The sequence below is a fragment of the Microbacterium testaceum genome (genome assembly GCF_006539145.1).
GTDB lineage: Bacteria > Actinomycetota > Actinomycetes > Actinomycetales > Microbacteriaceae > Microbacterium > Microbacterium testaceum.
In genome coordinates, this window is record NZ_BJML01000015.1 from 1 (window position 1) to 46,885 (window position 46,885).

Consider the following 46,885-nt stretch of genomic DNA (forward strand, 5'->3'; position numbering starts at 1 on the left):
GGGGCGGGCGAACCCGCCCCGCCGCCGGGTGGATCAGAGTCCGACGTCGGACGCCTTCAGGAAGCCCGAGTCGATGAGCTTCGACTGCACGTCGTCCTTGGTGACCACCTCGGGGGTCAGCAGGTACGAGGGGACGACCTTCTTGCCGTTGTCGTAGGTCTTGGTGTCGTTGACCTCGACCTCCTTGCCGTCCTTCAGCTCCTGGATCATCGTGAAGACCCGGTCACCGAGGGCACGGGTGTCCTTCCAGACCGTCATCGCCTGCGCACCGTCGAGGATCGCCTTGACGTTGGCCTTGTCGGCATCCTGACCCGTGATGATCGGGTAGTCGGCGCCGGGGGTGTATCCGGCCGACTTCAGCGACGCCTCGATACCGATGGCGAGGCTGTCGTTGGGCGAGAGCACCACGTTGACCTTCTTGCCGTTGCCGTAGAACGACGAGAGACGGTTGTCCATCTCGGACTGCGCCTTGTCGGACGCCCAGCCCTGGATGCCGATCGACGCCCAGGCGTCGTCGTTGGCGGGCGACTTGCCGCTGGGGACGACCAGCTGACCCTTGTCGATGTAGGGCTTGAGCACGTCCCACGCGCCGGCGAAGAAGAACTTCGCGTTGTTGTCGTCGGGGCTTCCGGCGAAGGGCTCCAGGTTGAACGGGCCCTTGCCGTCCTTCAGGCCCAGCTTCGACTCGATGTACTGGCCCTGAAGCGTTCCGACTTTGTAGTTGTCGAACGTGGCGTAGTAGTCGACGTTCTCGCTGCCGTTGATGAGACGGTCGTACGCGATGACCTTGGCGTTCTGCGACTTGGCCTCCTGCAGCACCGGGCCCAGGGTCGAACCGTCGATCGCGGCGATGACGAGGATCTTCGCGCCACCCGACAGCTGGTTCTGGATCTGGCTGATCTGCTGGTCGGTCTTGTTGTCGGCGTACTGCAGGTCGACGGTGCACCCGGCATCCTGGAGCTTCTTCTGCAGCTGCTCGCCGTCGTTGATCCAACGCTCGAGGCTGCGGGTGGGCATGGCGATGCCGACGTTGCATTCGGTCGATCCGCCACCTGCGGCGTCTCCACCGCCGTCCGCCGGGCGCGTGGAGCTGCACGCTCCGAGGCCCACGGCGAGTGCGGCGATGGCCGCACCGGTCAGGATTTTCTTCAGCATGTGATCTGCGTTCCTCTCTGAACAGCAGGGACCCTTCGATCCGTACCCGCGCCCTCCCCGGCGTCGGATCGGGTACGTCTTCGTTCCCGGCACTCTGGTCCGTCGAATTATGACGGCTCCGAAAAAATATCCACCGGAGGGGGTTTTGTCTATAGCCGCGTCAAAATTCATCCGCGCCCGTGACCGGACCGTGACACGTCGCGCGCGAGCGCCCCTCAGCGCTCGTCGTGGTCGACGCCAGACCACAGGTCACCGCACTCGACGAGCTGCGCGTCCTGCGCGATGAGGTACGGGCGCGCGCCGATGTCGCCCCGGATCGAGGCCGCCACCGGCCCCCAGTGATCGCGGCCGAGAAGCACCGGGTGACCGGGCGCCCCGCCGTAGGTCGCCTGCACGAGAGCGTCCGCGCTCGCTCGACGCGCAACCCTCGCGACGGCAGCGCGAGGAACGTCGGGAGTGTCGACGGGCAGCACCACGACCGAGATCGACGGACCGGATGCCATCGCCCCCAGTCCCGCGCGCAGCGAGGCGGCGACCCCCGTCGCCCAATCCTCGGCTCGCACGATCGAGACGCCGGTGGGGACGAGGGCGCTCGCCGCGTCCGCCTCGGCGCCGAGGACGACCGTGACGTCGTGGCATCCGCCCTCGCTCAGTGCTCGGGCGGCGAGCGCGATCCACGACGTGCCGGCGGGAGTGCGGGCGAGGGCCTTGGGCCCACCGAACCGCCGCCCCGCCCCGGCGGCCAGGACGAGGCCCGACACGGTTCCGAGCGGGACTGCGGGCATGGTCACGACAGCGTAGCGTGCGCGAAACACGCCCCGATTACGGTCGCATCCATGCTCGAACTGGCCCCCGACCTGGTGCCGCTGCTCGACGCGGGCGTGCCCGTGGCGGCCGTCACGGTCACCGCGGTCGTGCGCAGTGCACCCCGCGGCGTGGGCGCGACCCTCGCCGTCACGAGAGATGCGCGGGTGATCGGATCGATCTCGGGCGGCTGCGTCGAGAACGACGCGGTCATGCTCGGTCTCGATGTCCTGCGCAGCGGCACCATCCGTCGCGCGCGCTTCGGTTTCGGCGACGACGACGCGATCACGCCGATCGCCGCCGGTCTGGCGTGCGGCGGCGCGGTCGACGTCGTCGCGTACCGCGTCGAAGACGCGCACCGCCCCGCCCTGGAGGCGGCCCGAGACCGTCGCGATGCGACGCTGCGCCTCGACGTCGGCGGGGACGAGCCTCTCGTGCTGCATCGACCGGCTCCCCCGCGGCTGATCATCCTCGGCGCGGGGGAGCACGCGGCCGCCCTCTGCCGACTGGGAGCCGCCGCCGGTTTCGCGGTGACCGTCTGCGACGACTGGGCCCTCCTCGTGACCCACGACCGCTTCCCCGACGCGGCCGAGCTGGTCGTCGGAGCACCCCACGAGGTGCTCGATACCCTCCCCTCCCCCGACGCACGCACGGCCGTGTGCGTGCTCACCCACGACGAGCGTCTCGACGTTCCCGCGATCCGCTCGGCGCTGCGCCTGCCGGTCGGTTTCGTCGGGGCGATGGGCGCTCGCGCCACCGTCTCGCGTCGAGCCGCGCTCCTGCGCGCCGCCGGAGTGACGGATGCCGAGCTCTCGCGCCTGCACTCCCCTCTGGGTCTCGACCTCGGGGGCCGCTCCCCCGAGGAGACGGCCCTGTCGGTGATCGCCGAGATCGTGGCATCCCGGAACGCCGCCGACGCTCGACCGCTGCGCGAGGCCGCCGGACCCCGCCTGCACGCGATCGCGAGTGGCGGGGACTCGTGCGCTGTGAGGAGCGCATGAGCGTCACCATCGTCCGCGGCGCGATCGCGGTGATCGACGGCTCCGGGCGCGTGCGCGAGGGAGACGTCACGATCGCCGACGGGGTCGTCGTCGAGAGCGCCGACACGACGGACGCCGAGATCATCGACGCCACCGGCTGCGTCGTCACGCCCGGATTGGTCAACGCCCACCACCACCTGCTGCAGACCGCCTTCCGCACGCTGCCGGGCACGCGCGGCATCCCGATGCGCGAATGGCTCCCCGCCATGGCGGCGGCCTACACCGCGGCGGGGGTCGACCCGGAACTGACCGGTCTCGCCGCTCGAGCGGGTCTCGCCGAAGCGCTGCTGTGCGGGGTGACCACCGTCGCCGACCACCACCTGACCTGGCCCGCCGACGCCGACACCGTCGGGATGGCCCGCGCGGCGGCGACCGCCGCGGCCGATCTCGGCGCGCGACTCGTCTTCGTGCGCGGCGCGGCGCGCGACGACCCGCAGACCGCGGCGGCATCGGCGGAGGACATCGTCTCGGCCCTCGTCCCGAATCGCGCGGGCGGTGTCTCGGCCGACGGGATGCTGCAGGTCGCCGTGGGACCGGCCGGCGTGCACAGCGACCCGCGCGAGACGTTCGCGCTGCTCGGCGAGGTGGCCCAGCGCCACGGCCTGCGCCGACGCACGCAGGCCAACGAGGTGGTGGACGTCGAGATCGCCGTCTCGCGCTACGGGAAGCGCCCCCTCGATCTGCTCGAGGAGTGGGGGTGGCTCGCCCCCGACGTGACCCTCGCCCACCTGTGCGACGTGTCCGACGACGAGATCGCGCGAGTCGCGGCATCCGGGGTCTCGGCCACCCATGCTCCCGGGTGCGACGTGCCCATGGGCTGGGGTGTCGCGCCGGTGCGGCGCCTGCTCGACGCGGGTGTCGCCGTCGGCCTCGGTACGAGCGGCGGGGGCAGCAACGACGCGGGGCACCTGCTCGCCGACGCGCGCCTTGCCCTGCAGGTGTCGGCGCTGGTCGGGCCGCAGCTGCCGGCATCCGACGTCCTGACGATGGCGACCGCCGGATCGGCCGACGGGCTCGGGCGCCCCGAGCTCGGGCGTCTGACCCCCGGGTCGGCTGCGGACCTGTGCCTGTGGGACGTCTCCGGTGTCGCCGACGCCGGCGTGGCCGACCCCGTGGCGGGACTGCTGTGGGCCGCACCCGGCCGACGTCCGCGGACCGTCCTCGTGGCCGGACACGTCGTCGTCGATCAGGGCCGACTGATCCGCGCCGACGAACGCGAGGTCGTCGCCCGATTGTTCGAGAGGGTGAAACGATGACCACCATGGCCCCCGTGATGGATACCCCCAGCAGCGACGAACGCTTGGGCGCTCACTTGCGTGGGCTGCGCAAGGCGCGCGGGCTGACCCTCACCCAGCTCGCCGAGGCCGCGACCCTGTCGCACCCTTTCCTCAGCCAATTGGAGCGCGGTCTCGCGCGCCCGAGCATGGCGAGCCTCGAACGGCTCGCCCGGGCGCTGGGCACCAGCCGAGTCGAGCTGCTCGCGGGGTCGGAGCCGCCGCGCGCCGACCACGACGCCGAGCCCTCGTTCGTGGCCGCCGACGAGGGGGTCATCGGCCCCTATGCCGAGGGAACCGCCCGGCTGCTGGCCGAGGGCCCGCGGCGGTTCGAGCCCCTCGAGTTCACGGGGTCGAATCCGACTCCTGGCGATCACTACGTGCACGAAGAGGACGAGTTCCTCACGGTTCTCGAGGGCTCGATCGTCATCTCGTTCGGCGGCTTCGGCGAGCGCACCCTGCGGGTCGGCGACTCGGTGTACTGCCGGTCGGGCACACCGCACCGCTGGTACTCGCCCGACGGCTCCGTGTACCGGTTGCTCATCGTGAAAGAGCTCGTGCACGGCGGCGGCGCCGACGACGCGGTCGAACAGGAGGACACGTGAGTGCGGGAGTGACATTCGACGCGGTTGTCCGAGAGCGGCGGGATGCCGCGGACGGCGTCGTCGTGCTCGACCTCGAGCGCGCGACGGGGACGCTGCCGCACTGGTCGCCCGGAGCGCACATCGACGTGGTCCTGCCCGGCGGAATCGAACGGCAGTACTCGCTCTGCGGCTCGCCGACCGAACGCGGCACGTGGCGCATCGGGGTCCTCCGCGAGCGCGAAGGATCGGTGTGGCTGCACGAGAACGCCCGGGTCGGGTCGACTCTGCGCGTGCGCGGCCCCGCGAACCACTTCCTGTTCGCGCCCACCGCGGGACGGTCGTACGTGTTCGTCGCCGGCGGGATCGGCATCACGCCGATCGTGCCGATGATCGAGGCCGCCGCGGCGGCCGGGGCCGAGTGGACGCTGCTCTACGTCGGGCGATCGCGCACGACGATGGCCTTCGTCAGCGAGCTCGAGGCGCAGCACGGCTCGCGCGTCGAGGTGTTCGCGGCCGACGAGGGACGACGACTCGATCTGCCCGATCGGCTCGGCACACCGGTGGCTCGCACGGTCGTCTACGCGTGCGGACCCGCCCGTCTCCTCGAGGCTCTGGATGCCACGATGTCGGTGTGGCCGCGCGGAAGCCTGCACGTCGAGCGGTTCGAGGCGAAGGTGCTCGGCCCGCCCGTCTGGACCGAGCCGTTCGAGGTCGACCTGATGATGTCGGGGCTGACGGTGACGGTGCCTCCGGAGCGCTCGGTGCTCGACGTGATCGAGGAGCAGGGCATCGTCGTGCCCTCGAGCTGCCGCGTGGGCACCTGCGGAACGTGCGAAGTGGCCGTCGTCGGCGGCGACATCGAGCACCGCGACTCCGTGCTCTCTCCCGAGGAGCAGGATGCCAACCGCTCGATGATGCCGTGCGTCTCGCGCGCGGCCTGCCCGCGGATCACGCTCGAGCTGTGACGACTCTCGACGGCGCGTCGTCAGCGCGAGAGTGAGTCGGCCGAACCCGCGGAGGCCGTGACCCGAGGCGCCCACACGGCGGCGACTACGAGCGGAACGGCGAGCAGCACCCACGCCACGGGGACGGCGGTCCAGCCGAGCAGGGCGCCGACCGCGACGTTGCCGACGAGCACGGCGATACCCCCGCACGTCGACAGCAGACCGAAGAACGATCCCGTCGGCAGCGCCCCGGCGAAGCGGGGAACGAGGCCCTGCGCGGTGGGGTTCGTCGTGAGGTGCCCGACGATGACGAGCCCGGCGGCGGCGAACACCGCGGCGATGAGCACGGGGTCGTCGAGAGGCACAACGGCACTCGCGGCGACCACGACGAAGCCCGCGGCCGAGAGCCCGTAGCCGACCCGCAGGGCGCGGGCCGCGCCCACGCGATGACACCAGCGCGAGACCGGCAGCTGCAGCACGAGGGTCAGGGCCGAGACCCACGCGAACATCGCCGCGACCACCGCGGGGCCGGCCTCGGCGCGCGCGAGCTGGAGGGGGAGCGCGAGATAGAGCTGGTTGAAGGCGAGCAGGTCCGCCGCATGGAGGGCCGAGAACGCGACGAAGCGACGGTCGCGGAGGGACCACCAGCGTCCGTGGATCCCGCGCTCGGTCGACGCGGGCGTCCGGCGCGGTAGGGCGATCGCGAGGAACACCGCGATCAGCACGAAGAGGGCCGCCCCGGCGAGCGCGACGACGACGAAGCCCCACCCCAGCAGGGCGGCACCCACGAGGGGGCCGAGCACCGCCCCGAACTCCCCCGCGACACTCAGCCATGCGAACAGCGAGGCGCGGTGTCCCGCGCCGGCCGGGGCGCGGCGCTGCTCGGCATCCGCCACGAGGATGTTGACTCCCGGCGAGAAGAGCGCGCCGCCCAGGCCCGTCAGCACGGTCCCCGCGATGAAAAGGGCGAGCTGCGGAGCAGGCGTGAGCAGCGACAGGGCGAGGGTGGCGAAGCCGAGCACGCGCACCGCACATCCCGTGAGGATCGTGCGGCGCGCGCCGAAGCGGTCGGCGAGCACCCCTCCGACGAGGAACATGCCCTGCTGCGCGAAGGTCCGCACCCCCAGGATGAGGCCCACCGCGGCGGCGGTCAGCCCGAAGTCGGCGGTGAGCACGAGGGCGAGGAAGGGGACGACCGCGAAGAAGCCGACGTTGAACATCAGCTGCGTGCCCAGCAGCACCGGCGTGCGGGCGGCACGGGGCGGGGCGGGGGTGACGAGCACGGCGATCTCCGGGGGGTCGGGGCGTCCAGCGCCGGAACGATCCTGTCATCCGCGCCGGCGCGCTCGCGAACGCGCGGTGGCGACGACGGTGACGAGAACAGGAGAGGAGACGAGAGCAGGCCGATCGAGCCGAAATCGGCCTGTCCTCGCGACATCCCCTGTTCTCGTCGCACGCACGCGCGCGGATACCGCCGCCTGTCGGACAACTTTGTCGAGAGGGTCACGCGGGGGAAATACAGCGGAAACGCGTGGTTCCTAGCATCGGAACATCGCCGGATGTTGGTCACACCAACACTGACGCAGCCGCCTCGAGCGGCTCGCCCCGTTGCCGTGGCTCCCGTCCCGACGCTTGTCTTCTCGACTCCTCCGGAGGCCCTCGTGTCTGCCGCTCCACCCGTCTCCATCGCCGCTCTGCGCGGTGTGCGCCTCGCCTCGGGCGCGCTCGTCGACATCGCGATCGATGGCGACGAGGTGCTCGCGGTGGTGCCGGCCGGCAGTCCCCTCCCCGAGACCGACGGCGAGATCCTCGGCCTCGACGGTTACCTCGTCACGGCCGCGGGCGCGGAGCCGCACGCGCACCTCGACAAGTCCCAGTCCTGGGATGCCATCGACCCCCCGTTCGGCGACCTCGAGAGCGCGATCGAGAGCTGGCACGCGTTCGCCGCGACCCTCGACGAAGAAGACACGCTCGAGCGCGCCCGCGCCACGGCGCTGCGGATGCTGGCATCCGGGATCACCTCGATCCGCACCCACGTGGATCTGCTGCGCGGCGAGGACGCCCTGACCGGCGTGCGCGCTCTGGTCCGGCTGCGCGCAGAGCTCGAGGGGATCATGGACCTCGAGCTCGTCGCCCTCGGCGGGCCCACCGTGCCCAACGAGGTGTTCGAGGCCGCTCTCGACGCCGGGATCGATCTCGTGGGCGGGGCTCCGCACCTCGCCGACGACCCGATCGCCGACCTCGAGCGTCTGATCGCGCTCGCTCGGCGCCGCGATGTCGGACTCGACCTGCACACCGACGAGAGCCTCGCCGGGGCGGATACCCTCGCCGCGTACGCGCGGGCCGTCACCGGCTGGCACCGCCCCCGCACCGCGGGGCACTGCGTGCGCCTGAGCATGATGCCCGCGACCGCTCTCGAGAGCCTCGCGGCCCAGGTGCGCGCCGCCGACATCGGCATCATCGCCCTCCCCATCACCAACCTGTACCTGCAGGGATGGGGAACCGATCACGCCGTCCCGCGCGGGATCGCGCCGATCGGCCGGCTCAAAGACGCCGGCGTGCGCGTCGCGGCGGGTGCCGACAACGTGCGCGACCCCTTCAATCCGGTGGGTCGCTGCGACCACCTCGAGACCGCTTCGCTGCTCGTCAGCGCGGGCCACCTCGCCCCCGCGGATGCCGTGCACGCCGTCACCGTCGGCGCCCGCGACGTAATGGGACTGCCGGTCGCCGGGCCCGTCGCCGGAGCCCGCGCCGACCTCGTGGCGGTGAAAGCGGACTCGCTCGGCGACGCCGTGGCCTTCGCCAGCGCCGACCGCGTCGTGCTGCACCGCGGCCGGCTCGTCAGCCGCACCACCGTCTCGACCCAGACCGCTCTTCCCACCCTCCTCCCCGCCCCCGAACGGAAAGTGAGCGCCCCGTGACCCTGGCCTCTCCCGCCCCGGCATCCGTCGCGGACCCCACCGCGCCGCTGCTGGACTTCCGAAACGTCGCCATGACGTTCCCCAACGGCACCACCGCCCTCTCCGGCGTCGACCTCACCGTTCGGCGCGGCGAGTTCGTCAGCGTGGTCGGCCCTTCCGGCTGCGGAAAGTCGACCCTCCTGCGCATCGCCTCGGGTCTCGAGACCGCGAGCGAAGGCACCGCCACCGTGGCCACCGACCGCATCGGCTACGTCTTCCAAGACGCGACCCTGCTGCCCTGGCGCGACGTGCGCTCCAACGTCGAACTGCTCGCCGAGCTCAACTGGCAGCCCAAGCGCGTGCGCGCACCGAAGGCGCAGTGGGCCATCGACCTCGTCGGCCTCAACGGCTTCGAGAAGCACCTGCCCAAGCAGATGTCGGGCGGTATGAAGATGCGCACCTCGCTCGCGCGGTCGCTGACCCTCGACCCCGAGCTGTTCCTGTTCGACGAGCCGTTCGGCGCCCTCGACGAGATCACCCGCGAACGCCTGAACGACGAACTGCTGAAGATCTTCGTCGCGCAGAAGTTCGGCGGACTGTTCATCACCCACTCGGTCTCCGAGGCCGTCTACCTCTCCACCAAGGTCGTCGTGATGTCGGGTCGCCCCGGCCACCTCGTCGACACCTTCGAGGTCCCCTTCGACATGCCCCGCGATCCCGAGATCCGCTACACCGGCGAATTCGCGAAGCTCGTCGGCGAGGTCTCCCACGCCCTCCGGGAAGGACACTCATGAGCACCACCTCCGCAGAGCCCGTCGTCTCCGACACGGCCGAGTCCGCGGCATCCACTCCGCCCATCGAGCCGCCCCGCCCCCGCGCGGCGAAGGCCCGCCGCGGGTTCGGTGCGCGGGCCGCCCTGCTCGGCCCCCCGCTCGGCGTCCTCGTCGTGCTGCTGGGCATCTGGTACGCGATCTCGATCACGCTCAGCGCCTCGGGTAAGGGCTTCCTCATGCCCATGCCGCACGAGATGTTCACCTCGGGCTTCTTCGACCCGCAGGTGAGCAGCGACATCTGGGTCGCCCTGTTCCGCACCACCGGCGTCGCCCTCGCGGGCCTCGGGATCGCGATGATCATCGGCATCGGCTGGGCCATCGCGATGTCGCTCGCCCGCTGGGTCGAGCGCTCCACATACGCCTACGCGGTGGTGCTGCAGTGCATCCCGATCCTCGCGCTCGTGCCGCTGGTCGGCTTCTGGTTCGGCTACGAGTTCCTCGCCCGCGTCATCGTCTGCGTGCTGATCTCGCTGTTCCCGATGGTGTCGAACACGCTCTTCGGCCTGCAGTCGGTCGACAAGTCGCAGCGCGAGCTGTTCCGCCTGCAGAAGGCCGACAAGTGGACGGTTCTCACCAAGCTCACCCTGCCCGCCGCGCTGCCCTCGATCTTCGTGGGAATGCGCACCTCGGCCGGGCTCTCGGTCATCGGCGCGATCGTCGGTGACTACTTCTTCCGTCGAGGCGAGCCGGGCATCGGTTCGCTGATCGCCAACTACCAGTCGCGTCTGCAGAGCGCCGAGCTGTTCGCGGCGATCCTCGCGGCCTGCCTCCTGGGAGTTGCGATCTTCGCCTTCTTCGGCTGGCTGTCGAAGGTGGCCGTGGGGCGCTGGTACGACAGCACCCTCTGACCCGACTCTCCGACCTCCGGATGCCACGGCTCCTCCCGCGCGAACGCACGGGGGCGGCATCCGGCGTACCCGAAACACCCGCACCCGAGAGCTCCACCCGTCACAGAAAGCGAACCAGCATGCAGCGCTCCACCCTCCTCCGCGGCACCGCCGTCACCGGCGCCGTCGCGATCGCCCTCACTCTCAGCTCCTGCGCCGGCAGTGCCGCGGAGACCGCTCCTTCGTCTGCCGATATGCAGATCGGCTCGGTCGATCTCTCGGCCGACTGCCCCTCCACCGTCGTCATCCAGACGGACTGGAACCCCGAGGCCGAGCACGGTCACCTCTACGAGATGATCAAGGACAACTACACCGTCGACGCCAACACCAAGGCGGTCACCGGCCCGCTGATGTCCGACGGCGAGTACACCGGCGTCAACCTCGAGATCCGTGCCGGCGGCCCCGCGATCGGCTTCCAGACCGTGTCGGCCCAGATGTACCAGGACGACTCGATCACCCTCGGCTACGTCAGCACCGACGAGGCGATCCAGCTCTCGAGCACCACCCCGACCAAGGCCGTCTTCGCCCCGCTCGACATCAGCCCGACGATGGTCATGTGGGACCCGGCGACCTACCCCGACGTCCAGACCATCCAGGACATCAAGCCCGCGCTCGAGAAGAACAAGGGCGTATGGCGCTACTTCGACGGCTCGGCGTACATCGAATACCTCAAGAGCTCGGGACTCGCCTCACCCGACATCCTCGACGGCTCGTACGACGGCACGCCGTCGAACTTCGTCGCCGCGGGCGGTAAGGACATGCAGCAGGGCTTCGCGTCGGCCGAACCGTACGTGTACCAGAACGAGGTCTCGGCCTGGGGCAAGCCCGTCAAGTTCGCGCTCATCCACGACGCCGGATGGCAGACCTACCAGTCGTCGGTGTCGGTCAAGGCCGACAAGTTCGACGAACTGACCCCGTGCCTGTCGAAGCTTGTCCCCGTGCTGCAGAAGGCGGGCGTCGCGTACTACAAGGACCCGTCCGCGGCGAACGACCTCATCCTCAAGCTCGTCGACGAGTACGCCACCGGCTGGACCTACACGCAGGGCGTGGCCGACTACTCCGTGAAGACGCAGAAGGAGCTCGGCCTGGTCGGCAACGGCACCGACTCCACCTACGGCAACTTCGACGACGGCCGCTTCGAGGACTTCTTCACCAAGGCGAGCAAGGTCTACACCGACCTCGGCACCCCGCCAGCGTCCGGCTACACCGTCGGCGACCTCTACACGAACGAGTTCATCGACAAGAGCATCTCGTTCTGATCGCTCCGGCCCGGTCCGCCTCGCGCGGGCCGGGCCGTGGTCGGTCCGGACTCCCCCACACCCGCACCTCGTTCCACCCGGAGACACCCCATGAGCGACACCTCCACCCGCGTCCTCTCCCTCGAAGACGAACTCCTCGAGCTGCTCGGCCCCGCGTCCGTCAGCACCGAACCCCGCGTCCGCGAGCGCGCCAGCATCGACGGCTCCCCGATGTCGCCGATCATCGCCGCCAAGCTTCCCCTCGGTCTCGCCGACCTCGTCGTGTTCGCCGCCGACGCCGAGCAGATCGCCACGGCCGTCGCCGCGGCATCCCGTCACGGTGTTCCGATCACCGTCCGCGGCAAGGGCACCGGAAACTACGGTCAGGGCATCCCGATGCAGGGCGGCCTGGTCATCGACACCACGCGGGCGAAGGCGATCGTCGAGGTCGGCGACGGCTTCATCACCGCCGAGGCCGGCACCCCGATGGTCATGCTCGAGCAGGCCGCGTGGGCGAGCGGCCAGGCCCTGTGGATGTACCCCTCGACCGCGCAGTCGACCATCGGCGGATTCCTCTCGGGCGGCTCCGGCGGCACCGGGTCGATCGAGCACGGCTCCAACGACCGCGGGTTTGTCGCAGCTCTCGACGTCGTGCACGCCGACGGCAGCGCCGAGATCCACCACGTCGAGGGCGACGAGGCGCAGAAGTACGTGCACAACTACGGCACGGCCGGCGTCATCGTGCGCGCGACCGTCCGCCTCGAGCCGCTCCGTGAATGGCGCGGGCTGTGGGCGAGCTTCCCCGATTTCGGCGGGACGCTCTCGGTCGTGCAGACCATCGGCAATCTCGACCCCTCGCCGCGTTTGGTGTCGGGAGACGGGCCCGAGATCTCGGCATCCCTCCCCGCCGACGAGGCCATTCCCGAGGGGCGTTCCAGTCTTCGAGTGATCCTGGATGCCACCCAGGTCGACACCGTGACCGCGATCATCGAGGGCGCGGGCGGCCGCGTCGAGGCGGTCCGCGAGGGCCCGCAGGCCAGCATCCGCCTGTCGATGCTCAGCTACAACCACCCGATCGAGTGGTACCAGAAGAGCCAGGAGCACGAGGTGTTCCACCTCGAGGTCGCCGGCGCTCCCCTGGCCGACGACATCGAGGCCGTCGAGTCGGTGTTCGCGGGCGGCAAGCTCCACATCGAGTCGACGAAGGCGTTCCCCATCGGTATGCTCGCCGCGCCCTACGTGAGTGAAGAGGACGTCTACCGCGGCATCGCCGAGCTCAACGCGATCGGCGTCGGCGTGCACAATCCGCATCAGTGGAACGTCGACTTCAATGTCGAGCAGACCGCCGAGACCGCCGCCCTCACCGACCCGAACGGCTTGCTGAACCCCGGCAAGCTCAACCCCGACTACACCGGAGCGCGTAAGGGAGCGATCATCTCATGACCCGTCTGCTGGCCGAGCTGAGCGGCCCCGCCGCCGCCGAGGCACTGACCGAGAACTCCATCGTCGTGCTGCCGACGGGCGCGATCGAGCACCACGGACCGCACCTGCCGTTGGCGACGGATGCCATCGTCGCCGAGGCCTCCGCGACGGCCGCCGTCGCGCGGGCTGCGGCCATGGGCCTCGACGTCTGGCAGCTGCCGACCCTGTCGATCACGAAGTCCGACGAGCACTCCTGGGCACCGGGCACGCTGTGGCTCACCCCCGAGACGATGCTGCAGATCATCGTCGACATCGGCCGGTCGATCCTCACGACCCGTGCACGGACCCTCGTGTTCCTCAACGGCCACGGCGGGAACGTGGCCCTGCTCAACGTCGCCAACCGCGAGCTGCGCCGTCGATTCGGGCTGCGCACGTTCTTCATGCCGGCCGCGCGCGTGCCCTCGTTCGACGGCACCGACGGCGGACCGAACGAGCACGGCACGGGCATTCACGCCGGCCACGGCGAGACGAGCATGATCATGCATCTGAGGCCCGAGCTCGTCGACGCGTCGAAATTCGAAGCGACCGTGCCGGCGCACATCGGCGACTTCCGTCACATCGGCTTCAACGGCAAGCCCGTGACCTTCGGGTGGCTGTCGAACGACTTCGGGCCGACGGGAGTGCTCGGCGACCCGACCGGCGCGAACGCCGCTCACGGCGCGGAGCTGTTCGAGGACAGCGTGTCGTTCGTCGTCGAAGCGCTCGAGGAGATCAGCCGATTCGACTACACCGCGTGAATCTGTTCCCCGTACCGCAGATCCGGCGTTTCGGCGCCGGATCTGCGGCGTCTGGCCCATCCTGTCGGTTGGGTGAACCGGCCGACGCGGACGCGATAGGGGATGCCGCGGGCTCGGCGGTGCGCGCGTGAGCGTCGCCGCCGAGCCGGCGCAGGGCGTCGGGGCCTACGGCCAGGTGCTGCGCCTGCCCGGGGCGCGGACGTTCGTCGCCGCCGGGATCCTCGCGCGGTTCCCCCGGGCCACCCTCTCGCTCGGCATCATCCTGCTCGTCTCGGCCGCGACCGGCAGTTTCGCCTCGGCCGGGCTCGTCGTGGCACCACTGGTCGGGGGCATGGCGATCGCGGCCCCGCTGTGGTCGTCGCGCATGGATCGGCACGGCCAGTCGCGCGTGATCCTGGCGTCCCTCGGATGCCTCGTGCTCGCGGCATCCGGGTTCCTCGCCCTTGTGCTGACGGGGGCGCCCTTCTGGACGTGGCTCGTCGCCGCGTTCATCACGGGGGCGTCGACGCCCGACCTCACCTCGGCCGTACGGGCGCGGTGGACGGTGCTCGCCCCTCCGTCGCAGCGCAATGCCGCCCTGGCGCTCGAGACGATCGCCGACCAGATGGTCTTCATCGCCGGACCGCCCGCGATCACCGCGGTCGCCGCCGCGATCGATCCGGCCGTGGCGATGCTCGGGTCGCTCGGGCTGGGGGTCATCGGCGGGGTGTGGCTCGCGGCACAGCGGGGCACGCAACCCGCGCCCGCCCCGCGCGACCCCCGGCGCGGGCTGGTGCTCCCGCCCGCGGGGGTCGTCCCGATCGCGATCGCCTGCGTCGCCCTCGGCGGCGTCTTCGGGTCGTTCGACGTGAGCCTGGTCGGCTGGGCCGAACTGCGTGAGCGGCCGTGGCTCGCGGGCCCGGCGTTCAGCGCGTTGGCCGTAGCGATCGCGATCGGCTCGGTGATCACCGGCGCGCGGGCCTGGAAACTGTCCGCCGCCGCACGGTTCATCGTCTTCGCGACGCTGGCCGGCGTCGTCGCGGTCGGCCTGCCGTTCGCGCAGGGGTCGGTGCCGGTGCTCTTCGGCGTCATCCTGCTCCTCGGGCTGGCGGTTTCGCCGGTGATGGTCAGCGGCATCCTGGTCGCCTCGGCCCGTGCTCCCGAGGGCCGTGTGACCGAGACCCTCGCCTACCCGACGGCCGCGATGTCGCTCGGCGTTCCGATCGGCGGGGTGATCGCCGGGGCGGCTCTGGATGCCACGGGCCCGGCGGCCGCCCTCGTCACCATCGCGGTGTCGCTGGCGATGGCCGCGGCGATCGCGGCAACGGGCGAAGGGCTGCTGCGGGTGGCGCGGCGTCGCTGACGCCCTCGGGGAGTGGGGCGCCCGCCCCGCGGGCCGCCCGATGATCGGATTCCCGAGTGAGCGGAACGCTCGGCGAGCGCGACGTTGAGCGTCGAGTTGGTTGAGTGTCCAAGAAACCCGGAAGACTGCGGCATCGCGTCCGGGTGTTTCGGACACTCAACGACGCCGCACACACTGTCGAGTGTCCAAGACACGCCGTTCCGGTCCGCCCGGGAGCGGCGTGTCCTGGACACTCAACGGCGGAGGGCGGCGCCCAGGTGCCGCAGCACCGAGACGTGACCGTCGGCGGGGTGCAGGTCGAGCGTCGCGTGAGGGAGGGCCGCCTTCAACCTGCGTGCGTGAGCGGGAGGGATGACGCGGTCGCGCTCCCCCTGCACCAGCACGACGGATGCCGACACCCCGGCGAGATCGAAGCCCCACGGCCGCGTGAACGCGAGGTCATCGTCGATGAGCCCGTCGGGGCCCTCCGCCTCCGCGGCGGCGGCATCGACTCCGAGCGAGACCCACTCCCCTTCGAGCGCCGCGAAGTCGACATCCACGAACTGCTCCGCATCGAACGCGTCGGTCTCGGCGAACCGGCGGCGGGCCGCCTCGCCCTCGACCGCGGCCCACAGCCCGCCCGGGGCGCGCATGCGCTCGAACCAGGAGTCGTCGCCCGAGAACGGTGCGGGGCTCGCGAAGGTGACGACCGCGCGGATGAGACCGGGCATGGCCGCTGCACACGCGAGGGCATGCGGTCCGCCGCCGGAGGCACCCACCGAGACGACGGATGCCACCCCCAGAGCGTCGAGCACGGGAACGAGGCCCGTGGCGACGTCGGCGACGGTCCGGCCGGGGTGACGGGGCGACCCGGCGTAGGCGGGGCGCGCGACGGAGACGACGGCGAGGCCGTGAGCATCGGCGACGGCCTGCACCGGCGCGAGAATGGCACCGGTCTGCGGGGAGCCGTGGTGCCAGAGGAGGACGTCGCGGCCGGCGAGGTCGTCGAGCGAGGTGTGGACGTCGAGACCCGCGATGCGTCGGCGCATGCGTCCAGGCTCGCACGGCCCCCGCGCGAGCGCGAGGGGCGCGCGGCCCGCGAGACGCCGAGTGAGCGGGACGTCGAGTGTCCAAGAAACCCGGACGACCGCGGCATCGCGTCCGGGTGTTTCGGACACTCAGTGTGCGGCGGAGCGTTGAGTGTCCAGGACACGCGGGGTGGGCCCCGCGCCCTGCGGCGTGTTCTAGACACTCGACGGGGTGGGCGAGAGAGACCCCGGATGCCGGAGCCCGACGGCCGCGGTCGGGGCCCGGCCAGCATGGTTCGTCGCGGCGAGGCGGCCCGTCGCGGACCGGCACGAGCCAGCGCGAGTCGGCGCAGGCTAAAGGATGACGCCGAACTCCTCGGCCAGAGCGGGCAGCTCCTCGTGCAGCACGCGCGTGGCCTCTTCGGCAAGCGGGTTCGTCGAGACGCCCCGGTCGTTGACGAGCTTGCCGCCGACGTACACCTGCTGCAGGTTGCGCAGGCCGCAGGCGAGCACGTAGCTGCGCACGGGGTTCCAGAGCGGGCCGATGTCGGGCTTGCGCGGATCCACGACCACGAAGTCGGCGAACTTGCCGACCTCGAGGCTGCCGACGCGGTCGTCGACGCCCATGATCTCCGCACCCCCGAGGGTGTGCAGACGCAGGACCCGCTCGGGCATCATCGACAGCGGGTCGTGGGTGCGGGCGCGCTGCATGAACATGCCCATACGCATGTTCTGCCAGGGGTCGGCGACGTCGGTGCAGGCCTGGTCGTCGAGGCCCATACCGACCCTCATCCCCTGCTCGAGCATCTCGGGCACGTGCGCGATACCCGAGGCCAGACGCCCGTTCGACGCGGGCTGCCACGACATGCTGGCGCCTCCCGCCGCGGCATCCGCGATGATCTCGGGCGTCGTCTGGATGAAGTGGCCGAACATCATGCCCGGGCGCAGCGCCCCGGCGTTCTTGTACAGCTGGAACTTCGTCTGCTGATGCTCGATCGCCTCGTACGTCTCGAGGAAGTGCGCCTGGTTCGTGACGCCGAAGCGGTCCATGACCGCGACCTCGATCTCGGCGGCATCCGGCCGGGTCGACCACTGCACCTGCCCCATGATGGATGCCCCGAGGGCGAGGTCGGGGTCCATCGCGAGGACGTGGTCGAGGGAGGCCTCGAACCGGGCGAAGATCTCGTCGTCGGTGCCGACGGTGGCATCCAACGCGATCGAGTCGACGAAGCGGAGCCCCGCGTCGAGGCATCCATCCGCCTGCCGGGTGTGCCAGGCATGCTCGCGCAGGATGCCGCCGCCGTCGGCGCGCTTGCCGTCGACCATCGGCTCCCACGGCAGGAGCGGGTCGGTGAAGTTGTACGCGGTGGTCACGCCGTTGGCGAGGAAGTCGAGTGAGCCGTGCAGCGTCGCCCAGTAGATCTGGTCGGGCGAGGCGTTGTTGAGCACGCTGAACATCGACGTGCACCAGCCGTAGAGCGTCTGGTCGACGCCGAGTCCGCGCGAGCCGCTCGTGAACAGGTGGCTGTGCGAGGAGACGAATCCGGGAGCGACGAACTTGCCGTCGACGTCGAGCGTCTCGTCGGCGGTCACCCCGGGGGCGGGGTCGCCGGAGCCGATGGCGGTGATGCGACCGGACTCGACGAGCATGTAGCCGCGCTCGATGTAGCCGGGGTCGTCGGTGCCCGCAGGGACCGTGATGAGACGCGCGTTCGTGACCAGGAGCGACATGTTGATGACGGTAACAATGGCGTGTTTCCGCGGTGTTCCGGGCGTGGGGCGGGCTGTTTGCGGGGACCCTCGTCCCCCTTACGCCGGTGTATGTCCCACAAATGGCCGACGGAGCGCCCCTCAACCCGCCACAAGTGGGACGAGGGCGCTCGAACACAGCGCCAGAGCAGAGCGTCGTCCCCCTCATGCGCAGTGCGTGGGCCCGGGCTGACCGACCGAGCGCACCGGAGTGCCGGCGGAGCACGACGGCGCACCGCCCACACGCTGAACGCCGCGTCCGCCCCGAGGGGCGGGCGCGGCGTCGTGGCAGGGCGGCTCAGGAGATGTGCGAGCCGCCGTTGATGTCGTAGGTCGCACCGGTGATGTAGGCCGACCGGTCGCTCATCAGGAACTCGAAGAGGTTCGCGATGTCTTCCGCCGTCGCCTGACGTCCGAGCGGCACGTCCGCGGCGAGCTTCGCCTCGAGTTCGTCGTTCGTCGCACCCGCGCGGATGTCGGTGGCCACCACGCCGGGGGTGACGGCGTTCACGGTGACACCCGACGGTCCCAGCTCGCGCGCGACGGCGCGGGTGAAGCCGAGGATCGCGGCCTTCGCGGCCGAATAGGGCACGCCGCCGAAGACGCCGCCACCGCGGATGGCCGACACCGACGACATGTTGACGATGCGGCCGTACCCCCGTTCGGCCATGCCTGCGGCGATGCGCTTGGTCACGACGTACGTGCCCGTGGCGTTGATCGACATGACGCGGTTCCACTCGGCCAACGTCGTCTGCAGGAAGCGCGTGGGCGAGGTGATCCCGGCGATGTTGGCGAGGGATGCCACGGGCGGGAGGTCGTTCTCGATGCGCGCGACCACAGCGTCGACCGCGGCCTCGTCGGTGACGTCGGCGCCGTAGCCGAACGCCTCGACGCCGAACTCCTCGCGGAGTTCCGCAGCGACGGCCTCGGCCGCGGCGGCATCCAGATCGATGACGGCGACGGGAGCGCCGGTCGCGGCGAGCGCGCGAGCGGTGGCGCGGCCGATACCGCGGGGGGAGCCGGCGCCGGTGACGACGGCGGTGGTGGGCTGGGACATGGGGTGTTCTCCTTCGAAACGGGTGGCGTTGGTCACACGGGGACGATCGCTGCGGCGAGCAGGGCGCTGAGGTGTTCGGCCGCGGCACGGGCGGCATCCGCCCGATCGGCGTCGGCGGTATCGCGCGTCTCGAGCTCGAGCGCGAGGTCACCGGTGTAGCCGACCTCGGCGAGCGCGGCGGCGAGGTCGGCGAAGTCCACCCGTCCGCGGCCGATCGAGTGATGGATGTACCCGGGCTCGGCGTCGCGCAGGTGCACGTGGCGCGTGCGCGCGGCGTGCGCGTCGAGGAAGTCGCGGGGATCGCCGCCTCCCGCGACGATGTGGCTGGTGTCGAGCACGACGCCGATCCCGGCGGGCAGACGCGAGAGCAAGGCACCCGCGCGGTCGAGGTCGTACGCGAGGCGGAAGAAGTGCGGTGCCTCGACCCACAGCTCGACGCCGCGGGCGCGGGCGGTCGCGGAGATCTCGACGAGACGCGCGGCGACGAGGTCGAGGTCGGCGTCGAGGTCGACGACGGGGGTGTGCTCCTGCGCGCCGTTGGGGAGCACGAGCGCATCGGACCCGATCGCGACGCACAGGTCGAGCAGCCGGTCGACGTGCGCGGCGCGGCGGGCGGCCGACCCGCCGGAGTCCGGGTGGTTGAGATCGCCCACGTCGGCGTTCACCGACCGGACGCGGAGACCGGATGCCACGACGGTGGCGGCCACGGCGGTCACGGCCGCCTCGTCCAGCTCGAAGGGCACGTGGTCGCAGACGCCGGGGAGGGCACCGAGGTCGATGCCCTCGAAGCCGCGGGCGCGGATCTCGGCGAGCGCCTCTGCGAGTGGCAGGTGGCGCAGCGTGATGGTCGAGCACGTGATGCGGGGGTCGATGACGGCCACGGTTCTCCTCCTCGAGTGTGACGCCCATCCGGGCTTGACGATGACACTATCTGTTCTATTGTTAACATTCAAACACTGAACGTGTTCCACCGCTCCTCACCGGAGGTCGACGATGACCCGACTGTTCAATGACCCGGCCGATTTCCCCGCCGAGATGCTCGAGGGATTCGCCGCCGCCTACCCCGACATGGTCGCCCCCGTGCCCGGCGGCGTCGTGCGCAGCACCGCCTACGACAGCGTCGCCGTCCTCGCCGGCGGCGGCTCGGGCCACTACCCCGCGTTCTGCGGCCTCGTCGGCACGGGCCTCGCGCACGGCGCCGTCGTGGGCAACATCTTCTCCTCACCCTCGGCCTCGCAGGCGGTCGCGGTCGGCCGCGCCGCCGATCGCGGGCAGGGCGTGATCTTCACCTTCGGCAACTACGCCGGCGACGTCCTGCACTTCGGCGAAGCGGCTACGCGCCTCGCAGACGAGGGGATCGACGCGCGCATCGTGCTCGTCACCGACGACGTCGCCAGCGCCCCCCGCGACCAGATCGACAAGCGTCGCGGCATCGCCGGCGACCTCGTCGTCTTCAAGGTGCTCGGCGCGGCCGCCGACGAGGGTCTCCCCCTCGACGAGGTCGTCGCGGCGGGGCGCCACGCGAACGGCCGCACGCGCACCTTCGGCGTCGCCTTCGACGGCTGCACGCTGCCCGGCGCCGACGGGCCGCTCTTCCGCGTCCCCGAGGGGATGATGTCGCTGGGGCTCGGCATCCACGGCGAACCGGGCGTGAAGGACGTGCCGATCGCCTCGGCCGACGACCTCGCCGCGATGCTCGTCGACCGGCTTCTCGACGAGCTCCCCGACGGCGTCGACCGGGCCCGCGGCCAGCGCGTCACCGCGCTGCTCAACGGTCTCGGCACGGTCAAGTACGAAGAGCTCTTCGTCGTGTGGCGCCGCGTATCGCAGCTGCTGGATGCCGCGGGCGTCACCGTCGTGAGCCCCGACATCGGCGAGCTGTGCACGAGCCTCGACATGGCGGGCATCTCGCTCACGCTCGTCTGGCTCGACGACGAGCTCGAGCGCCGGTGGACCTCGCCCAGCCTCACGCCCGGCTACCGCAAGGGCAGCGCCCGGCCCGCCGCGCAGCTGGACGCCGACGCCCGCGACGAGTTGCGCCGACGCGCCGTCGTCTCGGGCGCGGAGATCGAGCCCGGGACCCCCGAGGCCCAGAACCTGGCCGCGGGGGTGCTGCGCGCGCTCGAGACGCTGCACACCACGATGGTCACCCATGCCGCGGAGCTCGGCCGGATCGACGCGGTCGCCGGAGACGGCGATCACGGGATCGGCATGGAGCGCGGAACTCGCGCGGCGCTCGACGCCGCACGAGCCGCCGCCGAGCGCGGAGCCGGGGCCGGAACCCTGCTCTCCCGCGCCGGCACCGCCTGGTCGGACGTCGCCGGCGGTACGTCGGGAGCCCTGTGGGGGGGAGCCCTGCGTGCCGTCGGCGCGTCTCTCGGCGACAGCGAGTCCGCCGACACCGCGCGCCTAGTCACTGCCCTCCTCGCGGGACGCGACGCCATCACCGGAACAGGCGGCGCGACCCTCGGCGACAAGACCATGGTCGACGTGCTGCTGCCCTGGTCCGACGCCCTCACGGACGGACCCGCGGATGCCGCGACCCTCCGCTCCGCCCGCGCCACCGCGATCACGGCGGCCGGCGCCACCGCCGCCCTCACGCCGCGCCTCGGCCGCGCCCGTCCCCTCGCCGAACGCAGCGTCGGCACCCCCGACGCGGGCGCCGTCTCGCTCGCGCTGGCCGTCGCCGCCCTCACCGACCTCGCGCTCGGGGACTCCACCCCGGCGCTCCCGCTCATCCTGGAAGGACACTCATGACCGCGCTCGAACCCCTCCGCCTCGTCATCGGCTGCGACGACGCCGGCTACGACTACAAAGAGGCCCTCAAGGCCGACCTCGCGGCATCCGATCTCGTCGTCGACGTCGTCGACGTGGGAGTGGATGCCGACGGCCACACCGCGTATCCGCACATCGCGGTGGACGCGGCCCGCATGGTCGCCGACGGCCGCGCCGACCGCGCGCTGCTCATCTGCGGCACGGGCCTGGGCGTCGCGATCGCGGCGAACAAGGTGCCCGGCATCCGGGCCGTCACCGCGCACGACTCGTTCTCGGTCGAGCGCGCCGTGCTCTCCAACGACGCGCAGGTGCTGTGCATGGGCCAGCGCGTGATCGGACTCGAGCTCGCGCGCCGTCTCGTGCGGGAGTGGCTCACGTACCGCTTCGACCCGTCGTCGGCGTCGGCCGAGAAGGTCGCGGCGATCTGCGGGTACGAAGCACCCGGAGCCGCGTGAGGAGCCGCGCCCGTCGGTCCCGGCTGCGGGCGGCGGGCGCCTGGTGACGCCCCTCGCGGCAGCGGCGACTAGGTTGGTCTCCATGCCGACCTCCCCCTCGAGCGCGCTGCGCGGTCTCGGCAGTGTGAGCCGCAACACGCTGCGCGAGCAGATCCTCACGCGACTGCGCGACGCAGTGTCGTCGGGTGAGCTGGCCCCCGGCACGCACCTGGGCGAGATCGAGCTGGCTGACTCGCTCGGAGTGTCTCGCGGCACGCTGCGCGAGGCTCTGCGCCACCTGCAGCAGGAGGGCCTGCTCGCCGCCGATTCGCGCGGACGCCTGTCGGTGCGGGTGGTGTCGGCCGCCGACATCCGCGAGATCTTCGACGTGCGCTACGCGCTCGAGTCGCTCGCGTGCGAGGAGATCTGCGCCTTCGACGACCGTTCCGACGCGGCGGCCGTGCTGCGTGAGCGCCTCGACACGCTGAACGCCGCCGAGGAGTTCGCCGCGCGCGTGCGCGCCGACCTCGCCTTCCACGAGACGCTGTGCGAGCTGAGCGGCAATGCCACGCTGCTGCAGTCGTGGCAGCGGGTCGCCGGGCTCGCCCGCGCGGCGCTGACCAGCGGCGGACTCGACGTGGCGGTGGCGAACATGTCGATCGACCGGCACATGCCCCTCGTCGACATCCTCGTCGAGGGCGACCCCGACGCCGCGCGTCGGTTCCTGCGCGGACACATGGATGCCGCCGTCGAGCGCCTGCTCGACCGCGTCGAGGCCTGATTCCCTCGCGCTGACCCGACGACCGCCCGATCGTCGAAGCGATAACCCCTGCCCCTCGTCGGCCCGCCGTCCTGCGGAGTGCGGTGCGCGGCATCCGGCGGGGCGGGGCCCTCGGGCGTCTCTGCGGCACGCCGTCCAGCGGAGCGCGCGGGCGACACGCCGCGCACAGCCGCCCGGAACGGATGCGGCGGCACCCGACTCCGCACGACGGCACACGGCCACCCGCCCGCGGCGACCGCGGACAGTGGCATCCGGAAAAAATGTCCGTGAGGTGTTGCGCCCAGGGTCCTACTGTTGCATTGTTAACAATCGAACCCAGAGCGTTCAGCCCGCCGGTCTCCATCGATGGAGCACGCGGAGGCTATCGAAGAAGATAGGAAGACCCATGGCACAGGCCACGACGTCGACCCCGGTGCTCGGCACTCCCCACCGCTGGCGCGTTGCCGCCGGCAGCACCGTCGGCACGACCATCGAGAACTACGACTTCATCGGTTACGGCACCGCCGCAGCCCTGTACTTCGGAACGGCGTTCTTCCCCGACGCCGATCCCCTTACGGGCACCCTGCTGTCGTTCGCGACGCTCGGCGTCGGCTTCGCCGCCCGCCCCATCGGCGGCATCATCGGCGGCTACCTCGGCGACAAGATCGGCCGCAAGCCGGTGCTGATCGCCTCGCTTCTCATCATGGGCCTCGCGACGTTCGCAATCGGCATCCTGCCCACCTACGCCACGGTCGGTGTCGCCGCTCCCATCCTGCTCGTGGTGACCCGCATCATCCAGGGCCTCGCGTTCGGCGCCGAGTGGGGCGGCGCGATCCTCATGACGTACGAGCACGCCCCCTGGCGCCGCAAGGGTGCGTTCGGCGCTCTGCCGCAGGCGGGCTTCCCGCTGGGGCTGCTGCTGGCCAACCTGGCGTTCTTCGCCAGCTCGGGACTGCCCGACGACTGGAAGTGGCGCACGCCCTTCCTGCTCTCCGCCCTGCTGGTGTTCGCCGGTCTCTACATCCGCTTGAAGGTGGAGGAGTCGCCCGAATTCGAGGAGATCAAGGAGGAGGGCAAGATCGAGAAGAACCCCCTCCTCAGCGTCCTGCGCTCCGACTGGCAGAACCTGCTGCGCGCCTTCTGCATGCGCATCGCCGAGACCGCCGGGTACGCGATCGCCATCACCTACATGTCGTCGTACCTCAAGAGCAACCAGCTCGCCGACCCGTCGCAGACCATCCTCGCGATCGTCGTCGCCGCACTCGTCGGCTTCCCCGCGACACTGTTCTGGGGATGGCTCACCGATCGCATCGGCCGCAAGCCCGTCTACGTCTTCGGCACGACGATGATCCTGCTGTCCGGCATCCCCCTGTTCCTCCTCGCCAATACCGGGGTGTTCCCGCTCATCGTCGCGGTGTTCGTCTTCAGCTTCGCGATCTGCCAGAACTCCCTCGCCGGAACGCAGGCGTCCTGGTTCCCCGAGCTGTTCAACACCGGCACGCGATCCTCGGGTGCCTCGCTGGCCTATCAGCTCTCCGCGGTCGTGTCGGGCTTCACGGCCTTCTGGGCCGTGAGCCTCTTCCAGGCCTTCGGGTGGGTGGGCCCGGCGGTGCTCTTCAGCTTCTACGGCCTGGTCGGCCTCATCGCCGCCGTCCTCACTCCCGAGACGAACGGCCGCCGCCGCCGAGAGGCCGACGACGTCGCCGAGGCGGAGGCCAAGCGCGAGCTCGTCGGAGCCTGACCCCCTTCGAGACGCCGGATGCCACGGACCCCGCCGGGTTCGTGGCATCCGGCGTCTCCGGGGGTCACACGAACGCCGCCCGCACGGCCGGCCCGATCTGCGCGAGCACCTCGTCGCGCGCGGGCGTCGAGGGGAACACCAGGAAGAGGTGCGGCACGCCCTCGCGGCGCACGAACGTCGTCGGGACGTCGGAGGCCAAGAGTCGTTCCGCGTACTCCTCCGCCTCGTCCGACAGCGGGTCCACCGCCGCGGCGACGATCACGGCGGGTGCGGATCCGGCCACGTCGGGGGCACGCAACGGGGCCGCCCCGACGGGCACCGCGCCCACGGCATCCGGGACGTACAGCCCCCAGTACCACTGCATGCCGCGCGCGGTCAGCGGCAGGTCGTCGGTGTGGGCGCGATAGCTCGGACGGGTCGGATCGGGCGCGTCGAGCACCGGGCACAGCAGCACCTGACACCGGATGCCGGGAGCCCGGCCGTCCCGCGCACGCAATGCGAGCGCGGCCGCGAGGTTGCCGCCCGCGCTGTGCCCGGCGACGCCGAGGAGCGCGGGGTCGATGAGTCCGTCCGCCCCCGTCGCGGCGAAGCGCAGCGCGCGGTCGAGGTCGTCGAGGCCGGCCGGGAAGGGATGCTCGGGCGCGAGGCGGTAGTCGACGCTGAGCACCTGCGTGCCGGTGGCGACCGCGAGCGCGCGGCACAGGGCGTCGTTGTTGTCGAGGTTTCCGGCGACCCATCCGCCGCCGTGGGCGAACACCAGGGTTCCGCGGTGTTCGGCGCGCGGGCGGTACAGGCGCAGGGCCAGGCCCTCGGCCTCGAGGTCGATCGATTCGAGGCTGTCGTCGTCGGGCACGCGGACCCACGACGGGTTCGCCCGCAGCTCCGAGAGGCGCGCGGCGTCGTCGCCCTCGGCATCCGTCGCTCCGGAGGGGATCGTGCCCGCCCGGGCGGCGAGGCGCTCGAGATGAGCGCGCACGGCGAGGTCGGTGATCGCGGGGTGCACGGCGTCGGCCACGGGTGCCCTTCTGTCGAGTGTCCAGAACACGCCGCGCGGGCTCTTCCGTGGCGGCGTATTCTGGACACTCGACGGGAAGGCGGCGGGCGGCGGTGAGTCGAGCGTAGAGCGAGGGATGCCGCCGACCCGGCGCGGACGACCATCTTTCACGCCGCCGAAACACGGGCGTCGTCCAGCTCCCGCACGATGGCGTCATGCCTTCGCCGGAACAGCGCGCCGCCGGGATCCTCGCCGCGGAGCGCTTCGTCGTGATCGGAACGGCCGACGCCGAAGGGCCATGGACCGCCGCCGCGCAGTACCGGCTGCTGCCGGGCGGCCTCTACGTCGAATCCGATCGAGAGTCGCGGCACGCGCGCGCGATCGTCTCCGCGGGAGTGGCGTCGGGGGTCGTGTACGACTCCTCGGCGGATGTCTCCGACGCCGACGGGGTGCAGTTCGCCTTCCGCGCGCGCGAGGTGGGCGGGGCAGCGGTGCACGACGTCCTCTCGGCACGGCTGCCGCGCGATGCGGTCGATGCCTCCGGCCTTGCGGCGGAGGTCGCCGCGATCGCCGGCATCCCGCGCAAACGGCTCTATGTGCTCGAGGTCGAGCGCGCCTACGTCTTCGACCGCGACGCGTGGCGCTCGCGCGGGACCGATGCGCGGATCGAGGTCGACGCGGCCCTCGTCTGGGGTCTGCTCGCGGCGTCGACCGCGCCCTGAGCGGTGGCTCCCGACGACGTCGCTCACCGCCCGCCCCGTTACGTCGCCGAAACAGCGGCGTCGTCGTCTCGATCACCGACGGGCGTACCGTGCGGCCGAGGGCGACCCGACGCCCCCCGGAAGGAGCCTCATGTCTCAGCGCGTGATCGTCACGGGAGGATCCGGCGGTATCGGCGCCGCGATCGTGGAGAGGTTCGTGACGGACGGTGCGCGGGTCGCGGTTCTCGATCGTCGCGCTCCCGCCGCTGAGCCGGCATCCCTCTTCTTCTCCGTCGACCTGCGAGATCCCCTCGACACCCGCCGCGCGGTGGGTGAGGCGATCGCCGCGCTCGGGGGGATCGATGTGCTCGTCAACTGCGCCGGGGTGTTCCAGCACGTCTCGCTCCTCGACATCACCGTCGACGACTGGGACCTCGTGCTCGACATCAACGCCCGCGCGACGCTGGTGACGATGCAGGCCGTCGCGCCGGTCATGCTCGAGGCGCGCGCCGGCTCGATCGTCAACATCGCGAGCATGGCCGCCAAACAGGGCGGCGGCGGCGAGGGACATTACGCCGCATCGAAGGCCGCGGTCGTCGCGCTCACGCGCGCGGGGGCACAGGAGTGGGGATGCCACGGTGTGCGCGTCAACGCCGTGTGCCCCGGATACGTGCTCACCGACATGGGCGCCGACACCCGCTCCGACGACGACGTGCGCACATGGAGCGCGAAGTCGCCGCTCGGGCGACTGGGCGCGCCCGAGGACGTGGCGGGGGTGACGCACTTCCTCGCGTCGCCGGCGGGCGGCTATCTCACCGGCCAGGCGATCAACGTCACGGGCGGGATGATCATGCACTGACGCGGGCGCGTGGCCGCGCCCGAGCCGGGCGGAACTCCTGAGAAACGTCAGCCGCGCCGGCTCGAGCCGCGGGGAATCGGCGCGCCGCGGCACCCGACCGGCGGAATCTCAGGAGTATGGCCCGCCGCGACCCACGGTAGGGCCGTCATCGCAGCCGCCGCGCCACCTCCGCCATCGCCTCGGCGAACGATTCCTCGGCGCCGTCACGCCCGCCCGACAGGTTCACCCCGACGACGCCGGGCAGCGCGAGCATCTCCTCGGCGAGCGCGACGGCCAGGGCGATCCCCTCCGCGCGCGGGTCGCGGGCGGACCGTACGCGATCGAGGAACCCCTCGGGCAGCACCAGCGTGGTGAACGACTCCAGCAGGTCGGCCGACGCGTGGTCGACCACGACGGGGACGCAGGGGATGAAGCGGACGCCCTCGCCCACCTCGTCGATGAACCGGCGCACGGGCGCCGCCCCGCCGGCGTGGTTCACGAAGCAGACGTCGGCGCCGGCGCGCAGCTTCTCGCGCAGGCGAGCGGCGCGGCGCTCGACGGGCGGCGCGGCGGGAGAGGCGGCGACCGACACGACGTGTCCGGCGGCCCGGGCGAGGGCGGCGGCCTCGGTGGAGTCGAGGTCGAAGACGGGGGCGGCATCGGGCCGGTGGCCGGTGCGGGTGTGGTCGCCGGTGACGCAGTGCACACCCGCCACCCCCTCGACCGCGAGGGCGGCGAGCTCCCCCTCGATCGCCACCCGGTTGCGGTCGCGCATGTTCAGGCCGGTCCACACGCGCAGGCCGCGCCGCTGCAGCAGATGCGCGCGATACGCCGGAGGGAACTGCACCCGCGCGCTTCCCGCGTCGCCGGCGAGAACGGCATCCACCGGTCCCGAGAGCACGTCCGCGCACGCGTCGATCGAGGCGACGCTGAGCGCGCGGGCAGGAAGGTCGGCCACCACCCAGGGGCGGGTGCCGAGGGCGGCGAGGGTGGCCTCGGCAGCGGCCGTGCGGGGCGCCGGGGCCGGACGCTCGGACCGATCGACGCCCGTCCACGCGACGGTCGGCCGGTCGAGGAAGGCGCAGCGATGGGCAGCGTCGATCTCGCACGAGCCGTCGAAGCCGACCCCGCCGCAGGGGCCGTACTCCATGCGCTTGGGGCACGCGTCGATAAGAGGCAGCAGGGTCATGACCGGAGTGTAGGAAGCGCGTGTTTCGACGAATGTTCATGGCGGCAACATCGCCGAAACGCGGGCTGCCTACGCTCGGGCCTACCCGCTGCAGCCCACGGAGGTGGCCATGATCACGGCCGGCACCACGTTCGGTACCGACGTCGACGACATCGACGCGCTCGTCGACGATCCTCTGGAGCTCGTCCAGCAGTGGCTCCCGCCCCACGAGGGGGAACTGCGCCCCCTCGCCGCTCTCTCGACCGTCGGGCTCGACGGCATCCCTTCGCTCCGGCACGTGTTGATCAGCGACCGGGATGCCACGGGCGTCTACTTCCACACCGACTCTGCGAGCACGAAGGCCGCCGAGATCGCCGCCAACCCGGTCGCGGCGATGGCCGTGGCGTGGCCCGAGGTCGGCCGCCAGCTCGTCGTGCGCGGAATCGTCGAGCAGGTGAGCGCCGCCGAGGCGGCGGCCGTCTACCGGGAGCGATCCCGTTACCTGCAGCTGCTCGCGTGGCTGAACACGCACGAGAACGCCCACCTTCCGGTCGACGCGCGGCACCACCTGTGGGCGGAGTTCTCCGACGCCCACCCCGCGCTCGACCCGCCCGAGCGGTGGGTCGGGTTCCGGCTGCGCCCGGTGACGCTGACGTTCTGGCGCGGCGACCCGATCGGTCAGAGCACGCGCCAGCACTACACGCTCGCCGACGGCCGCTGGTCGGGCCGGATCCTGGCGGGCTGAGACATGGACATCACGACCGTCACCTCATACCGCGCCGCGCGCACGCGCGCCGACCTCGCCCTCGCGACGGGTGAGGTCGTGATCGCCGGCGGCACCTGGATCATGAGCGAGCCCCAGCCCGGCACCACGGGGTTCGTCGACCTCACGACCCTGGACTGGCGCGACCTCGAGGTCACCGACGAGGGCCTGCGCATCAGCGCCACGTGCACCATCGCACGGCTCCTCGCGTGGGTCGAGCACGAGGCCCCCACCGCCTGGACCTCCCTCGCTCTCGCGCGCCCCGCCGCAGACGCGCTGCTGGCCTCGTTCAAGATCTGGAACACCGCCACCGTCGGCGGCAACGTGTGTCAGGCATTCGCTGCCGGCGCCATGATCGCGCTCTTGTCGACCCTTGATGCCACGGCCGTGGTCTGGACGCCCGACGGCGGAGAACGCCGGATCGCCGTGGCGGACCTGGTGGTCGACAATGCCGCGACCTCCCTGAACCCCGGTGAGATCGTGCGCGCCCTCGACGTTCCGGCCCGCGCGCTGCAGGCGCGGGTCGGGCTGCAGAAGATCGCGCTCGCGGAGCTCGGCCGGTCAGGGGCCGTCGTCACGGCCCGCGTCGACCCCGACGGCACCGCCGTCTTCGTCGTGACGGCGGCGGTGCGCCGGCCCCGCGTGCTGCGCTTTCCGCAGGTGCCCGGGGCGGGAGAGCTGCGGGATGCCGTGGCCGCCGCGAGCGATTTCTACACCGACCCCCTGGGAAGCGCGGACTGGCGTCGGGGCGTCAGCGTCGTGCTCGCGGAACGACTGCGCGCGCGCTTCGCGCGCGAGCTGCAGGAAGGCGTCGCGTGAGGTTCGAGGTCAACGGCTCCCCCGTCGAGGTCGACCCCCGCCCCGGTCAGAGTGCCCGCACGCTGCTGCGCGAGGCCGGCCACGTCGAGGTCAAGAAGGGCTGCGACGCGGGCGACTGCGGCGCGTGCTCCGTGCTCCTCGACGGCACACCCACCCACTCGTGCATCATCCCCGCGATGCGGCTCGAGGGCCGCGCGATCACCACCGCCGCGGGCCTCGCCCCCGGCGACGAGTTGCATCCCGTGCAGGAGGCCTTGGCGACCGGCTTCGGCTTCCAGTGCGGGTTCTGCACGCCGGGCATGAGCGTCACGGCATCCACCCTCACCGCCGACGACCTGCCCGACCTCGACCGCCGCATGAAGGGCAACCTCTGCCGCTGCACCGGGTACCGCCCGATCCGCGAGGCCATCCGCCAGTCGGTGCTCGGGCCGGTGCGCGAGACGGGGGCGCGAACCCCCGACCCCTCGTGCGGCGCGTCGTGCGAGGGGCACGGCGAGACCGCGGCATCCGGACCCTCCCCGGCCGGACGCGTCGGCACCTCGGTCGTTCCCGAGGCCGCGCGGCGCCTCGTCCAGGGACGCGAGCCCTTCACCTTCGACGAGCCCGTGCCCGGCGGTCCGCCGCTCGTGCTGCGCGTCGTGACGTCGCCGCACGCGCATGCCCGCGTGGTCTCGATCGACACCGCGGCGGCGCGGGCGATCCCCGGGGTCGTCGCCGTCTTCACCCACGAAGACGTCCCCGCCGTGCGGTATTCGACCGGGCGGCACGAGCACCGCACCGACGACCCCGACGACACGCGCATGCTCGACGACGTCGTGCGGCACGTGGGTCAGCGGGTCGTCGCCGTCGTCGGCGAGACGGCGGAAGCCGCGGATGCCGGATGCCGAGCGATCGCCGTCGAGTACGAGGTGCTGCCCGCGGTCTTCGACCCCGAGCAGGCGCGTCAGCCCGGTGCTCCCCTGCTGCATGCCGAACGCACACCCGACGAACGCGTGATGGAGGCCGGCCGCAACGTCGTGGCCGGGTTCCACGTGGGCCACGGCGGCGACATCGAGGCCGCCCTGGATGCCAGCCACACCACCGTGACCGGCGAGTGGAGGTCGTCGCGCGTCACGCACGCGGCCCTCGAGACGCACGGCGCCATCGGCTGGCTCGACGACGAGGGGCGCCTGGTGATCCGCTCGTCGACCCAGGTGCCGTTCCTCGCGCGCGACGAACTCGCGCACGTGTTCGGCCTGGAGCGCGATCGCGTCCGCGTGTACGCGACGCGCGTCGGCGGCGGCTTCGGCGGCAAGCAGGAGCTGTTCACCGAAGACCTCACCGCTCTCGCCGTGCTCAAGCTCGGCAGGCCCGTCGCCTACGAGTTCTCGCGCACCGATCAGTTCGTACGGGCGTCGCTCCGGCATCCGATGCGAGTGAAGACGACGCTGGGAGCGGATGCCGACGGCACCCTCACCGCGATGAAGATCGACGTGCTGAGCGACACCGGGGCCTACGGCAACCATGCCATCGGCGTGCTCTTCCACTCGTGCGCCGAATCGACGACGCTGTACCGGGTCCCGGTGAAGTGGATCGACGCCGAGGCGGTCTACACGAACAACCCGCCGTCGGGAGCGTTCCGCGGGTACGGGCTCGGGCAGGTGGTCTTCGCGGTCGAGTCCGCGATGGACGCCCTCGCGGAAGCGCTCGACATCGACCCCTTCGACCTGCGCCGCATCAACGCCGTCCGAGAGGGCGACTCCCTGCACCCCGACGACGGCGAGGAGCCCCACGAGGAAGATCTCATCTGGGGCAGCTACGGTCTCGACCAGTGCCTCGACCTCGCGCAGGAGGCGCTGCGGCGCGGCAACGGCGCCGAGGCCCCGGCGGGCTGGCTCGTCGGCGAGGGCATGGCCGCCGCGATGATCGCGACCATGGCGCCACGCGGGCACATCGCCCACACGAGCGCGACCCTGCGCCCCGACGGCACGTACCTGCTGCGCGTGGGTACGGCGGAGTTCGGCAACGGCACCTCGACCGTGCACCGGCAGATCGCCGCGACCGTGCTCGACGCGGCCCCGGAGCGGCTCGAGCTATGGGCCGCCGACACCGACGCGGTGCGCCACGACACCGGAGCGTTCGCCTCGGCGGGAACGGTGGTCGCCGGCAAGGCGCTCTACGGCGCCTGCCTCGCGCTGAAGCGGCGGATGCTCGCCCTCGCCGCCGACCTCACGCAGAGCAATGCCGCGGAGGCCGAGATCGTGGCATCCGGAATCCGATCCGGAGGTGAGGTCGTCCCGTGGGCGCGGATCGTCGAGGCCGGGGGCGCGGGAGAGCTCACCGCGGACGGCGCGGAGTTCGGCGATTTCCGTTCGCTCGCGTTCAACGTGCACGCCGTGCGCGTCGCGGTCGACCCCGAGACGGGGACGGTGAAGGTGCTGCAGTCCATTCAGTCGGCGGATGCCGGAGTCGTCATCAACCCTGCGCAGTGCCGCGGGCAGATCGAGGGCGGAGCGGCTCAGGCCCTGGGCGGGGCGCTCTACGAAGAGGTTTACCTCGAGGACGGCGTCGTGCAGAACCCGGTGTTCCGCACGTACCGCGTGCCGCAGTTCGCCGACGTGCCCGACACCGAGGTGTACTTCGCCGAGACCGACGACACCCTGGGTCCGTTCGGCGCGAAGTCGATGAGCGAGTCGCCGTACAACCCCGTGGGAGCCGCGATCGGCAACGCCGTGTCGCGCGCGCTCGGGCGACGCGGGTACGAGCTGCCGTTCTCGCGCGACCGCGTGTGGCGGCTGGCCGGCGGTGACGCCGCCTAGGCTGACCGCTGTGTACGGCATTCCCGCGGACGAGACGTTCGACTTCTTCGAGGGGCGACGGCTGGATGCCGTGACCTTCGGCCGCTACAAGGTGTCGCTGTTCTTCGACGAAGGCGTGGGCCTCGACGTCGAGGGGCCGCTCGCCGTGACCGTCCCGGGCGGCGACGAGAGATCCGCCGAAGACTCCCGCGCTCTCGCGGCGCCGCTGCTCGACCTGCTCGCGCTGACCGTGACGGCGGTGCGGGTCGACGCGCCCTCGAGCCTCGCGTTGACGTTCGAGAACGGCACGATCGTGCGGGCGATCGACGACCTTGGCCCGTACGAGTGCTTCGACGTGCACCACGGCGAGCGCATCTGGATCATGTGAGCGGAGGCCCCGGCACCGGGTCGGTTCGGTCGCGGTCCGAGTCGCGCCCCATGCGGTTGCAGAGCGTGTCGGCCGTCATGTGAGTGGCAGCCCCGTCCGCGGGGTGGCCCCTGCCGCGCCCTCCCGTTTCCGGGGAGGGCACGACCCGCCGGCGCGGCTCAGAGGGGCGTCGCCGAGCCCCGCACGACGATGCCACCGGATGCCGGAACCTCGACGTCCAGCACGCTCGGTCGACCGATGTGCCGGCCCTGCCGGACGGTGAACCCGAACGGAGCCGGGAGGCCGACGCGGTCGCGCAGATACGCGCCGAGCGACGCCGCCGCGGAGCCCGTCGCGGGGTCCTCGGTGATGTCGGCCACCGGGAAGAGATTCCTCGCCTCGATCACCACGCCGTCGGCGATCGCAGCGTCGACATGGACGACGATGATCGTGCCCTTCCATCCGCGCTCGTCGAGCAGAGCGCGCACGGGTGCGGGCGCGAACGTGAAGGAATCGAACGTGTGCTGCTCCCGCACGGCGACGACCGGGTGCAGGTTGCCCGCGAACGATTGGGCCAGCGGCATCCGCTCGTCGAGGTCCGCGTGAGAGAGCCCGAGAAGGCTGAGCAGGCGGTCGGCGACGTCTGCTTCGAGGTCGACGACGTACGGCTCGACGCTCGTGAATCCGGCCGTCACACGCCCCTCTGCTCCGCGCTCGGTCGTCACTTCGACGACCCCGGCGGGGGTGTCGAACACGAACGACCCCGGCCCCTCGACCTCGGCGAGCGCGACGGCGGTCGCGACGGTCGCGTGCCCGCAGAACGGCACCTCATCGTCAGGCGAGAAGTAGCGCACGGCGACGCGGCGCCCCTCGCGGGCGCCCACGAACGCGGTCTCGGGATGCCCCAGGTCGGCCGCGATCCGCCGCATCTCCGCGTCGCTGAGACCCACGGCATCCAGGACCACACCCGCGGGATTGCCGCCGCCGGGCTCGGCGGCGAAAGCGAGGAGTTCGAGGACGTCAGGGGTGGGGGTCATGACTCGATTCTTCCGCAGGGCGCCCGATGACCGAGGGGGCCACCCGCGTTCTCGTGGCCTGCACCGGGCGCCCGCGCGGCATGCGCACGGGCGGGCTACGACAGCGGTCGCGACCGCCCGGGAATCACGCTCGACGCGGAACTCAGCGCGGCTCGGCCCCCAGGTGCAGCACGGCCTCGGGGTGCTGTGCGCCTCGCGGGCCGTCCAATGGAGCGCGCGACGACCCACGCTGGCCTCGAGCTCATGCGAGATCTCGTCCCACGCGTGATAGCGCGCGTCGTCGAAGTCCCCGCGCAGGTCGAGAGAAGTGCGCCTCGCCCGGGACGACGTTGCCGGCTCCCGGGAAAGCCTTGAGCTTGCCGTCCGACTTCATCGCTGAAAGACGAGCAGCCGGCCAAAAGCTCGGCGGACTCCCCCAATGCATCACCGACAGCCAGATCCGCCCTGGTCGACGCAGGCCAGACCGCCGCGCAGGTCTTCCGAGCACTGGGCATGTCCCGAGCCACGGTCTACCGCTGATCGCTCGCTCTCAAACAGAGTGACTCTCACTTACACAACCCCAAGTGAGATCCGTTTCGCACACCCCACTTGAGATGCCGTCAGCCACCAGCTGACCACGGTCATGAGGCACAGCCGGATGTCTCATCTAGCGATCCCTATCCGGACAGCTTCTGAGACAGGGGGCGCGTGACGTCGACGCGTCGATGTGTGCGACTTCGTGAGTTCTGAATGGACTCTTCCCCTTCCCCCTGGCCCACCTCGTTCGCACGACGGTCGCCGAACCCACTACGGTGAACACCGAAGCTTCGAAGCTTTGATGTAACACTTATGACCTAACTGGGGGGACCGCAATGTTCGATAAGAAAGCCACTCGTAAGCCTTTTCGACGGTTCATCGCCGGAGCAGCCGCAACTGCGGCACTGGCTGTGGCGAGCGTAGTCGCGGTGGCGACGCCGGCGATGGCCGCCCCGGGCGGTTGTCCTTCGGGCCAGACCTGCCTTTGGAAGGACATCAACTACACGACGGGCGGCGTCGACTGGATCTACTTCGTCTACACGAACGGTGCCAACGATCTACGTAACTACCAGTGGTCCTTCAACGGGACTGTCAACGACAACGTCTCGTCCTGGTACAACAACGGCAACACCGAGGCCAGCTTCATTTTCGATAACCTGAACTTCCAGGGACAGCTGTCTTACCTGCCCATCAAGTTCGGCAGAGATAACCTGGGGAACGCAAGCGACCGGGCGACTTCGGCCGGCTTCCGGTTCTGCCTCAACAACCCCACCAGCGCCAAGTGTGTGTAAAGAGCAAGTGCGCCGGAGAGTGAGCAGTAGTTACGACGGAGATTGAATCGAGTGACGAATCGTCGCGCTAACGACAATACGCAAGACCGTCGTGCAAAAAAGTCAGTCATCCTCGCCGTGGTGTGTACGGGCGTGATGATGGCCGCCGGGTGCACCCCGGAGACGGAGTCAGCAGGACTCACCGATCCGGGTGCCACCTGGCAGGGCGGAAATATCACGAGCTCCACCGCCCCAGGTTCATCGTCCACCGAAACGCGCAACATTGCCCAATGGTCGTTGCCGCTAGACGAGTTCGCGCCAGAATTCAGCAACCTTGATAACTATGCGGAGCAGCTGCTCCTGGCCTCCTGCCTTAGCAATGAGAACATCAAGTGGCCGGTGCCGTGGCAAGACATCGAAGAGCCCACCTCGCCCGTCTTCAATCAAGCGGGTCGCCGGCTGTTCGACCTCGAGATTGCGCAGAAGTACGGCTTTCGCACAAATCTCGCGCCCTCAAAGAGCTCCGAGCTCTGGGAAGCGTTTGTGACGTATGAGCCGAGCGAGCCGGGTTTCCAGGAGGCTTTCGACACCTGTCTGGAGGGGATCCGCAAGGAGCACCCCGTGTCGAGCTTTGATGACTCTGTTCTGGTCACCGACCTCATCAGCCAAATCCAGAGCGAAGCGTCTCTGAGCCCTCAGGTGCAGCAGGCGGCCGACCTCTGGCGGTCTTGCATGCAACCGCTGGGCTTCGGACAGATCCCAGCGAGCCCAAGCGAATTTCCTAGCTCCGAGTTGCTGACTGAACTCGGTTCTGCCCCTCCGTTCAAAACCATCGAGCCATCAGCCCGCGAGGTAGAGGTAGCGGTGGCGTACGCCGATTGCCTCGACTCCAGTGGATACTCGGCGGCGCTGTACGAGACGGAGTGGACTTTGCAGTCAGAGGCAATCGAACGTGATCGAGCGAACTTGGATCGCGTACGAGACTCGGTCGAAAGTCGCGAACGTGACGTGCGAGCGATCATCGCCGCGAATGCTCCGAGGGCGTGATTCTTCTACGCTCGGGAAGTGACCGAGACGAAAAAGAGGTCGGCGGGGATCCGCGCGATTCGGGGCGCGGACGTCCGTGGAGGAGACGCCTGCTGATTGGCGGCGCAGTTGGCGGTGCCGTCTTGTTAGTGGCGGCGACATGGTCGCTGGCTTCCATCTTTCAGTCACCGGCGCAGCGGGAGGCGAATGCTTCCGCGCCGCCGCCGCAGCCAGTGTTCGCTGCCGTCACAAGCGGTGTCCTCGCTGACAAGCGTTCTTACCCGGGAGTAGTTGCCTACAGAAGTGAGACGGGATTTGCTTTGCCGGCTGCGCCGGACGCGGTCCGTAGCGTAGTAACAGGCAGGCCGCCCTCCGTTGGAAGCACCATCGACTCTGGGGATGTGCTGACCGAAGTAAACACAAGACCGGTCTTCGTCGTCGCGTCGCCTTTCCCCTTCTTTCGCGACATCGGCTTCGGGGACGAAGGCGCGGATGTCCGAGTCCTGCAAGAGGCCTTGGTGACCCGCGGCTACTTGAATGGCATCGACGAGAGGTACGGCGCTCAAACCGCCCGTGCTGTCGCACGTTGGTATAAGGATGCGGGGTATCCGGCTCCGACTCGGCAAAGACCCAGCGCGAATGGAACGTCGAACTCTTCGAACTCGTCCAGCGGCTCGGGAACCTCGAGCTCCTCGAACTCATCCAGCCGCTCCGACACATCGGAGTCTTCAAACTCGTCCAGCAACGCGGGAACATCGGATTCCACTACTGGCGCAGCGGTGGAACCGCCGGCGCCGGTGGTCGATGCATTCGTTCCCGTTAGTGAGCTGATGGCCCTTCCATCACTTCCTGGGGTCGTTATCACCGCCCCCGTGATAGGAGCACAGGTTGGCGGCGACAAGGCTACCGACCTGACGCTTGGTGCAAACACACTGGTTGTACGGGTCGAGTTGCCCGAGGCTGACGCGGCAGGAGTCGCGGCGGGTGACGTAGTGACGGTGGTCTCGAAATCTGGTCAGGTGGATGCGGTCGTCGAGGCCGTTGATGCGCAGGCGCCAGATGAGAACGGAGGCGCTCGGCCCAGTGTGCTCAGGGTGGCTCCGAAGAATGAATCCGATGCTCTAGGAGCCGAACGGGGAGAAACGGTCACGGTTCAAGTGTTGAACGCCGTCGTTTCCGGAGAATTTTTGATAGTTCCTACGACCGCGGTTGTCGGCCGTGGAGAAGGCCGCGGCGTCGTCGTGAAGCGACAGACGGACGGTTCGCTTGCCGAAGTGGCAGTGACCGTGGCTGGCTCGCTGCGAGGAATGACCGCGGTCGCGGCGGAGGATGCCGGGACGCTGTCCAAGGGCGATGACGTCCGGGTCGGGTGAGGGGCGACCGCCCGCGCTGGAGCTGCGAAATGTTTCTCGGCGGTATGCATCGGCACACGCACCGGAGGTATTGGCTCTCGATAACGTCAGCTTGAGAATCAGGCAAGGCGAGTTCGTGGCGATCGTCGGACCGTCTGGCGGTGGAAAGTCCACCCTGCTCAATGTGCTCGGGCTGCTTGACTATCCCGACAAAGGTGACTATCTGCTCGACGGTGTACCAATGCCTTCCCGCGAGGGCGCAGTCACGGCACGTGTACGCAGCACCGCTTTTGCGTTCATCTTCCAAGCGTTCCATCTACTGCCAAGCAGGCCGGTCCTCGACAGCGTTGAGCTGGGGCTGATCTACCGGGGAGTAACAGCCCGGGATCGACCAGCACGAGCCGCGCTGGCGCGAGTGGGGCTTGGAGAACGAGCAAATGAGAGAGCGTCCCATCTGTCTGGGGGGCAACAGCAACGGGCAGCAATCGCACGGGCCATCGCGTCGGATGCCCGCATAGTTCTCGCCGACGAACCAACCGGGAACCTCGATAGCGAGAACGCGCAGACAATCCTCTCCGAATTGAAAGCACTAAAGGAGGCCGGCGCGACCGTAATCGTCGTGACCCATTCCGCGGACGTTGCTGCGGCCGCTGATCGTCAGTTGCGCATACAAGACGGCCGGCTCGTATCCGAGACAGTACGAGAGCCATTCGACACAGCAGCAACAGCAGCGAGGACGAACGGCTCCTTTGCTGGCGATGGGGTCCCGTCGCACACCGCCCAGCGCCCTGCGGATCACCGAGTTACCGATCAGCCGAGTGGATTCGTCGCTGGGGTTGCGGCGCGGATGAGGCCCGCTGGAACACGGTCACGCCAGCGAGTACAGATGCGAGACATCCTTCGGGATGCATGGCGATCGGTGCGCTCGCGCCCTGCGCAGACACTATCGCTGTGCCTCGCGGTATCGATCGCTGTCGCGTTGACGCTAACTACGCTGGGGATCTCTACGTCAGCCGGCGCGCAAGTCTCGTCGGTCTTCGACGCGCAGCTCAATCGCGAGGTGACCGCCACCTGGAACAACGGCCCCACATCGACGGCGGCTGAACTCGCCGACATACCGGCGCAAACAAACCAGCTCGCGGGCGTGGACGCCGCCGCCGGTGTTCAGGACTTCGACCCAGTGACTGTTGCTGGGGTCGCAGGAGCTCGTGTGGTGCAACCCCACAGCTACTCCGGCGATATTCAGACCGCAGCTCGGCTCACCGTTCGGTACCCTTCCTGGCGCACCGATCAGAATGTGAAACCGGGCGAGGTACTGATTGGTGTCCAACTCGCTCAGCTTCTTGAGCTCGGTCCGTTGGAGCGCGGCCCCGTCGTCACAATTAACCGCACGTCCTTCCAAGTCGTCGGGATCATCGAGCAATCACCGCGGCTGCCCCAGCTCCAAGGCGAGCTCCTCGTACCTGAGAACACCCCTGGATTTGTGAATCCGAAAACGACTAGAGCGGTGCTGCTGACAGCGGCTGGCGCGGCTCAGCAGGTTGCACGGCAGGTACCCATTGCGGTCAACCCTTACTCACCCGAAACCGTGAGTGTTCAGGCCCCCAGTGACGCCAAGGGGCTGCGAGTCAAAATCGAACAGGGCGTCCAGACCACGCTCATTGCGTTCTCGATACTCGCGATCGTGGTAGCTGTTGCTGCCCTCACCAATGCGATGCTGTTAGCAGTCACCGCTCGCCGTGGTGAGATCGGCATGCGCAAAGCCCTCGGCGCGCGCAGCCGTCACGTAGCCTGGCTGCTCGCAGCAGAGTCCGCGTACGTCGGCGCTGTCGGTGGAGCAGTGGGTCTCGCCCTCGGGTTCGTCGCAGTTCTCGTCATCACCCTCACGCAGCAATGGACTCCGGTCTTTGACATCCGCCTCGGTCCGCTCGCCGTCGTCGCTGGGATAGTGATCGGTATCCTGGGCGGCACAACTGCCGTTGCCCGGGCCGTCCGGATTCGACCCGCCGACACCCTCCGACAGTGACACGCAGCACAGTACGACCGCTCGACTATGAAGCTCTGCCAGCGAGATTCGCGTGAACTCCTAGCGACCGATCGGACAATACAGATTGTGAACGTTTCAGACGGCGAGATCATCACCCGCTCGCTCACAGACCGAGCTGCGTTCGTTGAGGTCTATGACCGCCACGAACGCGTGGTCTATCGATACACCGCGCGTCGGCTTGGACAGACATGGGCCGACGACATCACGTCAGAGACGTTCATGGTGGCATTTTCGCGGCGAGACGACTTCGTGGGAGACGACGCGCGTTCGTGGCTTCTGGGGATAGCTACGACGCTCATGCGCCGACACGTTCGCGAGGAGGCGAAAGCCTGGAAAGGAATGCTCGCCTCTGACCTCGCGCAGATCGACGTCGACCAGTTCGATGAGGCCGACTCGCGCCTGGACGCAACCGGCGCCGTGCGCAAGCTCGGGAAAGCCCTCGCTCGTCTGCCCAGCGGCGATCGCGACGCGCTGCTGCTTCACACATTCGCGGACCTTGACTATCTGGGCATCAGCCGCGCGTTGAGCATCCCCATCGGAACCGTGCGGTCGAGATTGAACCGCGCGCGCCGCAAACTGCAACAAGCAATCGACCCGGCTCGTGGCCGAGAAATGGAGGAGCACCGTGGACGAAATCTCGCTGCTGCGCCGAGCACGGACTAACATTCCCGACCGAACCCCGAACGAGGTCGCGCGTGGACGCACCGCCTTGGTCAATTTGATCGAGACTCAAGGACCGGTGACTCCGCGAAAGGTAGTCGACACCAATACCGCATCCACCCTCACCTCGACACGACACCGGCGCCAGGTCACCGCATGGGCGGGTTTTTCGGTGCTGGGCGCTGCCGCGATGGTGATTGCCCTGGTCGTGATCAATCTGGTGGGAATCCCTGGGTGGCAGGGCGGCGCAGAACCAGCAGCCGCATCAGTTCTCAAATCCGCTGCCGCGGCGACGCTGAACTTCAGCGACCCGGGCGTTGCTCCCGGACAGTTCTTGCTCGTAAAAACACGGGCTATGTATCTGACGGAAGGGTCTCCCACTGGCGACGTAGAGAATTTTCGCCAGGATCTCTACATCCCAGCTAATCGGAAGGACGACTGGGTCTGGGTCCGGTTCCCCGATACAACCCCATCCGGGACGGTAGAGGCGGGCCCGAGCCAAACCGCGCGGTTCAAAGGAGGGCTAACGGAGAACGGCAGTGCGTACGGGTGGGGCTACTACGACGGCACGAAAGTGAACACCGACTACGCGGCCCTGCCGCGCGACCCGCAGCAACTGCTCACCAAGATCTATGAGTTCAACGGCACAACTGGGCCCTCACCGGATGGTGAAGCACTCGTATGGATTGCTGACCTGCTCCGGACAGGGACAGTCCCCGCCGATCTGCGCGCAGCTCTCTACTCGGCGGCCGCGGCAATCCCAGCCGTCACAATCACCGAGGAACAGGCGACGCTCGACGGAAGAACAGGCGTTGCTATCGGCCGCGATGAGGGGGCCAGCAACATCCGCCAAGACATCATCATCGACCCATCGACCGGGCAATTCATCGGAGAACGTCAAGTTGTTTTGGCCGACACCGGCAACATGCCCGCGGGTACGATCCGCGGATCGGCGTCCGTCACCAGCACCGTGGTGGATGCCGCACCGTAGTCGGTACCCTCAGCTCTCCAGAGCAGCGTCTCACATCCCCGTCCGGGGGCTCGCTCAACTGCTCGTAAACGTTCGCACCTGTGGCTGACTCGCTGAACCATCCCCAACCGCACACATCGGAATCGGTGGTCTCGTCTGTTTCGGCCGGCTCGGTGGGGGCCTCACTCGCGCCGAGCTACGGCACGGAATGCGGACCGGCCCTCCTCGACAGCAAGGCCGCCAACAGAGCGTGCGACTATCGACTTATGCTCACGCTCCTCGGCCCCAAATCACTGAGGGCGTTGCTGTTCGTTCGCACACTCAACGAGCAGGGAATGCAGCCGAGCCGCAGTGAGGTGAAAGCCTTCGTCAATGCGCCTACGCATTTCGGTGATTTTGATCCGGTGATCTTCTCGATGTCCGTCGACACCGTTGACTACCTGGTCAACGCTCGCCTGCTCATCTCGACGGCGCGTGGCGTCACACTTTCCAGTGCGGGGACGGCCGTTCTCAACGCAGCGATCATCGATGACGACACCAACGCACCATCTACTCCTATTGAGGTAGTGGGAAGGTTGGACGACCCGTTCACGTACGCCGAACTCCTCACTCGCATCAACGACGTCCCTGGCGCGCTGGTGATTGATCCCTACCTTCGCGCGCAGGACCTCAGTGCCCTTCTCGCTCTTCCCAATGTCCGTCGAGTGATGACGACTGACGGCAGTGCCGGAGGCCTACCCCGCGCCGAACGCCGCACGAAGCTTCAGATTGCGCTAGGAGCACGCCCCGGAGTCGAGCTTCGGTTCCCAGAGCGCGGCTCTCGAGAACTGCACGACCGGCTGGTACTGCCACACCAGGGAGGCGAAGCGCTGTCCCTAGGCACTTCGCTGGGCGGGACCCAGCTAACCGTCATTACGAGGCTGGGACGCGAGAGCACGGGTGCTCTGCGTTCACACTACGAAGGAGTCTGGCTGTCCGGCCAAACCCTCCCACCTATCCATCGCGAAATCACTGACGCACCGGTCGAGTTGAATTCGAGCGCTACTGACACAGAGTGAGCTACGCCGAATGCCCATCTGAGGGCCCCGGATGGCGGACGTACTCGGACCCACGTACAGTCCGCGGCCAGGCGCAGCGCGTCATCGGGGACTGTCACGGCGGATCGTCCGGGACAGATGACAAATGCTCTGACACCCGCCGCCGACTGTCGGCAATTGCGGTCAGGAACGCTTCACCCGTTTGGTCGGGCGGTGCGTCCTCGAACTTGATGGATCGCGGAACAACAGTCTCGGCCGTCAACAAAACGAAGCCGGTAGACAGCTCGATGGGGGCACCAAGCGATCCACTGTCCGGATAGGCCTTGAATTCGCGGCTTCCAAGGCCATCCTCGGTGATCAGGTTGTGCCATCCGTCAGATCCCGCGTGGGTGGGTGCACTCATCATCGAATACAGGATCGCAAGCTGCGGGGCGACTCTCTGCACGAGCCCCGTCATGGATGCAGGTCTCCCGTCGAAGAGAGGTGCCGCCCATCCCCACCCCCGGGCGAAGTCTTTACCGAATCGCGTCACCAGGTCGGACCGCATGACGGCAAGGCGGCCCAGGTCGTCGTCATCGAACAGCGGGTCGTCAGGGTCGCCCAACCCAGCTCCGAGGTAGTCGGCCGCAAAGAGGCCGTAGAAGGCCTCGCGATGCATGAGGTAGCGCTCCGGAAGATCTGGGTGCTCTGCGTCGGGGTGACCGTAGATGGCCATCACGATAGAGACGATTAGCACTTCGTACATAGTGCGCAGACAGGCAAGCGCACCAGCGCTGTGGCCCGCTTCAATCATCGCAATCGTTTCGCCGAGGCTCAGCAGCGACCTGGCCAGTAATCCCCTTTGAACGAGGTGGAATTGGTAGAAAGCTTGGTCGCCAGGTGTTTGCTCGAGGGATTCATCGATTTTTTGCGCGGCCCAGTTGGCGGCCTCGGCCACATTGTCTCGAAGGAAATACAGCTCCTCGATGGCAGGCCCGTAACGCTTCCAAATCTCTTCACGCAGAGCATCCCTGTCCTGCAACGACTCTGCGACGGCGCTTGCTTGTTCATCCCTGAGCGCCGCCAGAAAACCGGCGTGCGCGAGTTTCGACTCCATCGGATCAGTGGCACCGATGTGAAACTCAAAGTCGGGCGACGGCATATGTGGATGTTACCGGCCAGCCGCCTGCTCGCCAGGTGCTAGCACGTCCACCGCAAACCGCTTCGGCTCCCCGCTTGTCATGGGGTGCGCCACGGCCGACTCCATCGCACTCTGCTTCTCTCAATCAGGTCCGACGGCCTCTTGAGACAATCCCCGTTCGGACAGCTACCGCACCAGGGTTTAGCATCACGATGACCCGCCAGACCTCGAGAGCTCGGCCGTGAGATCGGCGATGCCGGCGGACCGATCCTTGTCGGCGCGGTCGCTGCCGCAGCAAGCCTCCCCCTCGCCCTCATTGTTGCGGGCGTCGCTACAGTCGCCTCGGCAACTATCGGGTCGACCCTCACCGCTCGGCACGGGCAACTGCCACTTCCTCGCGAGAGCGGGTAACGCTGGCCGGGTGGCGCGAACCCGTCTGACTAGCGCGACCGGCGCACAGATGCTGCGATCGCATGGACTTCGTCGAAAGCCTTAGACGCACGCGCAGGATCGCCGCTGAACAGCCCACCGAGCAAGGGCGTCCATCCTGAACCCTGGTCTTCGACCTCCGCCTTCAGCTGCATCTCGGGGGCCGACTTCTCATAACGGTGGCGCCAGGTGTAACGCCCATAGCCGCCGTGATATCCGTAGTAGGGCTCGTCGCCCTGATCTCTTGCATCCTCCGAGATGGCGTCTAGTAGAACCTCGACACGGTCGAATGCCGCGGCGTACTCGCTCTCTCCTGAAAACTGATCTGAGAAGACTGGCGCCAAGACGGAGAACAGATGGTCCGAGATCGGCGTATACCGTCGACCTCCTCGCGCCGTCAGGAGATCGTTCATCTCCTCGTCAGACACAGACTTTCCCTCGTCATTGTAAGAAAGTAGGGTCCCCAGTCCTAGCCATTGGTCGATGCCAACGATGCTCTGGCTTCCGCTGGTGAGTACAAACGGCACCTGACGGCCGTACCCAGAGGGATTGTTTACTAGGGCGTCTGCCGTCGCAGCCCGCAGCATTGAGTAATTCCGCTTGGCCAACGCGCCGAGCGCGGCAGCGTAGGTGAGCAAAAGCGATGGGTACTCATGTGCGGATGTCAGAACGCTGAGACCCTCCCGCTGCATTGACTCGTTCGCAAGAGTTTGAAGCGTACGCGTGAGCTCCTGCTCGTGGTCCTGGGAGCCGTACATAGCGATCAGCTTCATCGGGACAAGCATGGGGGCGAGAAGGTCGTCGTACTGACCGATGCGCCTGATCCACGCGCGAGCGAAATCGGGATCAATTCGGCTCACCGAGGGCAGGTAAAGAGGGAACCTGTCCCGGTCCTGTAAGCCCGCGAGGATGGGGCGGCGTAGGTCTGCGAGATAGTCGTCATAGTCCATGACAAGGTTGGGAGCGCGAAGCAGTTGCCTGACCCGGTCGACGACGTCACTGTCAGCCCGGCGCGCTTCCGAGGTAGTTTGCACTACCGATGGTGGCGGCGCAGCTGGTGTGTTACCGATGGCCCGTTGTATGGCAACAATGAGGCGTCCCGACTGCGCTAGCTTCCCCTTGCCAAAGAGGTCGGCACGGTGAATCGTGCGATCGAGTGTGCGCCCCATTCCCAGGTCGATGCTTGGGATCTCACATTCGTCAAGACGGGCGGTCATCAACCAGCTTGCTCCTGGCGGTCGCTGTCTGTACTCCTCCGCGGCGAGAGTCAATTCCTCGAACTGGTAGGACTTCTGTCTCTTCGCAAGGTTGCTAGAAAAGCACGCAAGGAAGACGAAGGACCCACTACGAATTGCTTCGCGTATCTTGACCTGCCAGTCGTCCCCCGGCCACAGCTTGTCTTTGTCTCGCCAGACGATGAAATCCGCCGCTTCCAGCGCGCCCTGCAGTTCATCAATCGCATCGGAATCTTCGGTGATGTACGAAATGAATACGTGGTCCCCTGGCACGTAGTTAACGTACTGCGTGCGCTGGTTTTGAGTCGAGCAAGTTGCCCTCGGGAGCGGCTGAGACGTGCCAACCCGAAACGTTCCGCGCGTCCGGGCGTCTCACGAGACAATCCCTCAACGGACTACGTGGCCCCACGTGTGTCAACTTGTCCGAGAACTGACGGCACTGTCAGAAAGAGGCATGTCAGCCAACCGCTCGCCGGTGTTGGAACACCATCTTCCCGGGGAACGTGAGGGACTCTCGATGCGGCGTGCCGGCGGGCGAAGTCCAGACGATGCGGAGTTCGACCTGGCCACTTTCGAGCACACCCTGCGAGAGGGCGACTTCACAGGGCACAGAGAAGTCATCCCAGGGCTCGAGAGTTTTGGGCCCAGCGTTCCGAGCAGCCCCCCAAGGCCCACCTATCCGGAATCTCACGTTGTGCGCGACATCAAGTCCTTGGTTGGCGATGAACAGGTGGTGTTCGTCTACCCATCCGACGGTCCATTCCACGTCGTACGGCTCGGTCGCGCGCGCCTCAGTGCGACGCGACAAATCGTCGGCGTTGAGCGCGATCGTGTTCGCCTGAGCGGCGAGGATATTCGCCCCCTCCGCGACTTTGTTCGCTGTGCGTGCGTGCATCAGCCCGAGGAAAGCGGGCACCACGGCGGTGACGCTGACGCACAGCGCGAGAAGGGCGAGAACGGCAAGCAGGCACTGGACAAGCAGATCGAGCATGTCCGCCATCTTTAAGCCCAGAGCTGGCGATCGCCCGGGCCGACGTACTTGATGAACGCAACCGTCTGATCTTGCTCCGGGATCCAGAAGAGATAGTAGGGGCGGCTCCGCGGCCGGGTCAGGCGGAGTTGAACGACGTACGCGGCCGGGGGGCGCACCATGCGGCGGCGAAGGATCGGGTTTGTGTCGTCGTTCTGGAGCAACTCCAAGACGTCGTCAGCCGCGTTGTACAGCTCGGGGTCGTTGGCTTCATAGTCGTCGAGCGCATCCGCCGCGTCATCGTGATATTCGAGCTTCATAGTTCATCTATCGTACCAGCAGGTGGGTAATGGGGCCATGGGGCAACGCCCTCTTGCCTTCTTAGGGTAGTTTCGCGCTAGACTGCTGTTTCAGGAAACAAACGCACACGAACCCACTACGCATCTAGCCACACACACCACCACCACACACGCACACACCACCACCACACACGCACACACCACCACCACACACGCACACACCACCACCACACACGCACACACCACC

Annotated in this window: 42 protein-coding genes; 28 read left to right on the plus strand and 14 right to left on the minus strand. The window is 69.0% G+C overall.

Features of this window, described 5'->3' with window-relative positions:
- Positions 1-33: 33 nt before the first annotated feature.
- Together chvE and MTE01_RS15885 are read right to left on the minus strand one after the other, a co-directional pair.
- Entirely contained in the window at positions 34-1,155 is a 1,122-nt protein-coding gene (gene chvE, locus MTE01_RS15880; RefSeq protein ID WP_103206976.1) for a multiple monosaccharide ABC transporter substrate-binding protein, read from the minus strand.
- Positions 1,156-1,370: 215 nt separating this feature from the next.
- The gene (locus tag MTE01_RS15885) at positions 1,371-1,940 is read right to left on the minus strand and encodes a nucleotidyltransferase family protein (RefSeq protein ID WP_141378335.1); all 570 of its coding nucleotides are present in this window, start codon (positions 1,938-1,940) and stop codon (positions 1,371-1,373) included.
- Positions 1,941-1,991: 51 nt separating this feature from the next.
- On the opposite strand from MTE01_RS15885, the gene MTE01_RS15890 reads away from it, so the two are divergent.
- Genes MTE01_RS15890 through MTE01_RS15905 form a run of 4 tightly spaced genes read left to right on the plus strand, consistent with a single transcriptional unit; the run spans position 1,992 to position 5,822 of the window.
- Positions 1,992-2,960: an XdhC family protein gene (locus MTE01_RS15890; protein WP_141378336.1), complete on the plus strand. Its 969-nt coding sequence runs from the start codon at positions 1,992-1,994 to the stop codon at positions 2,958-2,960.
- Complete coding sequence (locus MTE01_RS15895) at positions 2,957-4,255, plus strand: amidohydrolase family protein (RefSeq protein WP_116238794.1); 1,299 nt, start codon at positions 2,957-2,959, stop codon at positions 4,253-4,255. Before MTE01_RS15890 ends, MTE01_RS15895 begins: the two co-directional genes overlap by 4 nt.
- The gene (locus MTE01_RS15900) at positions 4,252-4,878 is read left to right on the plus strand and encodes a helix-turn-helix domain-containing protein (protein WP_103206979.1); all 627 of its coding nucleotides are present in this window, start codon (positions 4,252-4,254) and stop codon (positions 4,876-4,878) included. The genes MTE01_RS15895 and MTE01_RS15900 overlap by 4 nt, the downstream gene beginning before the upstream one ends.
- 8 nt (positions 4,879-4,886) lie before the next feature.
- Positions 4,887-5,822 (plus strand): PDR/VanB family oxidoreductase, encoded by a 936-nt coding sequence (locus tag MTE01_RS15905; protein ID WP_246078340.1) that lies wholly within the window; start codon positions 4,887-4,889, stop codon positions 5,820-5,822.
- Positions 5,823-5,842: 20 nt separating this feature from the next.
- Here the strand turns inward: MTE01_RS15905 and MTE01_RS15910 are convergent, their stop codons facing one another.
- Positions 5,843-7,084, minus strand: coding sequence for an MFS transporter (locus tag MTE01_RS15910; protein WP_141378338.1), 1,242 nt, complete (start codon positions 7,082-7,084; stop codon positions 5,843-5,845).
- A gap of 378 nt (positions 7,085-7,462) precedes the next feature.
- Between MTE01_RS15910 and MTE01_RS15915 the strand changes: the two genes are divergently transcribed.
- From MTE01_RS15915 to MTE01_RS15945, 7 genes are all read left to right on the plus strand, one after another.
- Positions 7,463-8,722: an amidohydrolase family protein gene (locus MTE01_RS15915; protein ID WP_141378339.1), complete on the plus strand. Its 1,260-nt coding sequence runs from the start codon at positions 7,463-7,465 to the stop codon at positions 8,720-8,722.
- The gene (locus MTE01_RS15920; protein ID WP_170210730.1) at positions 8,719-9,495 is read left to right on the plus strand and encodes an ABC transporter ATP-binding protein; all 777 of its coding nucleotides are present in this window, start codon (positions 8,719-8,721) and stop codon (positions 9,493-9,495) included. The genes MTE01_RS15915 and MTE01_RS15920 overlap by 4 nt, the downstream gene beginning before the upstream one ends.
- A complete protein-coding gene (locus MTE01_RS15925) occupies positions 9,492-10,382 on the plus strand; it encodes an ABC transporter permease (RefSeq protein ID WP_103206982.1) in 891 nt (296 codons plus the stop codon). Before MTE01_RS15920 ends, MTE01_RS15925 begins: the two co-directional genes overlap by 4 nt.
- Positions 10,383-10,501: 119 nt before the next feature.
- Positions 10,502-11,680: an ABC transporter substrate-binding protein gene (locus MTE01_RS15930; protein WP_141378340.1), complete on the plus strand. Its 1,179-nt coding sequence runs from the start codon at positions 10,502-10,504 to the stop codon at positions 11,678-11,680.
- Positions 11,681-11,770: 90 nt separating this feature from the next.
- Positions 11,771-13,102, plus strand: a complete 1,332-nt coding sequence (locus MTE01_RS15935) for an FAD-binding oxidoreductase (protein ID WP_103206984.1) — start codon at positions 11,771-11,773, stop codon at positions 13,100-13,102.
- Positions 13,099-13,878: a creatininase family protein gene (locus tag MTE01_RS15940; RefSeq protein WP_141378341.1), complete on the plus strand. Its 780-nt coding sequence runs from the start codon at positions 13,099-13,101 to the stop codon at positions 13,876-13,878. Before MTE01_RS15935 ends, MTE01_RS15940 begins: the two co-directional genes overlap by 4 nt.
- A 127-nt stretch (positions 13,879-14,005) precedes the next feature.
- The gene (locus MTE01_RS15945) at positions 14,006-15,220 is read left to right on the plus strand and encodes an MFS transporter (protein WP_141378342.1); all 1,215 of its coding nucleotides are present in this window, start codon (positions 14,006-14,008) and stop codon (positions 15,218-15,220) included.
- Positions 15,221-15,453: 233 nt separating this feature from the next.
- Here MTE01_RS15945 and MTE01_RS15950 read toward each other — a convergent pair whose 3' ends face one another.
- The 4 genes from MTE01_RS15950 to MTE01_RS15965 all read right to left on the minus strand — a co-directional run bounded on the left by MTE01_RS15950 (position 15,454) and on the right by MTE01_RS15965 (position 19,914).
- On the minus strand, positions 15,454-16,248 hold the full coding sequence (locus tag MTE01_RS15950) for an alpha/beta fold hydrolase (RefSeq protein WP_141378343.1): 795 nt from the start codon (positions 16,246-16,248) through the stop codon (positions 15,454-15,456).
- Positions 16,249-16,581: 333 nt separating this feature from the next.
- Positions 16,582-17,958: an amidohydrolase family protein gene (locus tag MTE01_RS15955; RefSeq protein WP_141378344.1), complete on the minus strand. Its 1,377-nt coding sequence runs from the start codon at positions 17,956-17,958 to the stop codon at positions 16,582-16,584.
- Positions 17,959-18,274: 316 nt separating this feature from the next.
- A complete protein-coding gene (locus tag MTE01_RS15960; RefSeq protein ID WP_103207141.1) occupies positions 18,275-19,033 on the minus strand; it encodes an SDR family NAD(P)-dependent oxidoreductase in 759 nt (252 codons plus the stop codon).
- 32 nt (positions 19,034-19,065) lie between these two features.
- A complete protein-coding gene (locus MTE01_RS15965) occupies positions 19,066-19,914 on the minus strand; it encodes a sugar phosphate isomerase/epimerase family protein (RefSeq protein ID WP_103206989.1) in 849 nt (282 codons plus the stop codon).
- A gap of 112 nt (positions 19,915-20,026) precedes the next feature.
- Between MTE01_RS15965 and MTE01_RS15970 the strand changes: the two genes are divergently transcribed.
- From MTE01_RS15970 to MTE01_RS15985, 4 genes are all read left to right on the plus strand, one after another.
- A complete protein-coding gene (locus tag MTE01_RS15970) occupies positions 20,027-21,790 on the plus strand; it encodes a dihydroxyacetone kinase family protein (RefSeq protein ID WP_141378345.1) in 1,764 nt (587 codons plus the stop codon).
- Positions 21,787-22,263, plus strand: a complete 477-nt coding sequence (locus tag MTE01_RS15975; protein ID WP_103206991.1) for a ribose-5-phosphate isomerase — start codon at positions 21,787-21,789, stop codon at positions 22,261-22,263. The genes MTE01_RS15970 and MTE01_RS15975 overlap by 4 nt, the downstream gene beginning before the upstream one ends.
- 82 nt (positions 22,264-22,345) lie before the next feature.
- Positions 22,346-23,023: a GntR family transcriptional regulator gene (locus tag MTE01_RS15980; protein WP_103206992.1), complete on the plus strand. Its 678-nt coding sequence runs from the start codon at positions 22,346-22,348 to the stop codon at positions 23,021-23,023.
- 385 nt (positions 23,024-23,408) lie between these two features.
- Entirely contained in the window at positions 23,409-24,743 is a 1,335-nt protein-coding gene (locus tag MTE01_RS15985; RefSeq protein WP_103206993.1) for an MFS transporter, read from the plus strand.
- 64 nt (positions 24,744-24,807) lie between these two features.
- On the opposite strand, the gene MTE01_RS15990 is transcribed toward MTE01_RS15985, so the two are convergent.
- Positions 24,808-25,758 (minus strand): alpha/beta hydrolase, encoded by a 951-nt coding sequence (locus MTE01_RS15990; protein WP_170210731.1) that lies wholly within the window; start codon positions 25,756-25,758, stop codon positions 24,808-24,810.
- A gap of 194 nt (positions 25,759-25,952) precedes the next feature.
- Here MTE01_RS15990 and MTE01_RS15995 point away from each other — a divergent pair, with 194 nt between their 5' ends.
- Positions 25,953-26,459, plus strand: a complete 507-nt coding sequence (locus MTE01_RS15995) for a hypothetical protein (RefSeq protein ID WP_141378347.1) — start codon at positions 25,953-25,955, stop codon at positions 26,457-26,459.
- Positions 26,460-26,589: 130 nt separating this feature from the next.
- Positions 26,590-27,297 (plus strand): SDR family NAD(P)-dependent oxidoreductase, encoded by a 708-nt coding sequence (locus MTE01_RS16000; RefSeq protein WP_103206995.1) that lies wholly within the window; start codon positions 26,590-26,592, stop codon positions 27,295-27,297.
- A 145-nt stretch (positions 27,298-27,442) separates the two neighbouring features.
- On the opposite strand, the gene MTE01_RS16005 is transcribed toward MTE01_RS16000, so the two are convergent.
- Complete coding sequence (locus MTE01_RS16005) at positions 27,443-28,465, minus strand: methylenetetrahydrofolate reductase C-terminal domain-containing protein (protein WP_141378348.1); 1,023 nt, start codon at positions 28,463-28,465, stop codon at positions 27,443-27,445.
- 109 nt (positions 28,466-28,574) lie between these two features.
- Here MTE01_RS16005 and MTE01_RS16010 point away from each other — a divergent pair, with 109 nt between their 5' ends.
- Genes MTE01_RS16010 through MTE01_RS16025 form a run of 4 tightly spaced genes read left to right on the plus strand, consistent with a single transcriptional unit; the run spans position 28,575 to position 33,191 of the window.
- Complete coding sequence (locus MTE01_RS16010) at positions 28,575-29,189, plus strand: pyridoxine/pyridoxamine 5'-phosphate oxidase (RefSeq protein WP_141378349.1); 615 nt, start codon at positions 28,575-28,577, stop codon at positions 29,187-29,189.
- 3 nt (positions 29,190-29,192) lie between these two features.
- The gene (locus MTE01_RS16015; protein WP_141378350.1) at positions 29,193-30,026 is read left to right on the plus strand and encodes an FAD binding domain-containing protein; all 834 of its coding nucleotides are present in this window, start codon (positions 29,193-29,195) and stop codon (positions 30,024-30,026) included.
- On the plus strand, positions 30,023-32,824 hold the full coding sequence (locus MTE01_RS16020; RefSeq protein WP_141378351.1) for a molybdopterin-dependent oxidoreductase: 2,802 nt from the start codon (positions 30,023-30,025) through the stop codon (positions 32,822-32,824). Before MTE01_RS16015 ends, MTE01_RS16020 begins: the two co-directional genes overlap by 4 nt.
- A gap of 10 nt (positions 32,825-32,834) precedes the next feature.
- Positions 32,835-33,191, plus strand: coding sequence for a DUF6188 family protein (locus MTE01_RS16025; protein WP_116238811.1), 357 nt, complete (start codon positions 32,835-32,837; stop codon positions 33,189-33,191).
- Positions 33,192-33,349: 158 nt separating this feature from the next.
- On the opposite strand, the gene MTE01_RS16030 is transcribed toward MTE01_RS16025, so the two are convergent.
- Complete coding sequence (locus MTE01_RS16030; RefSeq protein ID WP_141378352.1) at positions 33,350-34,207, minus strand: PhzF family phenazine biosynthesis protein; 858 nt, start codon at positions 34,205-34,207, stop codon at positions 33,350-33,352.
- Positions 34,208-35,058: 851 nt separating this feature from the next.
- Here MTE01_RS16030 and MTE01_RS16035 point away from each other — a divergent pair.
- The 7 genes from MTE01_RS16035 (at position 35,059) to MTE01_RS16065 (ending at position 42,606) form a co-directional block, all read left to right on the plus strand.
- A complete protein-coding gene (locus MTE01_RS16035; RefSeq protein WP_141378353.1) occupies positions 35,059-35,514 on the plus strand; it encodes a peptidase inhibitor family I36 protein in 456 nt (151 codons plus the stop codon).
- 51 nt (positions 35,515-35,565) lie between these two features.
- The gene (locus tag MTE01_RS16040; protein WP_141378354.1) at positions 35,566-36,540 is read left to right on the plus strand and encodes a hypothetical protein; all 975 of its coding nucleotides are present in this window, start codon (positions 35,566-35,568) and stop codon (positions 36,538-36,540) included.
- A gap of 380 nt (positions 36,541-36,920) precedes the next feature.
- A complete protein-coding gene (locus MTE01_RS16045) occupies positions 36,921-37,892 on the plus strand; it encodes a peptidoglycan-binding domain-containing protein (RefSeq protein WP_170210732.1) in 972 nt (323 codons plus the stop codon).
- On the plus strand, positions 37,873-39,897 hold the full coding sequence (locus MTE01_RS16050; protein WP_218026377.1) for an ABC transporter ATP-binding protein/permease: 2,025 nt from the start codon (positions 37,873-37,875) through the stop codon (positions 39,895-39,897). The genes MTE01_RS16045 and MTE01_RS16050 overlap by 20 nt, the downstream gene beginning before the upstream one ends.
- Positions 39,898-39,984: 87 nt before the next feature.
- Complete coding sequence (locus MTE01_RS16055; protein ID WP_246078341.1) at positions 39,985-40,581, plus strand: RNA polymerase sigma factor; 597 nt, start codon at positions 39,985-39,987, stop codon at positions 40,579-40,581.
- Positions 40,544-41,569, plus strand: coding sequence for a CU044_5270 family protein (locus MTE01_RS16060; RefSeq protein WP_141378358.1), 1,026 nt, complete (start codon positions 40,544-40,546; stop codon positions 41,567-41,569). The genes MTE01_RS16055 and MTE01_RS16060 overlap by 38 nt, the downstream gene beginning before the upstream one ends.
- Positions 41,570-41,649: 80 nt before the next feature.
- Complete coding sequence (locus tag MTE01_RS16065) at positions 41,650-42,606, plus strand: hypothetical protein (protein WP_141378359.1); 957 nt, start codon at positions 41,650-41,652, stop codon at positions 42,604-42,606.
- A 94-nt stretch (positions 42,607-42,700) separates the two neighbouring features.
- Here the strand turns inward: MTE01_RS16065 and MTE01_RS16070 are convergent, their stop codons facing one another.
- From MTE01_RS16070 to MTE01_RS16085, 4 genes are all read right to left on the minus strand, one after another.
- Positions 42,701-43,726, minus strand: a complete 1,026-nt coding sequence (locus MTE01_RS16070; protein WP_141378360.1) for a DUF5677 domain-containing protein — start codon at positions 43,724-43,726, stop codon at positions 42,701-42,703.
- A 419-nt stretch (positions 43,727-44,145) separates the two neighbouring features.
- Positions 44,146-45,642 carry a toll/interleukin-1 receptor domain-containing protein gene (locus MTE01_RS16075; protein ID WP_141378361.1) on the minus strand — a complete coding sequence of 499 codons (1,497 nt, stop codon included), beginning with the start codon at positions 45,640-45,642 and terminating at the stop codon, positions 44,146-44,148.
- A 184-nt stretch (positions 45,643-45,826) separates the two neighbouring features.
- The gene (locus MTE01_RS16080; protein ID WP_141378362.1) at positions 45,827-46,360 is read right to left on the minus strand and encodes a hypothetical protein; all 534 of its coding nucleotides are present in this window, start codon (positions 46,358-46,360) and stop codon (positions 45,827-45,829) included.
- An 11-nt stretch (positions 46,361-46,371) separates the two neighbouring features.
- The gene (locus MTE01_RS16085; RefSeq protein WP_141378363.1) at positions 46,372-46,659 is read right to left on the minus strand and encodes a hypothetical protein; all 288 of its coding nucleotides are present in this window, start codon (positions 46,657-46,659) and stop codon (positions 46,372-46,374) included.
- Positions 46,660-46,885: the final 226 nt, after the last annotated feature.

What these genes read in the sequence shown, in the direction of transcription:
- chvE (WP_103206976.1), bottom strand. Translation starts at nt 1,155, where the DNA reads ATGCTGAAGAAAATCCTGACCGGTGCGGCCATCGCCGCACTCGCCGTG.
- MTE01_RS15885 (WP_141378335.1), bottom strand. Translation starts at nt 1,940, where the DNA reads ATGCCCGCAGTCCCGCTCGGAACCGTGTCGGGCCTCGTCCTGGCCGCC.
- MTE01_RS15890 (WP_141378336.1), top strand. Translation starts at nt 1,992, where the DNA reads ATGCTCGAACTGGCCCCCGACCTGGTGCCGCTGCTCGACGCGGGCGTG.
- MTE01_RS15895 (WP_116238794.1), top strand. Translation starts at nt 2,957, where the DNA reads ATGAGCGTCACCATCGTCCGCGGCGCGATCGCGGTGATCGACGGCTCC.
- MTE01_RS15900 (WP_103206979.1), top strand. Translation starts at nt 4,252, where the DNA reads ATGACCACCATGGCCCCCGTGATGGATACCCCCAGCAGCGACGAACGC.
- MTE01_RS15925 (WP_103206982.1), top strand. Translation starts at nt 9,492, where the DNA reads ATGAGCACCACCTCCGCAGAGCCCGTCGTCTCCGACACGGCCGAGTCC.
- MTE01_RS15930 (WP_141378340.1), top strand. Translation starts at nt 10,502, where the DNA reads ATGCAGCGCTCCACCCTCCTCCGCGGCACCGCCGTCACCGGCGCCGTC.
- MTE01_RS15935 (WP_103206984.1), top strand. Translation starts at nt 11,771, where the DNA reads ATGAGCGACACCTCCACCCGCGTCCTCTCCCTCGAAGACGAACTCCTC.
- MTE01_RS15940 (WP_141378341.1), top strand. Translation starts at nt 13,099, where the DNA reads ATGACCCGTCTGCTGGCCGAGCTGAGCGGCCCCGCCGCCGCCGAGGCA.
- MTE01_RS15950 (WP_141378343.1), bottom strand. Translation starts at nt 16,248, where the DNA reads ATGCGCCGACGCATCGCGGGTCTCGACGTCCACACCTCGCTCGACGAC.
- MTE01_RS15955 (WP_141378344.1), bottom strand. Translation starts at nt 17,958, where the DNA reads ATGTCGCTCCTGGTCACGAACGCGCGTCTCATCACGGTCCCTGCGGGC.
- MTE01_RS15960 (WP_103207141.1), bottom strand. Translation starts at nt 19,033, where the DNA reads ATGTCCCAGCCCACCACCGCCGTCGTCACCGGCGCCGGCTCCCCCCGC.
- MTE01_RS15970 (WP_141378345.1), top strand. Translation starts at nt 20,027, where the DNA reads ATGACCCGACTGTTCAATGACCCGGCCGATTTCCCCGCCGAGATGCTC.
- MTE01_RS15975 (WP_103206991.1), top strand. Translation starts at nt 21,787, where the DNA reads ATGACCGCGCTCGAACCCCTCCGCCTCGTCATCGGCTGCGACGACGCC.
- MTE01_RS15980 (WP_103206992.1), top strand. Translation starts at nt 22,346, where the DNA reads ATGCCGACCTCCCCCTCGAGCGCGCTGCGCGGTCTCGGCAGTGTGAGC.
- MTE01_RS15985 (WP_103206993.1), top strand. Translation starts at nt 23,409, where the DNA reads ATGGCACAGGCCACGACGTCGACCCCGGTGCTCGGCACTCCCCACCGC.
- MTE01_RS15995 (WP_141378347.1), top strand. Translation starts at nt 25,953, where the DNA reads ATGCCTTCGCCGGAACAGCGCGCCGCCGGGATCCTCGCCGCGGAGCGC.
- MTE01_RS16000 (WP_103206995.1), top strand. Translation starts at nt 26,590, where the DNA reads ATGTCTCAGCGCGTGATCGTCACGGGAGGATCCGGCGGTATCGGCGCC.
- MTE01_RS16005 (WP_141378348.1), bottom strand. Translation starts at nt 28,465, where the DNA reads ATGACCCTGCTGCCTCTTATCGACGCGTGCCCCAAGCGCATGGAGTAC.
- MTE01_RS16010 (WP_141378349.1), top strand. Translation starts at nt 28,575, where the DNA reads ATGATCACGGCCGGCACCACGTTCGGTACCGACGTCGACGACATCGAC.
- MTE01_RS16015 (WP_141378350.1), top strand. Translation starts at nt 29,193, where the DNA reads ATGGACATCACGACCGTCACCTCATACCGCGCCGCGCGCACGCGCGCC.
- MTE01_RS16030 (WP_141378352.1), bottom strand. Translation starts at nt 34,207, where the DNA reads ATGACCCCCACCCCTGACGTCCTCGAACTCCTCGCTTTCGCCGCCGAG.
- MTE01_RS16035 (WP_141378353.1), top strand. Translation starts at nt 35,059, where the DNA reads ATGTTCGATAAGAAAGCCACTCGTAAGCCTTTTCGACGGTTCATCGCC.
- MTE01_RS16050 (WP_218026377.1), top strand. Translation starts at nt 37,873, where the DNA reads ATGACGTCCGGGTCGGGTGAGGGGCGACCGCCCGCGCTGGAGCTGCGA.
- MTE01_RS16070 (WP_141378360.1), bottom strand. Translation starts at nt 43,726, where the DNA reads ATGCCGTCGCCCGACTTTGAGTTTCACATCGGTGCCACTGATCCGATG.
- MTE01_RS16080 (WP_141378362.1), bottom strand. Translation starts at nt 46,360, where the DNA reads ATGCTCGATCTGCTTGTCCAGTGCCTGCTTGCCGTTCTCGCCCTTCTC.
- MTE01_RS16085 (WP_141378363.1), bottom strand. Translation starts at nt 46,659, where the DNA reads ATGAAGCTCGAATATCACGATGACGCGGCGGATGCGCTCGACGACTAT.